Origin of the sequence: Brevundimonas sp. (assembly GCF_036405315.1) — a bacterium.
In the GTDB taxonomy this organism is placed as follows: domain Bacteria; phylum Pseudomonadota; class Alphaproteobacteria; order Caulobacterales; family Caulobacteraceae; genus Brevundimonas.
The window spans coordinates 1-56,300 of sequence record NZ_DASWXW010000225.1 but is presented as its reverse complement, the minus strand read 5'-3'; the positions used below and the strand labels follow the sequence as shown (position 1 = coordinate 56,300).

Below are 56,300 nucleotides of genomic sequence, written 5' to 3'. Positions count from 1 at the left end.
CCCGGCGGCGCTGAGCGGCGGGCGGAGCGTCGGTCAGGCGCACGCCCTTGCCGTCCTTGATCATGGTCTGCAGGCGCGCGTTCAGACGGGCCCGGCGATCATGGTCGCTTTCAATCGGCGCCTCGACGACGGCGGGCGCATAGGCGGGGATCGGCTTGACCGCGCCGGGTTCGGCCTGGGCGAAGCGGGCATGATTGGCCAGGCCCGCCCAGACGGCGCACCCCACTCCCCCCGCGATCAGCACCGAGACGACGCCGCGCATCGCTCCCCCCCAAAAACTACGCGATCTGCATACCAGCCGGGACGGTAAGCGCCAAGCTGAGGCGTAGCTTCGCCCGATTGGCAGGCGCGCCCTGAAGCCCTATCAAGGCCCTGTCATGCAGACCGCCCGCCGCGCCGGCTTTTCCCTGATCGAAGCCCTGGTCGTCCTGGCGATCGGCGGCATGGCGCTGGCCGTCATCTTCTCGATCGGGATCAAGGCCGGCGACACGGGTTTCTCGCTGGGGCGGCGCGCCATGTCGGTCGCCGACGCCGACGTGGCGATCAGCGACCTGCGCGCCATCATCCGCAGCCTCAGCCTGCGCCCGCCCGCCACCATCGTCGAAGGCGTGGATCAGCCCATCGTGGCCGGACCGGATCGACTGGAGGCCGACGCCGTCATGGAGCGGGCCACCGGCTGCGCGCCCCAGGGTTGGGCCGGGCGACTGATCCTGACCATCGAGACCGAAGGCGCGGAACGGGTCGTCATGTGCCAGGCAGGGCCGCGCAAGACCCCGATTCTGACCCTGCCGCGCGGTTCGGCCGCCGCCGCCTTCTCCTATTCCCCTGACGGCGCGACCTGGACCCCGTCGTTCGAGACGCCGCGCGGCGCGCCCGTCAACATGGAGAGCTTCCGCAGCCAGAGCCTGTGGGTGCGCCTGAACGGCGGACCGAAGATGGATGTCGTGGACCTGGCCTATTCCGGCCAGCCCGCCCTGTGGATGCGGCCCAGTGCGGAGTTCTAGAATCGTGCGTCGCGACGGCTTCGCCCTGCCCGCCGTCCTGGCTGTGACAGGGGTGGTGACGCTGATCTTCCTGGTGGCCATCACGGCCCTGGCCAGCCTGACGGCCGAGGCGGCGTCTGCGCGGGCGCGGGTGCGCTTCCTGCAGCGGGCGCTGAGCGCCGAGGCCAGCCTGTCCTACATGGCCGCCACCGAGCCGATGCGGGCCTATGGCTTCGCGGTCAACGACGTGCGCGGCTTCATGGACCTGGGCCAGACTGAGCCGCCGCCCAACCTGTCCGGCGCGACGGTCGAGCCGGTCCGCCTGGATGGCCGGGCCTATCTGATGGATGTGGACGGGCCTCTGGTGGTGCGGATGCGCGACCAGGCGGGCATGATCAACATGGCCATGCTCTACGGCCAGCCCTATGAGCGGTTGATGGAGCGGATCGGCGTGGACGCCGGCCTGCGCCAGGAGATGATCGCCCGCTATCAGGACTACGTCGACACCGACGACCTGAAGCAGCCGAACGGGGCCGAGCGTCGCGACTATCCCGACGGCGGGCCCGCGAATCGCCGCCTGATGCGGCCCGCCGAATGGCTGTCGATCCTCGGCGCGCGCGAGGCGGTCGAAAAGCGAAGCTGGCGGGAGCTGCGCGACGATCTGGCCGCCGACCCCATGTCCGCCGCGATCAACGTCAACACCGCCAGCCCGGCCGTGCTCGGCATCCTGTTCGGCCTGAGCGAGGACCAGGCCCAGGCCCTGATCCGGGCGCGCGAGCAGGCGCCCCTGATGTCCGCGACCGATATCGCCGATGTGACGGGAATGCCGTTCGGCGAGGATTTCGAGCGCATCTACACCTATCCGGCGGGCGTGACCGTGATCACTATCCGCGACACCCGGTCGGCCTGGACCTATCGGGCGCGTTTGTCGCTGACGCCTTCCGGCCTTGAGCAACCGCTCTGGATCGATCAGACTGAACTGACAGAGGCCCCTCGCCGGGCCGTGGCCGACACATCCGATGCAACTCGACTTCCTTACGCCCCGCGTTGAGCGGCTCAGCGCCGACGGCGCGATCGACGTCGTCCACCCCGGCGGCGCCCTGGGTCGCGTGCTGCGTCGGCCCGTCCTGCTGCTGGCGCGCGACCTGTGCGCTTTCGGCCTGTTCCAGACCGCCGCCCTGCCGCGCGGTCGTCGGCGTCAGGCCGCCGTCCTGCACGCCCGCGTGGCCGCGCCCTACGTCCGGTCCGGGTCGGCCATGAGCAAGGCCGGCGACGACTTCGGCGTCTGGTGGTGGGACGCGGACCGCGTCGACGCCCTGCTGGCGCCCCGCGCCGCGCCCGCTCGCCCCGTCGTCAGCCCCGAGACCCTGGCCCAGCCGCGCGGCGACGCCTGGCGCATCGTCCGGTTGAAGACGGGCTATGAGGCCCAGCTGTGGCGCGGCAAGGCCCTGGTCGCCTCGGCCTGGCGTCGCGAACGTTACGACGTCGCCGCCTGGTCCGCCTTCGTGCGGCTGCAGCGCGCCGCCGAGACCGCGCCGGAGAACCCGCCCGCGCCCGCCGCCCTGCCCATCGCCTTCGACAACCGCGACGCCTTCGCCCTGGCCCCGGTCGAACTGACGCGCGAACAGACGGCCCTGCTGGTCGGCGGCGGCGCGGCCTTCGCCTCGCTCTGCTTCGGGGCCTTCCTGTTCGGCCAGGGCCATCAGCTGTCCAAGGACACGGATCGCGTCGAGGCCGAGACGGCTGAAATCCGCGCCGCCACGCCGCGCGCCGCCGCCGTGCGCAACCTGGACGCCAGCCAGAAGAAGCTGATCGCCTATCGCCGCATCGAGGAACAGACCAGCCCGCTGAGCGCCGCCGGCGCCGCCATCGGCATTCTGGCCCTCCACGAACTGACGCCGACCTCGCTGAACGCGGAAGCCGAAACCCTGAGCTTCGTCCTGCCCTACGCCGCGATCGACAAGGTCGCGCCTCTGGTCGAGGAGTTGGAAAGCTCGGGCTATTTCCACGACGTCCAGCCGCGCACCGACGGCACGTCCCAGACCCTGACGTTGGAGATGAAGGTGCGCGAGGCGGCGCCGCCGCTGACGCCCGAACCCTGAGCCTTAGGAGGCCCCGCGCCCCTTGGCCGGTGCGTCCTGCAAACGAATGAAGCGGCAGGTTCCGTCATCGGTGCGCAGGGTCATGACCACCCGGTCCTGATTGATCAGGTTGGCGCTGACGCTTGAGCAGCCGCCGCCCTCGGCTATGTCCAGGGCCGGCGCCAGCGTGTAGCGCCACGGCGCGCGCAGCTCCAGCAGACGGTCGCCCTCGGTTTTCGGCATGGACGGATCGACGATCCGCAGCGGTTCGCCCGTGCGGTTCGCCTCGTGGCGCAGGTCGGACACCTGGCGCTGAAACTCGAAGAAGACGGCGTGCGACGTGGTCTGATCCAGCATCCGCGCCGTGGACGGCATGATGATGGCGGTGCTCAGGGCGAAAATCGCCAGCACCACCAGCACCTCGATCAGGGTGTAGCCGCCCCGGGTCCGGAGCGGCGCGGGATCAGCGGGCCTGATCGGAGCTGACATCGGCGTTGGCGCCCTGGCCGCCTTCGGCGCCGTCGGCGCCGTAGCTGATGACGCGGGCGCGGTTGTCCGGCGCCACGTCGCCCGCGGCGGGCGCGGCCGGCGCGACGTAGATGTAGGGGCGCGCCCAGGGATCGGACGGCAGGGCCTTGTCCAGATAGGGGCCGGACCAGCCGGGCACGGTTTCGGCGTTGGCCTGCATCAGCAGCCCCAGGCCTTCCTGCTCGGTCGGCAGGCGGCCGATATCCAGACGCATGGTCTCCAGCGCGGCTTCCAGCGACCGGATCTGCAGGCGGGCGGTCTGGGTCTTGGACTTGTCCAGTTGCGCGAACAGGCGCGGTCCGACGACCGCCGCGATCAGGGCGATGATCGACAGGACGACAAGGATCTCGAGCAGGCTGTAGCCTTCGCGCGCCTTGCGGCTACGCTGATGCGACGAAGCAACGATCAGCGAAAAACGGTGACGGAGACGGGAACGGTCGCGGTGCATCAAACGATCGCCTTGGATTTCTAAGCTGTTATGGGCTTTTAACGGTTGCTATAGCTCACCGCTCTTGGGGGGTCGATGCGAAATGCAGGCCCGAGCGCCGCAACACTGACACGGGACGCATCTTGCAGGGTTTCTTCGCTGACATGGTCGCTTCGACGCGCGCGTCGATCGAGACGTTGAAGGACCGGCTGCGTCGCACCACGACGCGCGAGCGCATCCTGCTGGGCGGACTGGTGCTGGGCGCCGCCGTCTATGCGCCCGTGGCCGCGCTGGACTGGCGCACGGCCCAGGCCGACCGCTACATCGACGCCCTGACCGAACAATCGACCGCCCGCCTGACCGCCAACGCCGCCCGCCGCGTCGCCGCCGGCGCCGCCGACCGTCTGGCCCTGGAAGACATGAACGGCTGGGGCTTCGAGGCGGCCAACCCCGCCGTGGCCCAGGTGCTGATCGAGCAGCGCCTGCTGGAGACCGCGACCGCGACCGGCCTGCCCAATCCGCGCATCACCACCAACGCCAAGATCGAGGCCTTCGGCCCGACCCAGTGGCTGGAGGCCGAGGTCCAGTCGGACCTGCGCTGGGGCCCGGCCTTCGCCTTCCTGGACAAGCTTGGCGAGTGGCCCGAGGGCTTCCGCGTGACGGCCTTCCGTTATGAGGTCACGCCGCCCAATCCCCTGCTGGTCGGCGCCGAAGCCCCGCCGCCCAGCGGCAAGCTGCGCATCGGCCTGGCGTTCCCCGTGCGGATCGCCAACCCGGGAGCCGCGTCGTGAAGCGGCTGTTGTGGCTGATCCCGCCGCTGGCGCTGTCGCTGGCCTATTTGATCGGCGGCGCCTATCCCGGCCGCCCGGAAGAACCGCCCGCCGTGGTGCGGGGCCAGGCGGCGCGCTCGGGACCTATCGTCCGTCCAGGCGAAGGCGCCGTGGGGGCCGTGGCCTTCCTGAAGACGCTGCGCTCCGATCCGCCCCCGCCGCCGCCACCGCCGCCCCCTCCGCCGCCCCCGCCTCCTCCTCCGCCGCCTGACGTGGCTGTGACCTTCAGGGCGGCGCTGCGCGGGGTCGAGCGCGACCCGGCCACGGGCCGCCAGCGCGTTCTGGTCAGCGACGCCTCGGGCGGCGTCTCGACCCTCAGCGAAGGCGGCCGTTACGGCGACGGCTGGCGCATCAGAAACATTTCGGCGGAAGCCGTGACCCTGGCCAAGGGACGCGAGACGCGCGTCATCCGGGTGTTCGGTTGAGTATCGAGGAAAATGGCATGACGACCCTGACCCCCCGCCCTGCCGCGACCGTTCTGCGCCGTGCGGGTCTGCGCGCCGCCGTCTGTCTGGCGCCCATGTTCATCCTGGCGGGCTGCGCCGCCTTCCCGGAAATGAACACCATGGTGTCGCGCCCCGACACGCGGGTCGAGGGCGCGTCGCAGGACGGCCTGATCGGCGGCGGCGTCAATGTGGATCGCGGATCGCGCGGCCCGGCCGGCGCCACGACCCTGGCCGTTCCGGGCCCCGCCGCGCCCGCAGGTCCGACCCGCCTGCCCGCGACGCCCGAGCAGATCGCGGCCCTGGTCTCGGACGAGACGGTGGACGCCAATCTGTCGCCCCAGTCGATCCCGCAGTTCGCCGCCACGGTCTTCGGCGGCGTTCTGAAAGTGCCCTTCACCCTCGCCCCTGACGTCGCCACCCGCACCGAGGTCATCGCCGGCGGCAGCGGCGGTCCGATCACCAAGCGCGCCCTGTTCGCCCTGACGCAGCAGGCGCTGAAACAATACGGCGTCGAGGTCTATGTCGACGCCGGCTTCGTCACCGTGGGCGCGACGCCGCAGGGCGGCTCGGGCGTCGAGGTCAACCGTAGCCGCACCCCCTCGACCACGGCGGGCCGCGTAGTGCAATTCTATACGGTCCAGACCATCGAGGTGAACGCTCTGCAGAGCCTGCTGCAGGACCTCTACCCCAACCTCGCCGGCGCCCGGATCACGCCCGACCAGCTGAACAACAGCCTGATCATCTCCGGCTCGGGTCGCGAAGTGGCCCAGGTGGTCCGCGCCCTGCGCGAGATCGACCAGCCGCGCTTCGCCGGCGCCGAGGTCTTGCGCATTGAACCCTCGTTCTGGGCCACCGACGCCCTGGCCGGCGCCCTGGAGCAGGTGCTGACGACTGAGGGCTACATTGTTTCGCGTCAGGCCCCGGCAGGCCGCGCCCTGGTCATTCTGTCCTTCCCGACCGCAAACCAGATCCTGATCTTCGGTCGCGATCCCGAGGTCATGGCCCGCGCCCGCTACTGGGCCGAGACCATGGATCAGCCCGCCGCCCTCGGCGACAAGGCCTCGACCTTCGTCTACCAGGTCAAGAACACCGACGCGGCTTCGCTGGGCCAGTTGGCCATGGGCCAGGCCCCGACGACGGCCCAGGCGCGTCCGCCCGTCGGCGTGCCCGGCACGCCTCCGGCCCAGATCGCAGGGGCGAACGGCGCAACGGGCTCGATCGGCTCGCAAGCGGGCGCCGCGCTCCAGGGTGGCGCCGCGCCAGTCAGCCAGGGCGGCCAGTTCATGAACGGCAGAGTGCTGACCGATCCGATCGGCAACCGCATCATCTTCACCGGCACAGCCACCGAGTTCGCCCAGTTGCGCGCTCTGCTGACGACGCTGGACACGCCCGCCCCCCAGGTGGTGATCGAGGTGATGATCGCCGAGGTCACGCTGACCGACAACACCAACCTGGGCGTCCAGTTGTTCGGCAGGGAGGTCCACGGCGACGGCGTCCTCAGCGGCGGCACCGAAGGGATCAAGATCGGCGGCGGCGGCCTGTTGCTGGCGTTCAACGGCCCTGACCTCCGGGCCAGCCTGAACGCCCAGGCCTCCAACAACCGCGTCAACATCCTGCAGCGTCCGCAACTGGTCGCTCGCAGCGGCGGCACCGCCCGCTTCCAGGTCGGCACCGACGTGCCGATCATCACCTCGCAACGCGCGACCAATGTTCAGGTCGGCGGCGACAGCGACATCCTGCAGAGCGTCCAGTACCGCCAGACCGGCGTCATCCTGGACCTGCAACCCGTGGTCTATGGCGACCGGGTCGACATCACCATCAGCCAGGAAATCTCCGAAGTTGGCAAGTCGACCAACTCCGCCATCGCCAGCCCGCCGATCCTGAACCGCAGCCTGACCACCCAGATCGCCATAACCGACGGCTGGACCGGGGTTCTGGGCGGCCTGATCAGCAACAACTACGCCAAGGTCAACGACGGCATCCCCTTCTTGAAAGATGTCCCCGTGATCGGCTCGGCCTTCCAGAACAATTCGGTGACGGGCGCCCGCACTGAACTGCTGATCCTGATCACCCCGCACGTTCTGCGCGGCGACGAGGACATGGCCGACTACGCCGAGCGTTACGCCAGCGATATGAACGCCGCCTTCCGCACCGGCCGCGGCTGGTCCTATACGCTGACGCCTTTCAACGTCGGTTTCGGGGTGCGAGGCGTCGGCTTCGACCTGCCGTCGCCGAACCGGCCGTCGGATCGTCGCGCGGCCGAGGCGCCGAGCGCGGCCGTTCAGGCGCCCGTCCAGGCTCCGAGCGCAGCTCCTGCTGCGCCTGCGACCGACCCGGCCGTCGCGGTCACGCCGCCCGCCGAACCGGCCGCTGACTGAGGCTTCAACCTTCGAACGACTGCAGTCGCCGCCAGCCCATCCGGTCGAACACCAGGGGCGCCGAGGGCCGCCCCTGCGCCCGCTCGACGCCGACGGTGACGCGATACAACTGAACCTCGAAGACGCCGTCGCCCGCCGGGAAGCCGGCGTTGACGCGGCGCTCGCTCCTGGGTTCCGCCGACCACACGACGGTGTCGCCGCCGGGCAGTTCGATCCGCCCCTGCGGCTGCTGCATGGGATTCAGGTTGCGGGTCAGGGCCAGGGCGTTCTCCTGGGCCGCCACCTGCTCGATGGCCAGGGCCGCGCGTTGCTGGCTGCGGGCCATCTGGATCTGCAGCTCGAAGATGGCCATCAGCGTCATGGCGGCGATCGCCAGGGCCACCAGTGCCTCGATCAGGCTGAAACCGTCGCGCCCCCGCGAGGCCTTCATCAGACGACGCCCTCGTAGACGCTCGACAGGGCCAGAACCAGCGACAGGGCCACGAAGCCGACGACGATGGAGATGATGCCGATGGCCATCGGCTCCAGCAGGGCCGTCATCCGCTTCATCCGGTCGCGCAGCCGCGCCTCGTAGTTGTCGGCCATGAAACCGAACATGGCCCCGATGGCCCCCGACTTCTGGCCCGCGCGCAGCAGACTGAGGTCCATGGCCTCCAGCCTGGTGTGGGCGCCGAGCGAAGCGTCCAGCGTCATGCCGGCGCGCAGGTCGCTGTCCAGCAGGTCCAGCCCCTGACGGAAAGGGCCGATCGGCACCGCCGCCCGCGCCAGCGCCGCCGCCGACAACAGGGGCACGCCGTTGTTCAGCGCAAAGGCCGTCAGCCGCGCCCAGGAGGCGATCTCGCGCGCCTGGATCACCGCTCCCACGACCGGCAGGCCGTGAGCGACGGTATAGGCCCGCTCGCGGAAGGCCTTGTTCGTCACGATGAAGAAGATGGCTCCGACCAGCAGGAGCGCGCCTATGCCGACCACGCCCAGGTTGGCGTTGGCGAACTCGCCCGTCTCCAGCACCCAGCGCGACATGGCCGGGATGTTCTCGCGATCGTCGCCGATCATGGTGGCGAAGCGCGGCACCACCTGGGTGAAGATGAAGCCGATGGCGGCCACGCCCGCAAAGCCGAGGAAGCCCGGATAGGTCATGGCGTTGGCGAAGTCGCGCTGCAGCCGGTCCTCGTAGGCCATCTGCTCGGCGGCCTCCTTCAGCACGTCGGCGATGCGGCCCGAGGCCTCGCCCACGCGAGCCATGGCGTAGACATAGTCGGGGAAGCCGGGGACGTGCTCCTCCAGCGCGTCGCCCAGCGAATCGCCGCGCCGCAGGGCGCCGATGGCGGCCTGGAACTGGCGCTTGCCCTTGCGGGCCTGCATGCCCTGGGCGACCGTATCCAGGGCTTCCAGCAGGGAGACGCCGGCCTCCAGCATCAGAGCCATCTGACGCAGCACCAGCACCCGCTCGCCGGTGCGCAGGCCCCGTTCGCGGCCCTCGGCTTTGGCGGCGGCGGCGGGCTTGATGCGGACGACCGTCAAGCCGTCAGCGGCCAGGCGGCGCATGGCCACGGCCTCGTCGGCGGCGCCGATCAGGCCCTTGACCATCCGCCCGTCGCGACCGGCGGCCTCATACTGGAAGGTCAGTTGGTCGGTCATCTACAGGCGTCGGAAGCAGGCCATGCGCTGGCCGCGCGGGTGATCCCAGTCGCCGATCGGCTCGAAGGCCCACAGCGTGGGATCGACCGTCCAGACCAGGTCGCTCAGACGGTAATGATAGGGGTCCTGATAGTCGTAGGTGGTGATCCCGCCGCCCGGCTGGGCCAGGGGCGCGAACAGGTCCTGCCCGTCAAGGCACTCGAAATAGGTGGCGAAGAAGCGCCCGCCCCGGGCCATGTGCGGCGCCAGATTGTGCAGGCAGCGGCGCAGGTGGTTCAGCGGCAGGTGGGTGAAGACCGACTGGGCGATGGCGACATCCATCGGCTGGTTCAGGAAGTCGAAGCTGAAGTCGGCGTTGACGCCGAAATGGCTCCACGGCGTCTTGGCGCGACCGGCCTCGTCCAGTTCCTGCTCGTATCCGGCGCGGATCAGGGATTCGTTGAGATCCGAACCGAAGTAGCGATCGGCGTCGAGATAGGCGACCGCCCGCGCGCCGAGCCGCAGCGAACCGCAACCGACGTCCAGCAGGCGGTGGCCGGGGCGCATTCCCTGAGCAATCAGGAAGCGCATCTGCAGGTCGCCGATCTCGTCCCACAGACCGCCGATGATCTCGCGGTGACGGCCGTCGCGCACGCCGTCGCCGACGGCGTCCTGATCGTAATAGCCGCTATGGGACACTGGACGCTCCTTCGGCTCCGGCGATTCGATAGACTTCGGACAGGGCCGTCTCGCCGCGCAGCGCCTTCAGGAAGCCGTCGTCGGCGAAGCTGAGGAAGCCCTCTGCGCGCGCGGCGGCGGTCAGTTGATCCTCGTCGGCCGAGGCGCGCATGCCGGCGATGATGGCGGGCGACATGGGGGCCAGTTCATAGACGCCGACCCGGCCGCGGAAGCCGCTGCCGCCGCACCTGGCGCAGCCGACGGGTTCGCGCCAGGCGGCGGGTTCGCGCTTGGCGACAGCGCGCAGATGGGCGGGGATGGCCATGTCGTGGATCTTGGCCTCGGCGGCGGTCGACGGGCGTGCGCAGTCGTCGCACAGGCGACGGATCAGGCGCTGGCCCGCCACGCCGCGCATGACGTCGGCCAGCAGATAGTCCTCGATGCCCAGGTCCAGCAGACGCGGGATGGCGGCCAGGGCCGTATTGGTGTGGACGGTCGAGATGACCATGTGGCCGGTCAGGGCGGCCTGGACGGCGATTCGCGCCGTCTCGGGATCGCGGATTTCGCCGATCATGATGACGTCCGGGTCCTGACGCAGGATGGAGCGCAGGCCGGCGGCGAAGGTCAGGCCGATCTCGGCGCGCACCCGCACCTGGATGACGCCCGGCAGGTCCAGTTCGACCGGGTCCTCGACGGTGATGATCTTGCGCTCGCCGTCGTTCAGGTGGGTCAGCAGGCGATAGATGGTGGTGGTCTTGCCCGAGCCGGTCGGGCCGGTGATCAGGAAGACGCCGTTGGGGTGTTCGGCCAGACGCAGGAAGCCGGCTTCCTGTTCGGGGCTGACGCCCAGTTCGGACAGCTGCGGTAGGCGGCTGGTCTTGCCCAGCAGACGCAGGACGATGGATTCGCCCCAGGAGCACGGCAGGGTCGAGACGCGCAAATCCACCTCTTGCCCCGAGACGCGGATCGACTGACGGCCGTCCTGCGGCAGGCGGCGCTCGCCGATGTCCATGCCGCTGAGCAGCTTGATGCGCGAGCAGACGGCGTCGAAGTTGGACCGAGGGGCGCTGCGGGCCGTGGTCAGGACGCCGTCGATCCGCATACGGACCAGGAAGCGGTCCTCATAGGGTTCGACGTGAACGTCGGAGGCCCGGCGCGTCAGGGCCTCGGCGAAGACGGCGTTGACGAAGTCGATGGTCGGCGCTTCCTGCGCCAGTTCGCGCAGGCGGGCGGCGTCGGCGCCGGCTCCGCCGATCCCGGCGTCCAGCGCCGGAGCGTGGTCGCGGCTGAGGTCCTCGGTCAGGGCCTCGATCAGCGAGCGTTGGGCCAGCAGGAAGACGACGGGCTCGGCCGTCGCCTGGCCGATTCGTTCGGCCAGGGCCGGGTCCATCGGCTGGACGGCGGCGCAGAGAATGCGCGAATCGGCCCCCTCCCCGTCGCGCCAGGCCACGGCCTCGCGCTCGGCCCACCAGCCCAGGGGCGAGCGGATCTCGTCGAGGAAGGTCGAGACGCGCTCGGGCGCGGGGCCGTCCTCGGGCAGGAGCACCGGCAGGCCCAGCTGTTCGGACAGGACGTCGAGAAGCTGGGCTTCCGACAGGGCGCCGAGGCGCACCAGATTCAGCCCGATCAGACCGCCGTTCTGCGCCTGCAGCGACAGGGCGTTGGCGATGTCGGCGGGGCGCACCAGGCCGCGCTCGACCAGCACCTCGCCCAGGCGATGCCGAGCGGGGGCGAGATGGGCGGCGGCGGTCTGGCTCACGCGGGGATGCTCCGACGACGGAAGGGGGCGGCGAGCGCCTTAGCCCTGAAGCTCGGGGATCAGACCCAGGACGACCGAGCGCATGTTGGTCGCCGTCGGCGACATGGTGCGCAGGAAGTTGATCGTGTTCCCGGCCGCGCCGCCCAGGTTGAAGGTGGCCTTGTTGAAACGGCAGTTGTCAAAGCCGGGGGGCACGCCGCCGTCATAGTTCAGGATCGCGTCGTTGAAGTCGACGTTGATGAAGATGTTGTCGTCCAGCGTGACGGCGCCGGTCAGGGTTTGATCTTTGAATTCGGCCACGGGGCTCTCCGACGGAAACAGATCCGAGTGATAGCCGCTCATCCCCCTGTGGCGCAAAAGAAAAGGGGAGGGCGTGAGCCCTCCCCTTCCCTGTCTGAGACTAAGACGGTTGGTCTTAGTTTTGCGGCTCTGCGCCCGTGGCCGAACGGCCCAGCGAGACTTCCGACAGAGCGCCGTTGACGGTGCTCTGAACGAAGCGGCGGACGATCAGGTCCGACGGCTGGCCTTCGACGGTGACGCGGATGTCGCCGCGGCCGAAGTCGGCGCCCAGGGTGGTTTGCAGCGAGGCCGAGGTCAGGACCAGTTCACCGCCCTTGGCGATCGAGGCGGCGACCGGCACCAGAGCGGTGCTGGCGGGAACGCCCTTCGAGCTGGTCAGCAGTTCGATCGAGACCGGGCCGGTGTCGGCGGCGCCGATGTTCGACAGACGGACGACCGAGTTGCTGGTCGAGGTCGTGGCCAGAGCGCCCGAGGCGACCCACGGCAGCAGGTAGGAAGCGCCTTCGCGGGTGATCGACTGGATCGGGGTGGCGGCGACGGTCAGGGCCGAGGCCTTGTAGCCGGCAGCCGTCAGGTCAGCAGCGATCGTGTAGGTCGAAGCCTTGATGACCGGGGCAGCGCCCTTCTCAACAGCGCCGATCGTGTGGACGGCAGCGCCGCCAGCGACGGCAGCCGTAGCCGTGCCGCTGCCGGCAGTGGCTTCAGCGAAGGTCACCGGGCCGCTGGCCACGATGTCGATCGTCGAGAAGTCGCCCTTGGCGGTCAGCTTGGTGGCGGTGATGTCACCAGCGGCGGTGACCTGGGTCACGTCGTTGATGCCCTTGGCGTAGGCGGTCACGCCAACGGTCACGGTGCCCAGAGCTTTGTCAGCGGTCAGCGACTTGAACTTCGAGACCAGCGTGGCGTAGGTCGGAACGGTGTCGGCGGCGATGGCGACCGAGATGGCGTTCTTGAAGTCGATCAGGTTGGTCTTGGTGGCCGAGACGTAGGTCGAGGCCAGGCCGCCGTCGATCGGGGTGCCCAGCTCGGTCTTCAGGCCGGCTTCAAAGTTCACAGCCGTGTTGGTGCCGTCCAGCTTGGTCGGCAGCACGAAGTGCAGCGGCACAGCGTTGGTGCAGCCGCCCAGCGACGACACGAGGAAGGTCACGGTCTTGTCGCCGGCAGCGCCGCCCGACGAAACAGTGGTGGTCGGGGCGCAAGCGCCGTTGGTGACAACAGCGCCGGCGGTCACAGCGGTGCCGAAGGTGGCGCCGCCGACCAGGTTGACGGTCAGCAGGGCGTTGCCGGTGGGCAGGATGGCGCCAGCCGAAGGCGTCAGAACCAGGCCGGTCGAACCCGACAGGGCGGCGCCCTTGATGTCGAAGTCGTTAGCCAGGACGACCGGAGCCTTGACGGTGGCGGCGCCGACGGTGCCGGCCGACAGCGTGCCGGCGTTAGCGCCGCCAGCGACGGCGATGGTGGTCAGCGCGACGGCGCTGAGCAGGGTTTGTTTCTTCATGGGATCCCCCAAAAGGTCCAAAAACAGCCAGATTGCAGTCAAGAGGCGAATTCAGCTGACCGCATTACGCTGCCCGCCTGCTCCTCAGACCTTCGCTTCATGAACTGCGATTGCAGATCAGTCAACCACTGCCTGAGGGTTGATTTGCTGTGATTTTGAGACAGTTGCGAAAACGTCGCTCTTAACGAGCCGTTCATATTCGGCAACCTTCGCCGTATAGAACAACGTCGTCACTTGTGTCGAGACTGTGTTCGCAATTCGTTAACCCGAACACCGAGATTTCTAAGCAGAGGCCACTGCTTTTCCAGGAACACCTGAGCCGCTCGGGTCAGTTCCTCAAGGTTTTCCTCTAGCGTGTCCAAAGCTTTGCCGTCACGGGTCATGCGGCGCCCCTCGCCCGCCAGAACAGGCCAGACCTTTTCTGCAATGGCCTGAGGCGTCGTCGCGCCCGCCCGAATGGCCCCCATCATCAGCAGGGCGATACGGTCGGCCGTCATCCCGCCCCCGGTGATCGGCGACGCCAGGCATGTGACCGCCTCGCCATAGCGCGCCCGCTCCACCACCGCGGCGTTGATGCGAGTCGCGCCGGGCGCGGAGGCCGCTACCGCCGCCTCTGTTTGAGCCGGGGCCAGCTTGTTCAGACTGATCAGCACCATGATCGCTTGCAGCACCTGCAAGGGTTGAACGCCAAAGCTCGCCAGGGCGGCGTTGAGATCGGAGATCAGATGCGGCTTGTTGTCACCCAGGACTTCCAGCAACGGCTTATAGACCGCCTCCTGAAGCGTGACTTCCCGCCCGCCCAAGGTCGCCGTCAGGGTCACTTCCGACTTCGGGACGGTCAGAATCACCCGCTGCGCGCCCAGAACCTCCAGCCCCTTGGCCGCCGGCAGACGTTCGCCGCCCTTGATCCAGATGTCGCGGCGGAACTGCTGATTGACCAGATAGTCGCGCGTCTGCTGGGTCAGCACCTCGTTGGGGGCCGCCTCCATGAGCGCCGCCTGCTCGGGCGTCATCCAGATCTCGTCCAGCAGGTCGGCGTAGTTGGCCGAGCAGGCGAAGCTGAGTTTGGCCGTCGACATCGCTTCGGCGATCTCGGTGAAATACATCGGCCGCCAGTCCTGATTGAAGTATTCATGAGCCAGATAGCGGCGATCCATGCCCTTCAAGGCTTCAAATCGAGTCTCGATCTGCGGGTTCATCGCCAGATAGCCCGGCTTGCTGGCGAACAGCTTGGCCACGTGCTCCAGCGCAGCCTCCACCTTGGAGACGCTGTCGAGCGCAGGGGGCGACATATGCCGCGCGTGCTGGACGAAAAGTTCGCGCATCGGCATGGCCGCGGCCCAGCCCGGCAGGGTGTTGTAGCTGACGTAGACCACGCCGCCCACGCGCAGCTTGCGCCGCAGGAAGTCGACGATCAGGGCGCGGTTCTCGTCCGAGATCCAGCTCCAGATGCCGTGCAGGGCGATGAAGTCGAAGTCCGGCAGATCGTCGCGCGCGAAGAACTCCGCGAAGCTCTCATCCGTCAGGTGCGCGTCAGACCCGGCCTCGGCGACCAGGCCCTGGGCGAAGGCGGCTTGCGACGGCAGGAAGTCGTTGCCGTACCATTTGATCCCGCCCTCGGCGGCGGCGTGGATATTGACCGAGACCCCCTGGCCGAACCCCAGCTCGCAGGCGTTGCGAATGTTCGGAAGGGCGTAACCGGCGTTCAGAAGCGCCAACGACAGGCGAACCGGGTTCAGTTCGGCGTAGTATTGGCTGCTATAGCCGATGTCGGCCACATAGCCTGCGGTCCAGTCCATTCGATCGCTCCCCTGACGTCGTTTGCATCCCAGCCGTTACCCGCTAAGGCAGCCGTTGAAAACAGCAGCGGCCCCGCCGGGGATGGAAAACCGATGAACGTGCGCGACTTCAGCAATGAGCAAGCCCTGGACCTGCCGCCGGGCGCGGGCCACTACCGCAGCTTCGTCGGGCCGGCCTACCGCTACGACCTGATCGGCGGGTCGCAGTTCTCGCTGCTGTTCATGCTGGGGATGCGCGAGCACCACAGGCTGCTGGACTTCGGCTGCGGCTCGCTGCGGCTGGGGCGGATGGCCATCCCCTATCTCTCCGCCGGCAAGTATTTCGGCGTCGAGCCCGAAGCCTGGCTGATCGCCGACGGGCTGGCGCGCGAGATCGGTCGCGACGTTCTAGAGGTGAAGCGTCCGCGCTTTGACTACAACACCGACTATCGCACCGACGTCTTCGGCGAGACCTTCGACTTCATCATCGCCCAGTCCATCTTCTCGCACACCGGCGAAGAGGCGACGGCGATCGCGCTGAAGTCCTTCGCCGGCTCGCTGAGCGACACGGGCCTTGTGGTCGCCAACTGGCTGATCGGCGAGGAGACGGCGGAGCTGGCGCCCGAGAACTGCGGCTGGGTCTATCCCGAATGCGTGCCCTTCGCCCGCGAACGCGTCGAGCGGCTGGCCGCCGAGGCGGGGCTGGCGGCGCGCTTCTGCCCCTGGCCGCACGGCGGCGGCCTGAGCTGGTTCGTGCTGGCGCGCTCGGTCGAGGTCCTGCCGTCGGAAGACGAGCTGGCGCGTCTGGCCGTGCCGCCGCTGGAACGGCCCTGAAGCGTGTGAGGGCGGCGCCTAGAGCCCGCCCTCGACCAGGCCGCGCAGATAGCGGCCGTAGTCATTGCCGCCCATCGTCGCCGCCAGCCGCTCCAGCTGGCCGGCGTCGATGAAGCCCTGACGCCAGGCGATCTCTTCGGGACAGGCGATCTTGACGCCCTGGCGCTGCTCCAGCGTTCGCACGAACTGGGCCGCGTCGATCAGGCTGTCGGGGGTGCCGGTGTCCAGCCAGGCGTAGCCCCGGCCCATGCGCTCGACCGACAGCTGGCCGCGCTCCAGATAGGCGCGGTTGACGTCGGTGATCTCCAGCTCGCCGCGCGCCGAGGGGGTCAGATTCGCCGCGATGTCGACCACCTGTTCGTCATAGACATAGAGGCCGGTGACGGCCCAGTTGGAGCGCGGCTGCGCCGGCTTCTCTTCCAGCGAGCGCGCCCGGCCCTCGGCGTCGAACTCGACCACGCCGTACCGGCCCGGATCATTGACGTGATAGGCGAAGACCGTGGCCCCCGAGGGGCGGGCGAAGGCGGCGGCGAACAGGTCGGTCGCGCCGTGGCCGTAGAAGATGTTGTCGCCCAGGATCAGGGCCGACGGCCCGCCCGCCACGAAGTCGGCCCCGATGACATAGGCCTGGGCCAGGCCCTCGGGCCGGGGCTGCTCGGCGTAGGCGATCGAGACGCCCCACTGGCCGCCGTCGCCCAGCAGGGTCTCGAAGGCGGGCCGGTCGTGCGGCGTGGTGATCAGCAGGATGTCGCGCACCCCCGCCAGCATCAGGGTGGTCAGCGGGTAGTAGATCAGCGGCTTGTCGTAGACCGGCATCAGTTGCTTGGAGACCGCCGTCGTCATCGGGTGCAGCCGCGAACCCGTGCCGCCCGCCAGGATGATCCCCTTCATCGCTTCGCCCCCGCGCTCTCGGCCGCCCAGTCGGCGATCCGCTCCCGCCAACCGGGCAGGACCATTCCAAAGTCGCGCGCGAAGGCCGCGCTATCAAGCCGGGAATCCTGCGGCCGCCGCGCCGGGCTCGGCCAGTCGTTGCTGGCGATGGCGGTCACGGGCGGCGCCGTCACGCCGCTCAGGCGCGCCCAGGCCTCGACCGCCGCTCGGGCGATCTGATGCCAGGTCGCCGCGTCGGCTCCCGCCACATGATAGAGCCGCTGCGGCGTCGGCCCCTGCGCCAGCCGCTCCGCCGCGGCGACGACGGCCCGCGCCAGGTCGTTCACATCGGTCGGATTGCCGACCTGATCCGCCACCACCCGCAGGGCCTCGCCCCGCGCCGCGCGCTTCAGGATGGCCTCGATGAAGGAGCCGCCCCGCCCGCCCAGCAGCCAGGCCGTGCGCAGCACCAGGGCCCGCGGATGCGCCTCCAGCACCCGCTGTTCCCCCTCCAGCTTGCTCGCGCCATAGACGTTCAAGGGCGCCGTCGCGTCGGTCTCGACATAGGGACGCCCCAGTTGTCCGTCGAAGACGAAGTCGGTCGAGACATGGATCAGATCGGCGCCCGTCTCGACCGCGGCTTCGGCCAGATGGCCCGCCCCCGCCGCGTTGACCGCGAAAGCGGCCGCCCGTTCGCTCTCGGCCAGATCCACGCCGGTGAAGGCGGCGGCGTTGACGATCAGCGCGGGCTTATGGCGCCCGACCCAGGCCGTGACCGCCTCGGCGTTCGTGACGTCCAGTTCGGCGCGTCCGACCGCGACCGGCGCCCAGCCCCGGGGCCAGGCCGCCGCTGTCAGGGCGCGCGCCAGACGGCCCCGCCCCCCGGCGATCAGGACGCGCCGTTCGCCGGAGGTCACGGCAGGGGCCTGAGCCGGGTGAACGGCCGCGCCTCGCGATCAAAGCGATGATTGTAGAAGGGATCGGCGCCGAACTTCTGGCCCCAACGGCTCCACAACAGACGGCCGGAGGCCTCGGCCACCTTCAGCTTCTCGCCCTCGCGGCTGAAGCCCCGGGTCTTGGACTCCAGATGATAGAGGGCGACGTAGGGGTCATAGAGCACCTTCAAACCCTGGCTCTGGGCGCGCATGCACAGGTCCACGTCATTGCCTTCGACGGGGAAGTGCGCGGCGTCGAACCCGCCCAGCGCCTTGAACTTCTTCGTCTCCATCGCCAGACAGGCGCCGGTCACGGCCACCGTCCGGTGCAGCAGGGCGTGACGGCCCAGGTAGCCCGGATCATTGGATGCGGCCCCGACCCCGTCGTGGATCAGGAAGTTGGCCTCGCGCTCGCGCGCCACGAAGCCCGCGTGCTGGATCGTGCCGTCAGCGTAGAGCAGGCGCGCGCCGACGCAGGCCACGTCCGGCCGCTCGGCCTGGCTGGCCATCTCGTCCTGCCAGTCACGACTGATCACCACCGTGTCGTTGTTGAGGAAGACCAGGACCTCCCCGCGAGCCTGCTCCACCGCCAGATTGTTCATCAGGGCGAAGTTGAAACGGCCCTCGTAGCGAACGATGCGGGCCTGCCCTCCGGCGCTCAGTTCGGCCAGATAGGCCTGGGTCGCCCGGTCGTCGCTCTCGTGGTCGATAACGATCAGATCCAGTTCGGTCCGGTTGTCGGCGGCGGCGGCCAGGACGCTGTCCAGACAGGGCTTGAGCAGGTCCAGGGCGTTGCGGGTCGGGACGATGACGCTGACGGTCTTGCTAATCGGGCGACGCTTGACCCGTGCAGCCCCGGCGACGGTCGCGCCGAACAGATCGTCAGCCGGCGTCACTGACACGGCGGCGTCCGAAGCGAGCGCGGCGCCGACCCGCTCCACCCAGGCGCCGCCGTCGGTCGCCGCCGCCTGGCGCGCCGAAAACAGGATCGCAGGGGCGTGGGCGATGCGCCGGCCTTCAAGCGCCAGACCCAGGACGGCCGCGGCGGAAACCTCGGCGTTCAGGCTCAGCGGCGCGTCGTCGCCTCCCCGGAAGGCGATGCAGTCGCCGACGTAGGGCGTCTGGCACAGGAGATCGAGATCAAAGGCCGGCCGCAGCAGCGGCGTATGGCGTTGCGCAGTCGTCGCCTCCCCTCCCGGCTCCAGGTGATCGCCGTCGGCATAGGCCGCCGCCACCTCGGGATCGGCGAAGACGCCGGCGAAGACTGCGAGGGCTTCGGGCGCCAGGACGCCGCCGGCCGGCAGACTCAAGCAGAGGTCGAACTCGGCGACGGGGCCTTCGGGGTCAAAGGCGACGATCCGTTCGACGGGCCGCCCCGTCCAGGCCAGCCGCGTGCGCAGCGAGTGCAGATGCTGGCGGCCATGTTCGTCCAGCCCGCGCACCTCCAGCGTCCAGTCGTCGTAGGTTTGGGCCAGGATCGCCATGACGGCGTCCTCGACCTCGAAAGCCTCCGCGCCTTCGGCATGGAGCCGAACGAGGAAACGCGGTCGCCCATTGCCCGCCAGGAGGCCGGCGTCCGTCGTCCGACCATAGGTTTCCGCGTAGCGGGCGTAGTCCTGCAGCGGATAGCTCAGCCGGGTCACGACCTGAGGCAGGGCGGTCTGGATCCGCTCCAGCGCGTCGCGCAGATTGCGCAGTTCGAGCGCCAGGGCCTCATAGGACTCCGGATTGGACGGCGGCGCGGCGTGCTCGCCCGCGGTCAGGCGACGCCCGAACTCGGCGTCGCGGATTTCGACGAAGCGCCCGCCCGCCGCCAGCCGATCGCCTACAGGCAGTCGAAACCCCGCTCGCCCTTCGCCGCCGAACCGATCCTGCAATTCGCGACGGACCAGATCGGCTTGGCCGGCCGAGACGAAGCGTCCGTCGATCCAGACTTCGATTCTCAGGGGTTGATCGGGCGCGCCGCGATCCATGGCCCAGCCCTCGACCCAATCCCAGCCGATGTTCTCGATCTGAGCCTGGCGGCGGAACTGCGAGGCGTTTTCGACCAGATAGGTCAGGCCTTCCCAGGCCTCCGGCCAGAAGGGCCGGGTCGCGCTCAGGCCGACGACTTGCTGGAACACGGGATCGTTGAAGAGGGTCAGGTAGAAGGCCGGCCAGTAGTCCAGCGCCTCCAGAGCAACAGCGGCGTCCGCCGAGACCGGCATCCGCGACCGCGCCCAGCGCCGGACCGGCTCCGGCACGTCCCCAGCGTAAAAATCGGTGTCGGGGGGGCGGCGCTCGGAAAGCGGGGTCAGAACCCGATCGCGGAACTCGGGCCCCTCGAAGAAGACCGTCAGCAGGAAAGGCAGATCATGGGCCATGAAGCCGTCGATGGCAGCCTTGTCGGCCGGGCGGCCCAGAGCCAGCCCGTAGAGGCCTTCGACATCCTCACGCGACACCGCGCCGGATTGGGCCTGCTGAATCTCGTTCTCCATCGCCTGACGCCTTGTTCCCACGAAGCGCCCCGCTTAGCATCGGCGCGGCTTCAGCGGGAACCTCCTTCTGCCGCTTCCCGCATTGATCATGCCGGATCGCGCGGCGGGCCCGCCCGTCGTCCAATAGCACCGTTAGTCTAAACTGGACCTTATATGAGCCTGTCGCCCAAGGCCCTCTTCCGTAAGCCCAAGGCTCAACCCCTGATCAGGGCGGGCGATCAGGCCCGCGACGCGCGCAACTGGCTCGCCGCCGCCGAAGCCTATAGCCGCGCGCTGAAGATCAAGCCCGAGCGCGCCGACATATGGGTCCAGCTGGGCCACGCCAAAAAGGAGTCCGGCGACCTGACGGGCGCTGAAGCGGCCTATCTGCACTCGCTGACCTTGGCGCCCAGGGTGGCCGACACCCACCTTCAACTGGGCCACCTGCGCCGCCTGCAAAAGCGTCTCGAGGACGCCGCGGCGCATTTCCTGGACGCCGCGGAGCTGGATCCCGGCCTGCAGTATCCTGTCGACGCCCTGATGCAGTTGTCGGCCCAGGGCGTGGCGATGGACATGACGCGCGCCCGCGCCGTGGCGACGCGCGCGGGTCAGACGGCCTTCGCGCCCCCCCAGGACGTCACCATCGAGATGGTGGCCCAGCAGTTGGACGCCGCCCTGGCTCGTCTGGCGCCGGCGATCCGCGAGGAAAACGCCGCCCTGATCCAGGCCCTGATGGGCGGCGTCGCCGCCGCCGAGAAGCTGGCGCCGCAAATGGCCGCCGCGGCCGATCGCGACGCGGGGCTGCACCTGGTCTTCGACATCTCTGACCTGGCCGGCTACTTCAACGTCGCGCGCCTGCCCACCGGCATCCAGCGGGTGCAGATCGAGGTGATCTCCAGCCTGCTGCAAAGCCCGCGAGCGGGTCTCGACGTCGCGGTCTGCACCTTCTCAAAGGAACGCGACCTGTGGGTCGAGGTGCCGGGCGCGCTCTTCCTTCGCCTGTGCGCGCTCTCGCTGGAAAGCGGCGACGTGCAGGACCCCACATGGAAGACCGCGGTCAAGGGTCTGAAGGTGCTCACCGACCTGTCGCCGGAGTTCGCCTTCCGGCGCGGCGCCTGCCTGGTCAACCTGGGCACCTCCTGGTGGCTGCAGAACTACTTCCTGCACGTCCGCAAGGCCAAGGCGCTCTACGGCATCCACTATGTGCCGTTCGTCCACGACATGATTCCGATCATGACGCCGGAACATTGCGTCAAGGAGCTGACCCAGGACTTCATCAGCTGGGCCCTGGGCGTCTTCGCCCACGCCGACCACTTCCTGACCAATTCCGAGGCCTCCAAACGCGACCTGTTGACGGTCGCCGACCAACTGGGCCAGACGGTCGATCCGTCGAACGTGCACGTGGTCCGACTGGACGCCGACTTCCGCAAGCCGTCGATCAGCGTCCCCCTGTCGCAGACCCTGGCCCGCTACGGCCTGAGCGAAGGCGGCTATGTGCTGTTCGTCTCGACCATCGAGTCGCGCAAGAACCACCTGAACGCCTTCAAGGCCTGGCTGGAGCTGATCCAGCGCCACGGAGCCGACAAGGTCCCCCGGCTGGTCTGCGTCGGCAATCGCGGCTGGCTGAACGACGCCGTCTTCTCCAAGCTGGAGACAAACCGCGACCTGGCCGCCAAGGTGATGATCGTCTCGGGCGTGTCCGACCCCGACCTGGCCAACCTTTACCGGGCCAGCGCCTTCACCCTCTATCCCAGCACCTATGAAGGCTGGGGCCTGCCGGTGACGGAGTCCTTCTGCTACGGCAAGGCGGCCCTGCTGTCCGACGCCTCTTCCCTGCCCGAGGCGGGCGGCGACTTCGCCGACTATTTCCGCGTCGGCGATCAGGCCGAGTTCGTCGCCCGCCTGGAACGGCTGATGCTGGACCTGCCCTATCGGCGGTCGCGCGAGCAGAACATCGTCGAACACTTCCAGCCCCGCCCCTGGCGCGAACTGGGCGTCGAGATCGGCGACCAGATGCTGGCCTGGTTCCCCGCCGGTCAGGCCGACGCCCTGCCCGCCGCCCACGCCCCGACCCTGGGACGTTATTATTCGATGCGCCGCGTGGACGCCCTGGCCATCCATCGCTCGATGGAATCCGCCGAACGCTTCCGTAGCGGCCAGGGCTGGTGGTTCCCCGACGACTGGGGCAACTGGACCAAGCCGCAAGGCGGGCAACTCACCCTGCGGCTGCAGCCGGGCGACACGCCGCTGCGGCTTTATGTCGGTCTGCGGGGGCTCGCGGAGCTTGATCAACCCTACCAGATCGCCCTGGGCGGGATGGTGGTCCAGGCGGACACGCTGGAGCCTCAGGAGACCCGTTGGGCGGCGATCAGGATCCAGCCGGACGTCTTCGCAACGGGCGAATTGACCGTCAGCCTGAAAGGCGGAGCGTTCGACGACTTCGCCATCGGCACCAAGGGAGTCGATACCCGCAAGGGCGGCCTGGGCGTCGTCGGCTTCATGATCTGCGAGGAGAGCGACCTTCTGTCGCGCGCCGACTTCATGGAAGCCCTGACGCTGGATCAGCTCGACACGCTCTAGCGCGACCGGCGGCGACGCGGGTTGACCCCGCGTCGACTGCACGGTCTGCTGTCCATCACACTCCACGGAAATGTCTATGTCCGAAGCGATTCTGAGCCTGACCGACCTCGCCAACGCCTCCGGTTCGGACAAGGGAACCACCCACCGCGAACCGCACCACTACACCCGCATCTACGACATGCTGTTGCAGCCGCATCGCCACAGCCTGGAGCGGATGCTGGAGATCGGCCTGATGGCCGGCGGGCCCGAAGTCGGCGGCGACGCCGACCGGGTGGTCCGCACCGCCCCGTCCGTGGAGATGTGGCTGAAATTCTTCCCCAAGGCCCAGGTGTGCGGCTTCGACATCAGCGACTTCTCCTGGGTCGACGACGCGCGCTTCAGCTTCGTGCGCGGCGACAGCGGCGTGCAGGCCGACCTGGAGCGGGCGGCGGCGCTCGGCCCCTTCGACCTGATCATCGACGACGGGTCACACGCCTCCTTCCACCAGCAACTGGCGTTCAAGGTGCTGTTCCCGTATCTGCGCCCAGGCGGCCTCTACATCATCGAGGACCTGCAGTGGCAGTCGCCCTTCTACGAAAACGACCTGCCGGCCACGCACAAGACCTGCGACGTGATCGACAACTGGTTCAAGACCGGCGCCTTCCCCGAATTCTCCGCGCCGGAGCTCAGCGGCCTGCGTGAGCTGGACAAGGACATCGCCTTCGCCACCGTGTTCAACCAGCCCTTCTCGCACGGCGCCGTCATTCCCAAGATGGCGGTGATCCACAAACACTACTGACGGGATCGGCCGCCCCACCTTCTTCGCGCATCAGGTCCAGGAAAGGGCTGACGGCATGACGGAATCACAAGCGGCCGAATTCGTTCGTCAGGCCTACCTCTGGATACTGGGTCGCGCGCCCGACCCGGCCGGTCTGGCGCACTATGCTCAAGCCTTGGCCGACAACAAGATCGACGCGGAACGCCTGCGTCAGGCTCTGCTGGGCAGCACCGAGTTCCAGCGACGAAACGCGCTTCAGGCCGTAGACAGCGACGGCCTGAAGATCGTGGTCGATCCCTCCGACCCGGACTTTGGACGCGTCATCGCCGAAAGCGGAACCTGGGAGCCCGAGATCGGCCGCAAGATCGAGGAAGCCCTGACGGAAGGCGGCGTCTTCGTCGACATCGGCGCCAATGTCGGCGTGATGTCGTTTCGCGGCGCCAGGGCGGTCGGCCCAACGGGGCGCGTGATCGCCTTCGAGCCCAATCCCTCGAACGCCGACAAATACCTGCGCGGCGTGATCGCCAACGGCTTCACCAACATCACCCTCTTTCAGATCGCCGCCGCCGAGCATCCGGGCGTGGCTTTCGTCACGCCCCAGTCCAACGGCAAGATCGTCGCAGGCGACAGCCTGTTGAGCCGGGATCACGCCGTGACGGCCCTGCCCGCCGACCGCCTTCTGGCCGACCAGCCCAGGATCGATCTGATCAAGATCGACATCGAGGGCTTCGAGCTTCAGGCGATACGCGGCCTGCTCAAGACCATTGCGCGAACGCGCCCCAGGATGCTGGTCGAATTCAACCCGCTCTGCCTCGTCCCGCACGGCGGCAATCCCCCCGAGGCCCTGGCCGACCTGATCTTCACCCTCACGGACAAGGTTGAGGTTCTGCATAGCGCCGACAATCTCGGCACGGTCGCATCGAGATCCGAACTGATGGGGCTTTGGGCCCGCCGCGACGCCGAGATTTCGGGCCGCGGACTGCTGCCCCCGGGCTGGGTCCACTTCGACCTGTATTTCCAGACCTGATCAGTCAGGCCTCGACGGCGAGCCGCCTGGCCCTGAATTCCGGACTGTTGCTGATGCTGTCCGCAGCCGCCGCGACGCCGTCGCGCACGCCGCGGCTGATGATCAGCTCATAATAGGCGCGCGCGCCGTCCGGATCCGCGTCCCGGCCCAGAAGCCCCCGATACAGTCCCTGGGTGACGGCCCAGACGGTCTCATCGCGAGCGGCCGCCTCCGGCTTCGTCCGTGTCAGGACCTCGTGAACGGTCTCGCGGATGAAGGCCACCCTGTGTTCAAAAGAACGCTGATCGCCTCGCAGATGCTGCCTGATAAAGGCGGCGTGCTGGGAATTCACCTCGGCCCGCGTCGTCAATCCGATCGACGAGCGAGGCACGACCTCCGCGGCCAGAAGCTCATGCAGGATGGACTGATCGTCGGGGCCGCCGGCCGGGAAGTCGACCTTGTCGGCAATGAAGCCCCACTTCTCCAGGCAGGCCTTCTTCCAGGCCTGGCACAGGCGCACGCCGTCCGGATGGTCGAGGTTGACGAAGAAGACGCCGGCGTTGACGTCCCACCAGTGATCGCTGGCGCCGGAAGGGGTGAAGACGGCCGCCGCGTCGCCCAGACCTGCGAACAGGACCTCCAGATCATAGTCCAGATCATGAACCCAGGCGTCGGCGTCCATGTAGCAGACCCAGCCGCCGATCTCGCGGTCGATCAGTTCCGTCAACATGAAGACGCGATTGAACGTCGCCTGCCACGGATACTCGCCCCGCTTCAGTCCGAGAAACGATTCATAGCGATAGCCCTTGAGGCGCGCGTATTCAGTGACGGTCTGGGCCGAATAGGACAGCATCTGCGCATAACGATAGGCGTCAGCGGTCTGAATAAAGGTGAATTTCATCGGCTTGCCCGTGCGCGCGTCATTCATGTCGGCTCCTTCAATACAGACCAAGGTCATGCCTGATCAGCGCGACCATGCCAGCCCCAGGCGTCGCGCGCCATGTCGGCGATGTCGCGGCTGGGGGTCCAGCCCAGCGCGGCGCGGGCGGCGCGGTTGTCTGCGACCAATCGGGGGGCGTCGCCCGGGCGCCGGGGCCGCGAAACCGAGGGCACGGGGCGACCGCTGACGCGCGCCACTTCACCCAGAAGCTCGCGCACGGTGACGCCGCCGCCGGTGCCCAGGTTGAAGGCTTCGCCCCCGGCTGCGCCCTCCAGCAGGCGTCGCAAGGCCAGGACGTGAGCGTCAGCCAGGTCCAGAACGTGGACGTAGTCGCGCTCGGCCGTGCCGTCGCGGGTGTCATAGTCCTCGCCGAAGATCGAAAAGGCGTCGCGTCGCCCCATAGCCGCCTCGATGGCGATGGGCAGGGCGTGGGTTTCGGGATCGTGACGTTCGCCGATGCGTCCTTCGGGATCGGCCCCGGCGGCGTTGAAGTAGCGCAGGATGATCGGACGGATTCCGCCGTGCGCCGCCAAGTCCTTCAACGCCTGCTCGACCATCAGCTTGGTGCGGCCATAGGGATTGATCGGCGCCTGGGGGTGAGCCTCGTCCAGCGGCAGATACTGCGGCTCGCCATAGGTGGCGCAGGTCGAGGAGAAGACAAAGGGCTGGACGCCCCGCGCCTGCATGGCGCGCAGAACGGTCAGGGCGCCGCCGACATTGGTCTCGTAGAAGTCGCCGACCTGCTGGAACGACAGGCCGACTTCGATCAGGGCGGCGAAATGGATGACCCCGACCGGCGCCCAACGGTCCAGCGCCCGTTCGACGTCCGCGCGGCTGCGGACATCGCCGCGCTCCAGCGGTCCCCACTGAACGAAGGCCTCACGCCCGTTCGACAGATTGTCGAAGGCGACCGGCGTGAACCCCGCCTCCGCCAGACGCAGGCAGGCATGACTGCCGATATAGCCGGCGCCCCCCGTCACCAGGACATGATCGGCCACGCCCTGAGCCCCTATCGCAGCGACAGCTGGTGCATGCCCGCAAGCTCCTCGCTGCGGCCCGTCGCCTCCAGCTGCGCGAAGGCGGACATGATATGATAGAAGGAGCTGGCCGGCGCCGCCTCGTTGATGAAGTCGCCCTTGGCCAGCCGCTTGTCGCGCCAGGCGCCTTCCGGCGTCAGATAGGACCACAGCGCCCGCATGGCGTCGGCGGCGTCCGCCAGCAGACGACGACGCTGCCCGTCATGCGCCTCTTCAACCAGAAGCAGGGCGGCCTTCAGCCATTCGGTCTGCGGCCAGAGCCTGGCCCTGCCGCCCATGGGACGTCCCTGGTCGTCGATGGCGTCCAGCGCCACCGGCGTCCGCCCGGCGACGCCTCGCGCGCCCCAGTCATAGAGCTGACAGGCCAGGGCCCGGCTGGCGGGGTCGCCCCGGCGTCGAGCGTATCGGGCCAGCAGCCAGGCCCACTCGAACTGATGCCCCGGCTCGACCAGCCGGCCGCGCTCGCCGGTCGCCGGCGTCCATTGGGCCGTGAAGAACTCGCGCAGGAAACCGCCTTGCGGATCGATGAAGACGTCACGCGCCAGGGCGACCAATTCGTCGGCCAGATCGGCCCAGCCCTGATCGCCGCCGCCCTCTTCCCAGGCCAGGCAGGCCTCGAGCAGGTGCATATGGGCGTTGGCCTGGAACGGCGCCTCGCCGTCCTCGACGAAGGCGCCGTTGCCCATGCGGGCCGCGACAAGCCTTTCCCGAACGCCCACGGCGGCGGCCTCCATGTCTCCCGGCGTCGTCTCGACGCTGCGGGCGGCCTGCAAGGCGAACATGATGAAGGCCTGATCATAGACCCGAGCGGCGTCGTCCAGCGGCGCGCCGTCCGGCGTCAGCAGGGCGCGGTAAAGGCCGTCCGGCCGAAGATAGCTGACCTGCAGCGCCTCGACGCCCGTGGCGGCCGCGCGGCGCCAGGCCCCTTGCCACCCCAGCCGCCCCGCTTCGGCGTAGCTCCAGATCTGGCGCGCCTGGACCCGGGTCCGGCGATTGGCCGTCAGGGGGCGGCCATCCAGGGTCAGCGCCTCTGCGAAGCCGCCGTCCGACTGCTGGCCCATGGCGCTCCATAGCGGCAGAGCGCGCAGCCGCAGCCATTCGGCGAAGCGCGTCGCCCCCTCGCCCAGGGTCTCGGGGGCGGGTCGATGGAAGTCCAGATGCTGGGGGAAGGCCGCACCGACGCGGGCGACGACGCGCTTGACGTCCTGGGCGCGCGACAGGTCGCAAACCAGGATGGCGTCGGCCTCGGCGACGATGGCGACGTTCTTGACCCCCAGGGCGGCGACGATGGTCCCCTCGGGCGCGCGCACCAGGCAGCCGTCCGAGTCCTCAAGAATGTGCTGCCCGAAATCCCCCTCGCCCGTGGCGGCGATCGAATCCCAGGCCCCCAGGTCGGACCAGTCGAAATCGACCTCCAGCACCGACGCCAGCTCGGTGCGCTCCATCACCGCATAGTCGATGGAGATCTTGGGCGACTGGTTGAAGGCTTCTCCCAACACCAGGACAGGGGCGGCCTGGGCGACGCCGACCGCCTGGCGCGCGGCGACTTCGACCGCGGGCGCATACTGAGCCAGTTCACGAACCAGGGCGTCCGCCCGAACGATGAAATTGCCGCTGTTCCAGAGATAGCCCGACTGGATGTAGGCGGCCGCGATCTCGCCGTCGGGCTTCTCCCGGAAGGCCTCGACGTCCGACAGGCCCCGGCCTGACGGCTTGATGTAGCCATAGGCCGACGAAGGGGCTGTCGGCTTGACCCCCAGCGTGACGATCCGCCCGCTCTCGGCGCCCCGCGCGGCCTCGCGCGTCGCGCGACGGAAGGCGAGGTTGTCGGGGACATGGTGATCCGAGGCCAGGAAGACGTTTACGCCCTGAGGGTCCTGCTGCTGGGTCCAGATCGCCGCCGCCGCCATGGCCGCCGCGGAATCCCTCGCCTGGGGCTCCAGCAGCACCTGGGCGTCGACTCCGGCTTCCTCCAGTTGATCCAGAATCCAGTCGCGATGGCCGAGGCCGCCGACCACGATCAGCCGGCCGCCCTCGGCGGCCAGGGGCGCGACGCGCAGAACCGTTTCCTGAAACAGGGAGCGATTGCCCGCCAGGGGGATGAACTGCTTGGGCCGCGACGGTCTCGACGCCGGCCACAAACGGGTGCCGGCCCCGCCGCACATGATCACAGGATAGAGAACCATGCCCTCTCCTAAACTGCACCGCCAAGGATGCGAAGAGCGAGAAAAGGCAGGACGATCCGATTTGTGTGCGGCAACGCCAGACAATCGTCGCGGCCTCGCTTGCCTGTCCCTTTCCACAGGCTAGTGTTGACCATCGTAGTTTTGCAGTAGGCCCTGAATGTCCCCTTTCCAGAACGATCACCCCGATGCTTCGAATTCCTTCACCGGCGTCGAGTCTGATCCTCTGAGCTTTCTCAACGCGGACTCCCGCGGCGCAGGCGCCGCGCCGAACGGCAAGCCCTCCCTGACCACCGCCGACGCCGCCCTGCAATTGACGCGCACCGGCGCTTCGTGGCTCGCCGGCCAACCCCTGGGATCCGGCGTCACGGTCAGCTTCGCGTTCCGCAGCAACGCGCCGACCACCATGCCGACGGACACCGGCGGCTTCAGCCAGTTCTCGGCCGCGCAGATCGCCGCCACCTTGCTGGCGCTTCAGGCCTGGGCCGACGTGGCCAACATCCGCTTCGTCCGCGTGGACGACGGGAACGGCTACTCCGACAACGCCACCATGTTGTTCAGCAACTATTCCAGCGGCCATGACGGCGCCGCGGCCTTCGCCTATATGCCCGGCTCCAGCTCGACCGGATCGGCGTCCGGCGACGTCTGGGTCAACAACACCCTGAGCTACAACGCCACGCCGGTCCAGCTGGGCTTCGGCGTCCAGGCCCTGGTGCACGAAATCGGCCACGCGCTCGGTCTCAGCCACCCGGCCACCTACAACGCGAGCCAAGACGAGAACATCACCTATAGCCAGCACGCGACCTATTATGAGGACTCGCGCCAGTACACGGTGATGAGCTACTTCAGCGAGAGCAACACCGGCGGGTCGTTCGCCCGCAACTACGCCTCCGCGCCTCTGCTCGACGACATCGCGGCGATCCAGCGCCTCTACGGCGCCAATATGACGACCCGCATCGGCGACACAGTCTATGGCTTCAACTCCAATGCCGGCCAGCCCTGGTTCATCGCAACCAGCGCGACCGCCAGCCTCATCTTCAGCGTGTGGGACGCCGGCGGCGTCGATACCCTGGACTTCTCGAAGTACAGCCAGAACCAGGTCATCGACCTGCGTCAGGGGCATTTCTCGAACGTCGGCGGCCTGATCGGCAACGTCTCCATCGCCATGGGAGCGGTGATCGAAAACGCCATCGGCGGCGCCGGAGCCGACACGCTGATCGGCAACTCAGCCTCCAATCGGCTGGTCGGCGGCGCCGGCAATGACGACATCGACGGCGGCGCCGGCAGCGACACCGCCGTCTTCAGCGGCAATCGCTCCGCCTACACGATCGACACTTCGGGACCCAAGATCGTGGTCACGGGTCCCGATGGAACCGACACCCTGGTCAATGTGGAGTTCCTCCAGTTCGCCGATCAGACCATCGCCACGTCGACCGACAGCGGCCTGGTGCTGACGGGCGGCGCCGGCGCCGAAACCCTGACCGGAAGCGAGCGCAACGACCAGATCGACGGCGGCGGCGGCGCCGACACCCTGATCGGCCTGGGCGGCGCCGACTACCTGGCCGGCGGCGACGGCGACGACATCCTGATCGGCGGCAAGGGCGGCGACACCCTGGTCGGCGGAGCCGGCGTGGACACCGCCGTGTTCGGCGGCCTGTCGCGAGGCTACGCCTCCGTCAGTTCGACAAGCGTAGCGGGCGGTCGCGACGGCGGCACGGACTCGCTGTCGTCGATCGAGAAGATCAAATTCCTCGACGGGGTTCGGTCCTATGTCACCACCGATCTCTACGCCGTCGTCTATCGCCTCTACGACGCCGCCTTCGACCGCGAGCCGGATCCGGCCGGACTGGCCAACTACGCCCAGGCCCTGGCCTCGGGAACGACCGTCACGGACATCCTGAAGATCTTCGCCAGTTCGGCCGAATTCCAGAAGCGGTACGGCGGCACGGACAATGAGACCTATGTCCGCCTGATGTATCAGTATTCGCTGGATCGACAGCCCGACGCCGCAGGGCTGGCGCAGCACGTCGCCTCGCTCAACAACGGCGTATCGCGCGTGGACCTGCTGGCGACGTTCAGTGAATCCGCCGAGCACAAACAACTGATGGCGACCAAGATCGCCGGCAGCGGCATCTGGATCCAGGATGAAGCCACCCTGGCCGTGGCCCGCCTGTACGACAGCATCCTCGACCGCGTGCCCGACATCGGCGGCCTGGAACACTATCGCAGCGCCGTGGATCAGGGCGTGGGCCTGCAGCAGTTCGCGGACAACATGGTGCAGTCGCCCGAGTTCCGCGCCCGCTACGGCGACCTGTCGAACACCGACTTCGTCAAGCAGATCTACCGCTTCGTCCTGGACCGCGAGGCGGACGCCAAGGGCCTCGGCGAATACGTCGCGGCCCTGAACAACGGCATGACGCGCGCCGAACTGGTGATCATCTTCTCGGAATCGCCGGAACATCGCGCCTCCTACCAATCGACCTGGGAGACGTCGGTCCGCAACCTGGAGAACGGCCGTTTCGCCGCCCCGGAGGCCGTCGAATCCCTCGATGGAGACGCCGCGCCCCAGACCCAGCCGCTCGCCGATGCTCACTTCGGCGATCCGGCCGACGGGTGGGCGCACCACGACGCCTTCGTGCTGCCGGCCGTGCTGCCGCTGGACGGACCCCTGGTCCAGCCGGCGCTGTTCGCGGACGAGGCGCTGGACCTCCAGCCCCAGACCCTGCCGCTGATCGAGGCGGTCGCCGTGCCCCTGACCCTCGACGACCTGCAGCCGCACGATGGTTTGATCAGCCAGCCTCACCACGACGACTGGTTCCTTGCCGCCTGAGGCCGACAGCGACTAACAAGCGCCGGACCGGCCGCATCGCCGGGGTGCAGACAAGGTCAATCGGATGAGCGGCAAGACAGCCCTGGTGGTTCTGGGGATGCACCGCAGCGGCACCTCGTCGGTGGCCGGCGCGCTGGCCCTGCTGGGGGCCGGCGCGCCGCAGACCTTGATGCGGCCCGCCGAGGACAATCCCAAGGGCTTCTGGGAGAGCGAGGTCCTGGCCGAGTTGAACGACCGTCTACTGGCGGCGGGCGGCTCGACCTGGCACGACTGGCGGCGGTTCGACGGGGCGGCCGTCGCCGAGGCCCTGCCCGCCTTCCGCGCCGAGGCGGCGGACAAGCTGGCGTCGGAATTCGGCGAGGCCGAACTGATCGTGCTCAAGGACCCGCGCATCTGCCGCCTGTTCAACTTCTGGCGCGGCGTGCTGGAAGACGGCGGCTATCGCGTCGTCGTGGTCAGCCCGCTGCGCCCCCCCGCCGAGGTGGCGGCCTCGCTGATGGCCCGCAACGCCATGTCGCGCAGCCACGCGCTGCGGCTATGGCTGCGCCACGTGTCCGACGCGGAACGCGCCAGCCGCAGCCAGCCGCGCCGCTTCCTGGCCTGGTCGGACTTCATCGCCGACTGGCGCGGGCAGGTTGACCGAATGAGTCGCGACCTCGAAGTCGTCTTCGACCGCAGTTCGGAAGCGGAAGCTCGCGTCGACGACTTCCTGTCCGCCGGGCTTAAACGTCAGAACACGGACGAACACGTCCCCGACGCGATCCGCCGCACCCACCAGCTGCTGTTGCTGATGGCGCGCGACGGCGACCACCCAGACCTGCGGCGCGACCTGGACGGCGTCCGTCAGGCGTTCGATCAGGCCTGCGACCTGTTCGCCGACGCGCCGCGCTAGGCGGATCAACCGCCGCCGGTGCGACCCAGGGCCTTGCCCGTACCCTCGCATACAGGACAGACCTCGCCGGACGACAAGGTTCCGGTCCCCTGACACTCGGGACACAGGGTCGCGTCCGGGTGTTGCAACGCCGCCGGATCGGTGGGATCGACCGGACCCAGGTCGCGGTCGTCGATTTCAGCGGGGTCGATAGAGGGGCTCATCACCGGCAAACGCCCCATCGCCGCCCCGGTTTCGTCGTGACTCGCGCGGCCTTCGCCGCTATCGAGCGGCCATCATGAAAGAGACTGAACGGCAATCCGAGGAACGCAGCTGGGAAACGGCGAAAACGCTCGCCGAAGCGCTGCCCTATATCCAGGTTTATGACCGCGAGACCGTGGTCATAAAATACGGCGGCCACGCCATGGGCGAGAGCGCCGTGGCCAAGCAGTTCGCCGCCGATGTGGTGCTGCTGAAGCTGATGGGCGTGAATCCCGTGGTGGTCCACGGCGGCGGCCCGCAAATCAGCGCCATGCTGGACAAGGCCGGGGTCAAATCGGCCTTCGTCGACGGCCTGCGCGTGACCGACAAGGACACCATGCAGGTGGCCGAGATGGTCCTGTCCGGCGCCGTCAACAAGGAGATCGCCCACTGGATCACCGTCGCCGGCAAGGAAGCCGACGTGCGCGGCGTCGGCCTGTCGGGCAAGGACGCCGGCCTGCTGACGGTTGAAAAGACCAAGCGCACCAAGCGCGACCCCGACAGCATGATCGAGCACGAGGTCGACCTGGGCTTCGTCGGCGAGCCGACCAAGGTTGACCCCAAGCTGATCAAGGGCCTGATCGCCTCGGAGACCGAGGACTGGGTGCCGGTCATCGCCCCCATCGGGGTGGCCGAGGACGGCATGACCTACAACGTCAACGCCGACACGGTGGCGGGCGCCGTCGCCGGGTCGCTGGGCGCCAAGCGGATGCTGCTGCTGACCGACGTGGCGGGCGTCAAGGGCGCGGACGGCGAGATCATCCGCCAGATGACGCTGGAAGAGGCCCAACACCTCATCGACACCGGCGTCGCCAGCGGCGGCATGATCCCCAAGCTGGAGACCGCCACGGCCGCCGTCCGCGCGGGCGTCGAGGCCGTGGTCATCCTGGACGGGCGTCGCCCCCACGCCATGCTGGTCGAGCTGTTCACCGAGTTCGGCGCCGGCACCCTGGTGAAGGCTCAGTGAGCTCTCAGCCGCTCTCGGCGGCCACCGAGATCGGCGCGGACCTGCGCCATGTCCGGTCCTGGGTGTTCGACCTCGACAACACCCTCTACCCGCCCGAAAGCCAGTTCCTGAAGCAGGTCGAGCAGCGCATCAACCAGTATGTGGTGCGCACCTCGGGCCTTGAATCCGCCGAGGCCCTGGCGGTGCAGCGCGGCTATCTGCATGACTATGGCACCTCGCTGGCCGGGCTGATGCTGCACTATGAGATCGACCCGCACGACTTCGTGGCCGAGGTCCACGACGTGCCGCTGGACGTGCTGACGCCCGATCCGGGCCTGCACGCGGCGCTGGAGCGGCTGAGCGGCCCGCGCCTGATCTTCACCAACGGCTCGATCGGCCACGCCCGGCGGGTGATGGAGAAGCTGGAGCTGACGCCCTTCTTCGACGGGGTCTTCGCCCTGGAAGACGCCGACCTGATCCCCAAGCCGGATCCGCGCACGTTCCAGAAGATGCTGACCCGCTTCGGCGTTGATCCGACCACGGCCTGCTTCTTCGAGGACACGCCCAAGAACCTGGAGCCGGCGCACGTCCTCGGCATGACCACGGTTCTGGTCGGGCCCAAGGCCTTCACGGCCGAGGGCGAGCATATCCAACACCGGGCCGCTGTCGTCGGCCCCTTCCTGACCACCGCCATGCTGGACGGAGATCCGCAATGACCGACCTGACCCATCTGGCATCCGTGATCGAAGCCGCATGGGAGGCCCGCGCCGAGGTTTCCGCCGCCACGCGCGGCGAGGTCCGCGACGCCGTCGACACCGCCCTGGCCCTGCTGGACGCCGGTCAGGCCCGCGTCGCCACGCGCGGCGAGGACGGCGTCTGGACCACGCACCAGTGGCTGAAGAAGGCGGTGCTGCTGTCCTTCCGCCTGAACGACAACGTCATCATGCGCGCGGGCCACGCCCCGACCCTGCCGCTGTCGGCCGACCATCCGGTCGCCGTCGGTCCCTTCTGGGACAAGGTGCCCAACAAGTTCGGCGACTGGAGCGCCGCCGACTATCAGGCCGCCGGCTTCCGCTCGGTGCCCGGCGCCATCGTCCGTCGCGGCGCCCACATCGCGAAAAACGTCGTGCTCATGCCCTCCTTCGTGAACATCGGCGCCTTCGTCGATGAGGGCTCGATGGTCGACGCCTGGGCCACGGTCGGTTCCTGCGCCCAGATCGGCAAGAACGTCCACCTGTCGGGCGGCGCCGGCATCGGCGGCGTGCTGGAGCCCCTGCAGGCCAACCCGACCATCATCGAGGACGGCTGCTTCATCGGCGCCCGCGCCGAAGTGGCCGAAGGCGTCATCGTCCGTGAGGGCGCGGTCCTGGCCATGGGCGTCTACCTGTCCGGCTCGACCAAGATCGTCGACCGCGCCACGGGCCAGATCTTCCGCGGCGAGGTTCCGGCCTATTCCGTCGTGGTGCCGGGCGCCCTGCCCGACCCGAACGGCGGCCCTTCGCTGTACTGCGCCGTCATCGTCAAGCGCGTCGACGCCCAGACCCGCGCCAAGACCGGCGTGAACGAGCTGCTGCGCGACTGATCCGACGCCGGGCGTCGAGCACCAAAAAAGGCCGGCGGAGCGATCCGCCGGCCTTTCCTGTTTCTGGCCTGTGAACGAGGCCTCAGCGCTCGACGCAGAGGGCCACGCCCATGCCGCCGCCGATGCACAGGGTGGCCAGGCCCTTCCGGGCGTCCGAACGCTTCATCTCGTACAGCAGGGTGGTCAGGATGCGGGCGCCCGAGGCGCCGATGGGGTGGCCGATGGCGATGGCGCCGCCGTTGACGTTCACCTTGGCCGTGTCGAGGCCCAGTTCCTTGACCACGCACAGCGACTGGGCGGCGAAGGCTTCATTGGACTCGATCAGGTCCAGGTCGGCGACGGTCCAGCCGGCCTTCTCCAGCGCCTTCTTCGAGGCCGGGATCGGTCCGGTGCCCATGATCGACGGATCGACGCCCGCGGTGGCCCAGGACGCGATGCGGGCCAGCGGCTCCAGACCGCGCGCCTTGGCTTCATCCGCCGACATCAACACCAGCGCGGCGGCGCCGTCGTTCAGGCCCGAGGCGTTGGCCGCCGTGACCGAGCCTTCCTTGACGAAGGCCGGACGCAGCTTCTCCATCGCCTCGAGGGTGGCGCCGTGGCGGATGTACTCGTCCTGATCGACGACCACGTCGCCCTTGCGGGTCGAGATGGTCACGGGCGCGATCTCATCGACGAACTTGCCGGCCTTCTGGGCGGCCTCGGCCTTGTTCTGCGAGGCGACGGCGAAGGCGTCCTGGGCGGCGCGGTCGATCGACCACTTCTCAGCGATGTTCTCGGCCGTCTGGCCCATGTGATAGCCGTGGAAGGCGTCGGTCAGGCCGTCCTTGATCATGGTGTCGGCGAAGGCGAGGTCGCCCATCTTCTGACCGGCGCGCAACTGCTGGGCGTGCGGCGCCTGGCTCATGCTTTCCTGGCCGCCGGCGACGACGATCCTGGCGTCGCCCTCGCGGATCTGCTGATAGGCCAGGGCCACGGCGCGCAGGCCCGAGCCGCACAGCTGGTTCAGGCTCCAGGCCGGGGTTTCGACCGGCAGACCCGCGCCGATCGACGCCTGGCGCGCCGGACCCTGGCCCGCACCGGCCTGCAGCACCTGGCCCAGGATGACCTCGTCGACGTCGGCGGCGGCCACGCCCGCGCGTTCCAGCGCCGCCTTGATCGCCACCTCGCCCAGCTTGGAGGCGGGCAGGCCGGACAGGGCGCCGAGGAAGGAGCCGACCGGGGTCCGGGCGGCGGAAACGATCACTACGTCAGTCATGATATTCACTCCGGGGAGAAATTCTGCGCGAGGTTGTGCCGCATTCCGCGCGCCGCGTCACCTTTCGCAGTTGCGAAGTTCAGCACTTCGTCATCATCCGGGCGCAATCTGACGGGAACGATCCCGCAGCGAACGCTTTTTCAGGAGTGATGCTGGTGCGGCTGAAATCCCTGGCGAGCCGGGCATGGGCGCCCGATGACCTCGACATGATCGAGCATTATCAGTCGCGCGCCGAGCGGCTGGCCGACCTGTGGGTCCATGTGGTCGGCCTGGGGCTGGCGGCGGTCGGCGGCGTGGTCCTGGCCGTGCTGGCCGGGCTATACAGCGGCATCGGCGCCGTCGTGGCCACCGCCGTCTACGCCCTGTGCCTGGTGGCCATGCTGACGGCCTCGACCATCTACAACCTGACCCATCCGTGCGCGGCGCGCCCCGTGCTGAGGCGGCTGGACGAGGCGGCCATCTTCCTGATGATCGCCGGCAGCTACACCCCATTCACCACTCAGAGGTTCGAGGGCGCCTGGTCGATCGGCTTCACCCTGGCCGTCTGGCTGATGGCTCTGACCGGGGTCGGCGTGAAGATGTTCGCCCCACGGATCTCCGACGTCTTCTGGAGCGGGGTCTATGTCCTGTTCGGCTGGGTGGCGATCTTCGCGTTGAAACCGATGATCGAGACGGTCCACCCGCTGGCGCTCGGCCTGCTGGTGGCGGGCGGGCTGATCTACACCTCGGGCGTCTTCGTCTTCATCAGCCAGAAGGTTAAATTCCGCCGCGCCATCTGGCACGGCTTCGTCGTCGCCGGCGCCGGCGTGCACTGGGCCGCCGTCCTGGTCGGGGTGGTTCTGGCGCCCGGCGCCGCCTGAGACGATTCCAACCTCTGGCGTTCGCGCGCGCAACGCGTGATAGTGCGGCGTTGCAACAACGCGAGAACAAGCGTGGCCGACAAGAAATCCGAGGGCGGAAAAACCCATGACGGCGTCGTCGTCATCAAGAAGTATGCGAACCGGCGGCTCTACAACACCGCCACCAGCGCCTATGTGACGCTGGAAGACCTGGCGCAGATGGTGCGCGAGGGGGTTGAATTCGTCGTCTATGACGCCAAGACCAACGACGAGCTGACGCGCCAGATCCTGACCCAGATCATCTTCGAGGAGGAAAGCCGCGGCGAGGCCCTGCTGCCGGTGCAGTTCCTGCGCCAGCTGATCGGCTTCTACGGCAATTCGATGCAGGCGGTCCTGCCCTCCTATCTGGAGATGTCGCTGGACAGCTTCACCCGTCAGCAAGAGCAGCTGCGCAGCCAGTTCAGCCGCGCCTTCGCCGGCGCGCCCGGCGGCGGCCTGATGGAAGAGGCCGTGCGTCAGAACATGGCCATGTTCGAGCGCGCCATGAAGATGTTCCCCGGTCTGACCGCCTATGGCCGTCCCGAGGCCGAAGCTGAAAAGACGCCCGAGCCCGCGCCCGCATCAGCGCCCAAGGCCGACCCCGCCCTGGACGAGATGCGTCGTCAGATGGACGAGATGCGCGCCCAGATCGACCGTCTGGCCGGCGCCGGAAAATGACCGACGGCGTGCGCCCGGTCGGCCCTCTGGAGGGTCCCACGGTGCAGGAACGCCGCGAGGGCGATCGGCGCGAACGCGACCGTCGGGCCGCCGCCAGGGCGCAGGCCGAAGAGGCGTCCCGCGCCCTGGTCCCGGCCGGCGAGCGGGTCGATCATGCCGCCTCCCCGGCAAAGCCTGCCGTGTCGCCGCCCCATCCTGTCGTGGCGCCGCCCGCCCTGTTCGCCGCCCAGGTGATCGGTCAGACGGGCCAGAAGCGCGGCCTGAAGGGCGGCCCGCCGGTGCTGGACGCCGCCCGCTCCACCTATCTGGGCGCGGAATATTCAGGAAAACGCGACCGACGCCCCCGCGTGGGCAAGGCCAGCCAGACCGAGGTCTGAGCCGGCTCCGCCGATGGCACGGCGTTTGCGACGGCTCCGGCGTCTTCGACCGGAACTCCGCCCATGCCCGCCGTCCTCAACCTCGCCGCCCGCCTGTTCGACCTGACCGTGGTCGCCCTGGTCTTCGTCGCCTTCAGCTAGCCTTCGCGCCTCAGCGTTCGCTGCCCGAACGGAACAGACTGCGGGTCAGGGGCTCGAACAGATACTGCAAGGCCGTGCGCTTGCGCGTGACGACCACCACCTCGACCGGCATCCCGGGACGGATGTTGGCGGCGGACGGGCCCAGACGCGCCATTTCTTCGGCGGGCACGACAATCTCCACCCGATAGAAGGGCCGCGTCCCCGAGGCGGTCTCCGACGTCAGACGGTCGGCCGAAATGCGGGTGACGCGGCCGTGGATGATCGGCGGATTGCGGTCGCGCAGGCCCGGGAACTTGACCTCGGTGATCAGGCCGGGGCGCAGGTTGTCGATATCGTCCGGGCTGACCGAAGCGACGATGACCTGAGAGGCGTCGTCCGGCACGATCTCCATCAGGATCTGACCCGGCTGGATCACCCCGCCGACGGTGAAGACGCTAAGCCCCACCACCTGGCCCGTCGCGGGCGCGCGCACCTGATTGCGGGCGATCTGGGCGCGCGCCTCGGTCAGCCGCGGACGCAGTTCGTTCAACTGGACCTCGACCTGCTTCAACTGCTCGGCCACATCCTCGTTCAGCTTGGTCGTCACGCCCGACATCTCCAGACGCGTCTCCCCGATGGCTTCACGGGCGCGGGCGACCTGAGCGCGCAGCGATCCCTCGTCGCCTTCCAGAGAGGCGGCGGTGCGCTCCAGCGCCCGGACGCGGGTCAGCGGCGCATACCCCTGGGCCGCCAGCGAGCGCACGCCCTCCAGTTCCTCGTCGATCAGGCGGCGCTGCTCCAGGTTTGAGGCGATCTGGCGCTCCAGTCCGGCGATCTGCTGCTGCAACTGCTGCGACCTCTGCGACAGGACGCCTGTCTCGGTGCCCCGGCCGACCCGCCGGGCGGAGAACTGCAGCCGCTGCAGCCGCATGGCCTCGTCGGCCAGGGCCTGATCCTCGGGCGGCAGGCCGGTCAGTTCCGGCGGCGTCGGAACCGCGCCGAGGCGGTCCCGCTCGGCCGTCATGCGCGCGCGCTGCGCCAGCAGGGCGTAGACCTGCCCCGCCAGCCCCCGCTCGGCGGCGACCAGTTCCCCGGACGCCAGTTCGACGAGGATCTGACCGCGCGTCACATGATCGCCCTCGGCCACCTTCAGGGCCGAAACCACGCCCCCCTCGCGATGCTGCACCGCCTGCCGGTTGCCCGAAACAGACACCTCGCCCTGAGCATAGGCCCCCGCGTCCAGTCGCGCGAAGGCGGCCCATCCCAGGAAGACGACGAAGAAGGCGACGAAGATCGCCGCGCCCAGGCGGATGTCCCGGCCCGGCGCGTCGGTTTCAGGGACCTGAGACGAAGGAGGAGGCGCGGCGGTCATGCGGCGGAGGTCCGGTTGGGGCTGGCGTGGCGCAGGCGTTCCAGCACGGTCTCGCGCGGGCCTTCGATCTGCACCGCCCCGTCCGCCAGCATCAGCAGCCGATCGACCTGGGCCAGAACCCCGGCGCGATGCGCCACCACCACGACGGCCGCGCCCCGCGACGCCGCGCTTTTGACGGCGGACAACAGGGCGGTCTCGCCCTCCTGATCCAGGTTAGAATTGGGTTCGTCCAGCACCAGCAACACCGGGTCGCGGAACATGGCCCGCGCCAGGGCGACCCGCTGGGCCTGGCCCGCCGACAGGCCGGCGCCGAAGGGCCCCAGCAGGGTGTCGTAGCCGTGCGGCAGCCGCAGGATCATGTCGTGGGCGCCCGCCGCCTGGGCCGCCGCGACGGCGTCGCGATCGACCTGAACCGGGTCATGCTCCAGTGTCGAGGCGAAGCGGGCGATGTTGTCCTTGATCGTCCCCGCGAACAGGCTGGGCGTCTGGGGCAGATAGCCGATGTGCCGGGCCAGATCGTCGCCGGGCCGCGCCTCATAGGCCGCGCCGTCCAGACGGATCACGCCAGCGGTCGGCTTCATCCCTCCGGCCACGATGCGCGCCAGGGTGGTCTTGCCCGAGCCGCTGGCCCCGATGACGCCGAGCACCTCGCCCGGCGACACCGACAGCGACACCTGCCGCAGCTGCGGGGCCTCCGTGCCGGCGTAGCGCATGGAAACGCCCTCCAGCGTCACCCGGCCGCCCGGATCGGGCAGGGCGGTGCGTTGCGCCTCCTGAGACGCCGTCGAGGAGAACAGCTCGACCAGAGCACGCCAGCTGGCGCGAGCCTGAACCAGGCCGGGCCAGGCGCCGACCAGCAGCTCGACCGGCGCGACGGCGCGGCTGAGCAGGACCGAGGAAGCGATGATGGCGCCCGGCGACAACTGACCGCGCACGGCCAGAAGGGCCGCCACGCCCAGCGCCAGCGACTGCAGCGTCAGGCGCACGAACTTGATCGCGCCGCTGTATCGTCCGCCCGTCAGCTGGGCGTCGGCCTGTCGGGAGACTGCTTCACGGCGTTGGCCGACCTGCCGGGCGATGCTGGCTTCGCGCATGCCCAGGGCGCGCACGACCTCGGCCTGGCCGGCGATGGCCTCCTGAGCGGCATAGGCGGCGTTGGCGGCCTGGATCGCCCCGCTCAGACGCGCGCGGCTGTCGCGTTCATTGGCGACGGCCAGCGCCACCAGAATCGCGCCCCCGACCAGGGTCAATACGCCGATGGCCGGGTGCAGCAGGAAGCAGCACAGCAGATAGATCGGCGTCCACGGCGCGTCGAACAGCGCCAGGGCGCCCTGGCCCGCCACGGCGGAGCGGACATTGTCGAACTCGCGCAGGACCTGGGCGCCGGGCGCCGGCCCCTCGCGGTCCGTGACCCGCGCCAGAACACGGGCCGACAGCAAGCGGTCCAGACGCAGACCGGCGCGCAGCAGCAGGCGCCCCCTGATCCAGTCCAGCCCCGACAACGCCGCCAGGGCCAGGACGGCGATCACGGTCAAAAAGGCCAGGGTCGTCAGCCCGCCCGTCGGCACGACGCGGTCATAGACCTGCATCATGTAGAGGGTCGGCGTCAGGTAGAGCAGATTGACCAGGGCGCTGAACCCCGCCGCCCACAGGAAATGGGCCCGGCACGCCCGAAAGGCGTCCGCCAGTGGCCGGGTTCCCGGTCCGTCAGGAAGAAGGCTTTTGAACACGCAACATTCCAAACGCCCTTCGAAGAACCCCTGTGGGCGGAAACCGACAACCTATCGCGTCGGTTGCAGTCAGGATAGACTTCTGCCCGACAACCGCCTCAACACGAGGTCGGCGTCACGGACAAAACCATGCGCCGCTTCTCCTTCATCGCCGTTCCGATCTTCGTCTGGGCCGCCGCAGCCTCCGCCGCGGCCTGTCGCTCCGAGGCCCCACCCGTGACCCCTGCCGCCCCCGCTTCTTCTCCCGCCACTCCCCAGGACGCCGTGGGCCTGTGGCGGATTTCGGCGGAGGGCGAAGCGCGAACCTGTCTGCTGGCGCTCAACCTCAATGCGTCGGACGGCGGCTACGGCGTGGTGCTGGAGGATTGCCGCCTGCCCGATCTGGCCAGGGCGAGAAGCTGGCGCCTGACGCCGCACGGGCTGGACCTGCGCGCCGCGGGGGGCGCTATCGTCATAAGCCTGCATCGCCGAACGGTGGACGCCTATGAAGGCCGCAGCGGCGGGGTCGTCTACCGCATGGAGCGGGCCCCGCTGGCCTGACGCTCTAGCGCGGGTTCAGGTCGAAGTCGCGCCGCGAGGCGATGATGGTGACGATGAAGCCCGCCAGCACATCCAGCAGCACCATGGTCAGGATCAGGAAGAAGACCGATCCTGCGAACCCCGGCAGCAGCAGAAACTCGACCAGGCAGATCACGAACAGCGCCATCGACAGGGCGTGATTGACGATGGCGACCCTCTGGCTGGAGGTCGATTTCAGCAATTCCACGAACAGCAGGATCAGCGACAGGAACAGGATCAGGTCGCCGACGCTGATGCTCCACGTCGCGCCCGAGGTCATGGGCACGCGGAACAGGACCTCGCCCAGCACCGCCGTCGGCCCGAGCAAGGGATCGGCGCCGCCTGCGCCGAGCAGGATCACCATATTATAGATGACGACCGGCACGATCAGCAGCGGTATGGCGATCAGCATGGGCGGCCCCTCCAGATCGCCCTGTTTAACCCTGTTTCCGACGCGCGGCCATATGGCGGCGGTTCGGTCAGAACTCGCTGATGGCGCCCGGACGACGCGAGCGCGACTTCAGCCACATCACGCCCAGCAGGTCCGAGAAGGACGCCCGCAGCCGACCCCAGTTGGTGTATTTCGACCGGCCCGTCTCGCGGTGGCGGTGATCGACGTCGAGGTAGCGGTTTTCATACCCCTCGCGGATCGTCAGCGCCGGCAGGTAGCGGTGGATGTGATCGAAGTAGGGCAGGCGCAGGAAGACGTCGCGACGGAAGGCCTTGAGCCCGCAGCCGGTGTCGTCGGCGTCGTCGGACAGCAGCTTCTTGCGGATGCGGTTGGCCCAGATCGAGGCCTGACGCTTGGCGTTCGAGTCCTGACGCTTGGCGCGGACGCCGCCGACCAGGGCGACATTGGCGGGGGCGGCGATCAGGGCGTCGGCCAGACGCGGCGCGTCGGCGGGCGGGTTCTGGCCGTCGCCGTCCAGGGTGACGACGATCGGCGCGCGCGCGGCCAGGACGCCGGTGCGCACCGCGCGGCTCTGGCCGGCGTTGGTCGCGTGCGACAGCACCCGCAGGGTCGGCAGTTCCGCCATCGCCGCCTGCAGTTCGGCCAGGGTGGAATCCCGGCTGGCGTCGTTGACGAAGATCATTTCATAGGACCGACCGGCGAAAGCCTCGGCGATCTCGCGCGCCAGGGGCACGGCGGCGCCGGACTCGTCGTGCACCGGCACGACGACGGAAATATCGGGAACGGAAGCGAGGCTGTCGATCATCCGACGCTCTGTAGCGCATCGTCGGGTCCGAGTGAAACGGCGCCGCGCGGCGGATGCAAAGCTGAAGCTTCCGGGGGGCGGCGTCGGCGTGATACGACAGCGCCATGAACCGCCCGAACCTGGATCATCTCATCGCCGGCTGGCGCGGCCCCGTTCTGGCGGCCCTGCTGACCCTGCTCGCCGGCCTGCCCAGCCTGCTGCTGCTGCCGCCGCTGGACCGCGACGAGAGCCGCTTCGCCCAGGCCACGGCGCAGATGCTGGAAAGCGGCGACTATGTCGACATCCGCTTCCAGGACGAACCGCGCTGGAAGAAGCCGGTCGGCATCTACTGGATGCAGGCCGTGGCCGTCGGCCTGACCTCGGACGTTGAGGACCGCGACATCCAGCCCTATCGCCTGCCGTCGCTGTTTGGGGCCATGCTGGCCGCCTGGGCCGTGGCCTGGGCGGGGGCGGCCCTGTTCGGCAACCGCGCGGGCTTCCTGGCGGGCGCCATGCTGGGCGCCACCTTCCTGCTGTCGTCCGAGGCGGGCATCGCCAAGACCGACGCCATGCTGTGCGGCCTGACCACCCTGTCGATGGCCGCGCTGGCGAGGATCTACATGGCCACGCGCGCGGGCGAAAAGCCGGTGCGCTGGCACAAGCTGCTGTTCTGGCTGGGCGTCGGCCTGTCGATCCTGATCAAGGGCCCCATCGGCCTTCTGGTCGTGTCCCTGTCGATCATCGCCCTGTCGGTCTGGGACCGGAACATCAGGTGGTTGGGCCGTCTGGGCTGGGGCTGGGGGCTGCCGCTGGTGGCCCTGCTGGTCGGACCCTGGGCCATCGCCATCACCATCGCCACCGACGGCGGCTTCTGGCGTGAAGCCATCGGCGGCGACCTGGCGCCCAAGCTGGCCGGCGCTCACGAAAGCCACGGCGGCTTCATCGGCATGTACGCCCTGCTGTCCCCCCTGCTGCTCTTCCCCGTCACCTTGATGCTGCCCGCCGCCCTGTCGACCGGCTGGCGCCGTCGGGCCGAGCCGGCCGTCCGCTTCGCCGTCTGCTGGCTGTTGCCCGCCTGGCTGATGTTCGAGATCGCCCCGACCAAGCTGTGGCACTACACCCTGCCCACCTTCGGCGCGATCGCCCTGCTGGCCGCCGCCGCCCTGACCCAGCCGATCGGCAAGATCTCGCGCATTTCGGGCGCCTTGCTGGGCCTGTTCGCCGCCGTCGTCATCTGCGCCATAACCGTCTACGGCCTGACCGAGTTCGGCCGTTCGACGGCCCAGACCTGGGCTGCCGTGACCATCGTCTTCGCCGTCATGGCCGGCGCGGTCGGCGGCTTCCTGCTGCTCAACCGGGCGGCGATCACCGGGGTTCTGGCCGCCATCCTTTGCGGCGTCATCGCCCACGCCGGTCTGGCCGGGACCATCCGCCAGCTGCGCCCCCTGTCCATCGCGCCGCGTCTGGTGAAGACCCTGGAATCGGCCGAGCTGAGCCCCGCCCAGGGTCGCTATCCGGGGCCGGTGGCCATCACCGGATTTCATGAGCCCAGCTTCGTCTTCCTGACCGGGCGCGACACCCAGCTGACCAACGGCCCCGGCGCCGCCCGCGCCCTGGCCGAGGGCCGCCCCGCCATCGTGGAGGCCCATGACGACGAGGCCTTCCGCCGCGCCCTGGCCGACCTCGGCGCCGCCGGGCGCGCCGTCGGCGTGGTCAGCGGCCACAACTATTCCTCGGGCGACGACGTACGCCTGACCGTCTATGCTCCCGCCGGCGCCGGCGAACGGAGCGCACGCTGATGGGACGTTTCATCCAGATCGTCGAGGTCGGGCCGCGTGACGGCCTGCAGAACGAGAAGGCGGTGCTGGAGCCCGCCGTCCGCGCCGACTTCGTGCGCCGCCTCGAAGCGGCGGGTGCGAAACGGATCGAGGCCGTCAGCTTCGTCCATCCCAAATACGTGCCTCAGATGGCCGGGGCCGAAGAGGTCATGGCCGCCCTGCCCCCCGCCGAGGGCCATAGCCGCATCGGCCTGGTCCTGAACGGCAAGGGCTATGACCGCGCCCTGGGCACGGCGGTGGACGAGGTCAATGTCGCCATGTCCGCCACCGACGGCTTCGGCCTGAAGAACCAGGGGCTGAACGTCGACCAGCAGGTGCAGATGCTGTCCGACATCATGGCGGGCCGCCGCAACGCCGAAGGGGCGCCGGGCGCGACGCCCAAGCTTTCGGCCACCCTGTCCTGCGTCTGGGGCTGCCCCTTCGACGGCGAGGTCTCGGTGCAGCAGGTCAGCGACCTGGTCGCCCGCATCGCCGCCCTCGGTGTCGAAGAGATCGCCCTGGCCGACACCATCGGCGTCGGCGATCCGTGGAGCGTCACGAAAAAGGTCGAGGCCGCCCGCAAGGCCGCGCCCGACGCGACCCTGCGCCTGCATTTCCACGACACCCGCAACACCGGCCTGGCCAACGCCTATGCGGGCGTCGAGGCCGGGGTGAACATTCTGGACGCCTCGGCCGGCGGCATCGGCGGCTGCCCCTTCGCCCCCGGCGCGACCGGCAACATCGCCACCGAGGATCTGGTCTATATGCTGGAACGCGCCGGCTTCTCGACCGGCTACGACCTGGACCAGTTGATCGCCAGCGCGCGCTGGATCGGCGCCCAGATCGCCAAGCCCCGCCTCAGCGCCCTGAGCCGCGCAGGCGGATGGCCTTCATAGCAGTCGAAAAGCCCGTATACGGCCACAACTTGCATCTACTAGAAGCGTCGCGGCGACCGCGTTCGGGTCAGTCCACGACGCTATTTCATCGAAAGTTCTGATGTGACACCGAAATTTCCAGAGATGACGCTTCTGGGTCTGAACGAGCTGACTCGTCTGGATCGCTGGGAACTGGAGCGTCGCTGCCGGGCGCTCGCCAATGCGCTCTACCTCGGTGACAAGATCGCCGTCTGCCGGACCCTTGGCCGCTACAAGATGTTTGTCTCAACCGCTGATGTTGGCTTCGGCCCGCACCTGCTGCTGGACGGCCTCTGGGAGAGCTGGCTGACGGTTTTCATGGCCAGACAGGTCAAGCCCGGCATGAACGTCGTCGATGCCGGCGCCAACCACGGCTACTATACCTTGCTCTTCGCCGATCTGGTGGGCGCCCAGGGAAAGGTCGCGGCGTTCGAGCCGAATCCGCCGATCGCGCGGCTGCTTAGGCAGTCGGTCGCGGTCAATGGCTTCGGGGCCCGAACGACAGTGTTTGAAAAGGCTCTGGTGGCCGACGACGATGTCGAGCTGGTCTTCCATGCCGTGGCCGACGAACCGAAGAACGCCCGCATCGTCGATCCCGTCTACGCCAGCAATCAGTCCACCTTGGTGATCCAGGGCGCGCGTCTGGACACCCTTTTGGCCGACTGGTCCCGCGTGGACTTCATGAAGGTCGATGTCGAAGGGGCCGAGGAAGCCATGATCCGCGGCGCCACTTCGATCCTCGAAAGAGACCGCCCGGCTCTGGTTCTCGAGTTCAGCGCCCTGCGCTGCCAGGAGCCGGCCAAACTGCTTCAGTATCTGGCCGGGCTCTATGGCGCCCCGTCGGTGATCGGCTTTGACAGCAAGCTCGCCCCCGTGTCGAACGAGGCCCTTCTGGACCTCTCGAACCACGAGGACTGGCTGCTTTTCTATAAGCGGTAGATGATCAGAGGTTCAGCAGCGCCGGGTCGCCGCCCTGGGCCGCGATGTTGACGCTGATGGCCTTTTCGGCGGCGTAGCGGATCAGGCTGTTGGGGCCGCCGGCTTTCGGGCCGGTGCCGGACAGGCCTTCGCCGCCGAAGGGCTGCACGCCCACGACCGCGCCGATGATCGAGCGGTTCACATAGACGTTGCCGGCCGGGACCAGACGCACGACCTCGTCGGCGAAGGCCTCGATGCGGCTGTGGACGCCCAGGGTCAGGCCGTAGCCGCGCGCGGCCAGCTTGGCGGCGACCGTCTTCAGGTCCTTCGAGTCATAGCGATAGACGTGCAGGATCGGGCCGAAGACCTCGCGCTCGAGGAAGTCGGGCGTGGGGATTTCGGCGATGGTCGGGGCGAACAGGTCGCCCTTGTCCGAACCCGGGGCCAGTTCGGCGCGGGCGATGATCTTGGCGTCCTTGGACAGGCGCTCGACGTGGGCTTCCAGATTGGCGCGGCTCTCGGCGTCGATCACCGGACCGATGTCGGTCCTGGGGTCGGTCGGGTCGCCGATCACCTGGGTCGCCAGCGCGCCTTTCAGGCCTTCGATCAGGGCGTCGGCGGCCTCCTTGGGCGCATAGAGGATGCGCAGGGCCGAGCAACGCTGCCCCGCCGAACCGAAGGCCGACAGGATGACGTCGTCGATGACCTGCTCCTTCAGCGCCGTGGTGTCCACGAACATGGCGTTCAGGCCGCCCGTTTCAGCGATGAAGGGGATGATGGCGCCGGGGCGCGCGGCCAAGCCGCGGTTGATGGCCGACGCGGTGTCGGTGCCGCCGGTGAAGGCCACGCCGTCGATGCCCGGATGGGCTGTCAGCGCCGCGCCGACGATCTCGCCGCGACCGGGGACCAGAGCCAGCAGATCGGGGTTCAGACCAGCCTTGTAGAAGAGGCGGACGGCCTCGGCGGCGATCAGCGGGGTCTGCTCGGCGGGCTTGGCCACCACGGCGTTGCCGGCGGCGAGCGCCGCGGCGATCTGGCCGGTGAAGATGGCCAGGGGGAAGTTCCACGGGCTGATGGCGGCGAAAACGCCGCGGCCGTGCAGGACCAGCTCATTGGTCTCGCCGGTCGGGCCCTTCAGGGTCTGGCGACCGCCAAAGTCGCGCTCGGCCAGCAGGGCGTAGTAGCGGCAGAAGTCGGCGGCTTCGCGCACCTCGGCCACGCCGTCGTTCAGGGTCTTGCCCGCTTCACGCGACAGCAAGGCGACCAGACGGTCCATGTCGGCTTCCAGCCCGTCGGCCATGGCGCGCAGGATCGGGGCGCGGCCGGCGCCGCCGATGCGGTCCCAGGCGACCTGGGCCTCAGCGGCGGCCGTGACGGCGGCGTCCACGTCCTCGACCGAGGCTTCGGACACATGGCCGAGGACCTGCGAGCGGTCGAAGGGATTGGTCACGTCCTGCGGGTTCACGCCGGCCTTCAGCTTGCCGCCGATGATCGGGCCGGAGGTCAGCTTCTCGCTGTCGACGCGCTCCAGGGCCTTGGCGTGGCGTTCACGGTCGGCGGCCTGCGAATAGTCGCGGCCAAGGGAGTTCTGGCGATCGCCGTAGATGTTCATGGGAACCGGAATCCTGGGGTGACGGTCGGGCTGGGCCTCGACGGCGGTGATGGGGTCGGCGGCGACGGCGGTCGCCGGAACGCGCTCGTCCAGCAGGGCGTGGACGAAGGAGGAGTTGGCGCCGTTCTCCAGTAGGCGGCGCACCAGATAGGGCAGCAGTTCTTCATGGCCGCCGACGGGGGCGTAGGCGCGGACGATGACGTGCTCGTCGGCCCAGGCCTCGTGCGCGGCGTCATAGAGGGCCTCGCCCATGCCGTGCAGGCGCTGATGCTCGATGGTCACGTTGCGGTCGCGGGCCATGCGACGCACGGCGGCCAGGGTATGGGCGTTGTGGGTGGCGAACTGGGCGTAGATGTAGGGCGAGGCCTCGATCAGGGCCTTGGCGCAGATCAGATAGTTGAGATCGGTCGCGGGCTTGGTGGTGAAGACCGGATAGTCGGTGCGGCCCATGACCTGGGCGCGCTTGATCTCGGTGTCCCAGTAGGCGCCCTTGACCAGCCGCACCATCAGACGGCGGCCCGAGGACCTGGCCAGGTCCGCCAGCTTGGCCACGGTTTCGGTCGTGCGCTTTTGATAGGCCTGAACGGCCAGGCCCAGACCCTTCCAGTCGCCCAGTTCCGGCTCGCGGGCCAGCCGCTCCAGCAGCTTCAGCGACAGGGCCAGACGGTCGGCCTCTTCGGCGTCGATGGTGTAGTTGATGTCGTATTTGGCGGCGATCAGGGCCAGACGCAGGATGCGGGGATAGAGCTCCTCCCACACCCGGTCCTCCTGGGTCGCCTCATAGCGGGGCGACAGGGCCGACAGCTTGACCGAGACGCCGTGGCCGGCCTCCGGGCCCTGGCCCTTGGCGGTCTTGCCCACCGCCTCGATCGCGTCGGCGTAGATCTTCTCATAGCGTTCGGCGTCGGCGGTCGTGCGGGCGCCCTCGCCCAGCATGTCGAAGCTGCACAGCCAGCCTTCGCGGTCCGAACGCTTCAGCGCCGCCTCGATGGTGCGGCCGACCACGAACTGCTCGCCCATGATCTTGACGGCGGTGGCGACGGCCTGACGGATGACCGGCTCGCCCAGACGCCCGGCGATGCGCTTGAGGAAGCCCGACAGGTCGGTTTTCGCCTCTTCATCCACGTCGACCAGCTTGCCGGTCAGCATCAGGCCCCAGGTCGAGGCGTTGACGAACAGGCTGTCCGACTGACCCATGTGCGAGGCCCAGTCGGCCGAGCCGATCTTCTCGGCGATCAGGCGGTCGCGGGTGTCGGCGTCGGGGGTGCGCAGCAGGGCCTCGGCCAGGCACATCAGGGCCAGACCCTCGCGGGTGCCCAGGCTGAACTCCTGCAGGAAGCTCTCGACCACGCCCTGCTTCTTCTGGCTGGCGCGGGCCTGATCGACCAGGGCCACGGCGTCGCGGAAGACGTCGGCGCGCTCGGCCGTCGTCAGGCCGGGCTTGGCCAGCAGTTCGGCCACCACGGCCCGTTCGTCGCGGAACTTGTTCCGGTCCAGGTCGTCCCAGTGCTTGAGGTCGGTCGGCGTCATCATCTCACCCTGGGATCAAACCCTTCGATTTGCGGCATATATGGCGGACTTGGCCGAATGTGCATTGTATGATGACAAGCTGAACCAGCGATCCTTCGGCAAATGGACCGATCCGCCATGCAAACTCTGGACGACACCGACCGCCGCCTGCTGCGCGTGCTGCAGACCGACGGCCGCATCTCCAACGCGGAACTGGCCAGAAGGTGCAATCTGTCGCCCGCCGCCTGCTTCGAACGGGTCAAGCGGCTCAAGGACCGCAAGGTCATCACCGGCTACGCCGCCCTGATCGACCCGGCCTCGGCGGATCGGGCCCTGCTGATCTTCATCGAGGTTCTGCTGGACCGGACCACGGGCGACGTCTTCGACGCCTTCGCCGACACCGTGCGACGCCAGCCCGAGGTGCTGGAGTGTCACATGGTTGCCGGCGGCTTCGACTATCTGATCAAGGCGCGGGTGGCCGACATGGACGCCTACCGCGTCTTCCTCGGTGATATTCTGGTGCGGATGCCGGGCGTGCGCGAGACGCGGACCTATGCTGTTCTCGAAGAGGTGAAGTCGACGACGGTTCTGCCGCTGTAAGCCGTCTCGCCTTCGTCATGCGAAGCGGCTAGAACTTCCGGCTCAGCGAAACGGCCCGGGCCCACTCGACTTCATGCGCATTGTTCTGGTCACCGACGCCTGGGAGCCCCAGGTCAACGGCGTCGTCCGCACCCTGACCCGCACCGTGGCCGAATGCCGCGCCATGGGCCATGAGGTCGAGGTCATCGAACCCAGCCAGTTCAAGACCATCCCCTGCCCGACCTATCCCGAGATCCGGCTGGCCCTGGGCGCCGAAGAAGAGATTCGCGAACGCCTGCGCGCCTTCGAGCCCGAGGCCGTCCATATCGCCACCGAAGGCCCGCTGGGCATCGCCACGCGCCGCATCTGTGTGGAGTGGAAGCTGCCCTTCACCACCAGCTATCACACCAAGTTCCCCGAGTATGTCTCGGCCCGGTTCCCGATCCCGGTCCAGGTCGGCTACGCCTACATGAAGTGGTTCCACAAGCCGTCCGGCCGGTTGATGGTGGCGACGCCGACCCTGCGCGACGAACTGGTCGAGCATGGCTTCCGCAACGTCTCGCCCTGGACGCGCGGCGTGGACACCGACCTGTTCCGCCCCGACCTGGAACCGATCTACAAGGAGATGGGCGGCGACGAGTGGCCCCGCCCCTTCTTCCTCAACGTCGGCCGCGTGGCGGTGGAAAAGAACATTGAGGCCTTCCTCGAACTGGACCTGCCCGGCACCAAGATCGTGGTCGGCGACGGCCCGGCCCGCGCCGAGCTGGAAGAGAAGTACCCCGACGCCAAGTTCCTGGGCGCCCGCTTCGGCGCGGATCTGGCGCGCTGCTTCGCCGACGCCGACGTCTTCGTCTTTCCCAGCTGGACCGACACCTTCGGCCTGGTGATCCTCGAGGCCATGGGCGCCGGCACGCCGGTCGCCGCCTATCCGGCGCATGGCCCCATCGACATCATCCCCGGCTCCAACGCCGGAGTTATCGACGACGACCTGAAGACCGCCTGCCTGAAGGCTCTGGAACTGGATCGCCAGGACGTGCGCGCCTATGCTGAGAAGTTCAGCTGGCGCGCCTCGGCCGAGCAGTTCGTCGAGAACCTGCAGCCCTACCCCGAACCGGCGCGGGGTCGTTTCTGGCGCCGCCTGCGCCGCATCGCCCGGTTGAGGCGCAAGGTCGCGGCCTAAGCCTTTTCCACCCCCACACGCTCCGCCCCCGTCACCCTCGGGTCAAGCCAGAGGATGACGAGCAAAACGACAAGAGCGCCGCAGTCTTTCGACCACGACGCTCTCATTTTGTCAGACGACTGAACGCCCTTAGTTCGGGCGGCCCATCGCCGTCATGGCGGCGGCCTTGGCGCGTTCGGCGGTCAGTTGGTCGGCGGGCAGCGGCACCAGACCGCGGTCCTGCAGGTAGCCGCCGCGGCCGGCGGCGCCTTGCGACATGAACTCCTGGACGAACTGCTCCAGGCCCGGGGTCACGCCCACGTGGGCCTTCTTGACGTAGATGTAGAGGCTGCGAGCCAGAGGGTAGCTGCCGTCGGCGATGGTCTCGGCCGAGGGGGCCACGCCGTCGATGGTCTCGGCCTTCACCGTGTCCATGTTCTGCTCCAGGAAGGAGAAGCCGAACACGCCCAGCGACCCCGGGGTGCGGGTCAGGGTCTGGACGATGGCGTTGTCGTTCTCGCCCGAATCGACCCAGGCGCCGTCTTCACGCAGGGTGTGAGTCAGGGTCTCGAACTTGGTCTTGTCGTCCTTGAAGGCGGCGACGGCGGGGATCAGCTTGCCGCCCGGGGCCATGCCCAGCTCCAGGAAGGCGTCGCGCGTGCCCGAGGTGGGCGGCGGACCGTAGACCTGGATGCGCTGGTTCGGCAGCCCCTTGTTGACGTCGTTCCACGTCTTGGTCGGGTTGGCGATGAAGGTTCCGTTCGGGCCGGGAACCTCCTTGGCCAGACCTTCATAGAGGTCGTTCAGCTCGAAGTTGAAGCTGGCGCCGCTGCGGGCCGTGGCGATGACGATGCCGTCATAGCCGATCTTGATCTCGACGATGTCGGTGACGCCGTTGGCGACACAACGGTCGAACTCGCTCTGCTTCATCGGACGCGAGGCGTTGGCGATGTCGGGGGTCGAGGGGCCGACGCCGGCGCAGAAGGCCTGGATGCCGCCGCCGGTGCCCAGCGACTCGATGCGCGGCGCGGCCGCGCCGCCCGAGGTGCGGGCGAAGTTCTCGGCCACGCGGGTGGCGAAGGGGAAGACGGTCGAGGAACCGGCGGCCCAGATGCCCGCGCGGGCCTTCTGGCTGCCCGGGGCGGCGCCTTCGTTATTGCCGCAGGCGGCCAGCGCGACCAGGGCGGCGGCGCAGACGCCGAATTTGGCGGTGAGTTTCAGGGAACGGATCATGGCCGGACCTCTCCAAGTCGTCAGTATGCGACGCTTTAGAGCAGCAGAGTGTGACGGTCCGGCCAGACCTTTGTGACAGTCAGAGCAAACGTTTGCGCATGGCCTGGGACAGGACGTCGATCAGGGTCACGGCGACCACGACGATGATGACGATGGCCGAAACCTGATTGTAGTTGAACGCGCCCATGCTCTCGAACAGCACCTGGCCGATGCCGCCCGCGCCGATCAGGCCCAGGACGGTGGCCGAGCGGCTGTTCGACTCGAAGCGGTAGAGAGCGAACGAGGTCCACAGCGGCGCCACCTGGGGGAAGACCCCCCAGACGATCTCATGCAGCTTGGCCGCGCCGGTGGCGCGCACGCCCTCGACCGGGCCCTTGTCGATCGACTCGACGGCTTCGGAGAACAACTTGGCCAGAACGCCCGCGGTGTTCAGCGAGATGGCCAGAACGCCGGCCAACGGGCCCAGGCCCACGGCGACGATGAACAGCAGGCCGATCACCAGGTCGGGGATCGAGCGCAGCAGGTCCATGATGCGACGCACCGGCCAGACCATCCAGGTCGGGGCGATGTTGCGCGCGGCCATCAGGCTGAGCGGCACGGCCAGGAAGACGGCCAGGAAGGTGCCCCACAGCGCGATCTGGATGGTCTGCCACATCTGGGCGACCAGCATCTTCCAGTTCGAGAAGTCGGGATGCAGCAGTTCCTTGGCGAAGGTGCCGATGTCGCTGGAACGCGTCACCAGAAGCTTCAGGTTCGGCAGATCGACGGCCTTGAAGCTGAGCAGCAGGACGGCGCCGATGCCGCCCCACAGGGCGATGTCGAAGATCCAGGCGGACAGCGGCTTGGTCGGCGCGGCGGGAATGGCCGCCGTGGTCACGGGTGCGGTCAAGGCTGGACCTCGCGCTTGGCGCGCAGAGCGGCCAGTTCACGCTCGGCGGCGGCGACGCCGGCCGTGTCGTTCTTGGCGCGAGCCTCGGTCAGCTTCTGGTCGGCGACCATTTCGCGCACCGGGTCCAGATAGCTGTCGTCGGCGGCGCGGAACATGGAATAGTTGAGGCCCAGCAGGACCTTGCGCTGACGCTCGGCCTCGGCGCCCTCACCCCGGCCGTAGGTCAGGAAGAAGCTGCGGATCTTCTCCTTCAGCGCCGGATCCAGGTCCTCGCGGATGACGATGCCCGACTCGGGGATCGGCGGGGACTGCCAGATTTCCTCCAGCTGAGCGGCCGTCTGGGGGCTCTCGCGCGTCATGAAGATGGTGTTGACGCTGTTCGAGGTGGCCACGTCCACGACGCCGGCGGCGACGCCGAAGGCGTTGTTCTGGTGGCTGGCCGACTTCACGACCTTGAAGCACTGCGACGGCACGATGCCGCGCGGATTGAACAGGAAGGTCATGGGCGCCAGCGTGCCCGAGGTCGACTGGGCGTCGCCGATGCCGAAGGTCAGGCTCTTGTCGCAAGCCAGGACCTTGTCCAGCGTGATGCCCGAGCCCTTCTTGACGATCAGGGTCGACTGATAGGAGTCGCGGCCTTCCGGATCGACGATGCGGGCCACGACTTCGCCGTTGGCGCGGTCGATGGCTTCCAGCGCCGGCTTGGCCGAGAACCAGCCGACCTGCGACTGGTTGAAACGCATCGCTTCGATCAGGACGTTGTAGTTGGAGCCGAAGCGCGGGACGACCTTGACGCCCAGCGACTTGGACATGTCGTCCAGCAACGGCTGCCAGATCGGACCCGACGAGGCCTGCCCCTCGGCCGACAGGATGGAGAAGGTGATCTCGGTCGGGGCGGCGCCCGACTTGGCGTCCTCGCCCTTGCCGCAGGAGGTGAGGCCCAGGGTCAGGGTCGCGACGGCGGCGGCGCCCAGCAGGCGACGGGTGATGGCGATGCGGCTCATGCCTTGGCTTCCCAGAACGCGTCCTCGTATTCGGGACCGTAAATTTCAATCAGGCGCTTGGAATCGAGGCCGGTCGACGGGCCGTCATAGACCACCTTGCCCTTCTGCAGGGCGACGACGCGGTCGCAGTAGCGGATGGCGTAGTCGACCTGGTGCAGGGTGACGATCACGCCCATGCCGTCGCGCTTGTTCAGCTCGACCAGCAATTCCATGACCTTGCGGGCCGAAACCGGGTCCAACGAGGCGACCGGCTCATCGGCCAGGATGGCTTGCGCGCCCTGGACGATGGCGCGGGCGATGGCGCCGCGCTGCTGCTGACCGCCCGACAGGGTGTTGGCGCGCTGGGCGGCGTATTCGGACACGCCCACGCGGTGCAGGGCCGCCATGGCCCGGTCCTGGTCGGCCTTGGGCCAGACGCCGAAGACGCCACGCCAGCCCGGCAAACGCCCCAGGGCGCCCAGCATCACATTGGAAAAGAGCGACAGACGCCCCACCAGGTTGAACTGCTGGAAGATCATGCCCAGCTTGCCGCGCGCCTTGCGCACGGCGCCGGTGATGCGGCCGTTCTGCTGAACGGTTTCGCCGAACACCTGGATCGTCCCCTTGCCGGGATCGATCGGATGCAGTCCAGTGATGGAGCGCAGCAGGGTGGACTTGCCCGATCCGGACGGACCGATCAGGGCGACCATCTCGCCGGCGGCCACTTCGACGGACACGCCGTCGAGCGCCTTTCTGGCTCCGTAGGTCTTCGACACATCCCTTACGGACGCGACAGCGGCGGTTGAAGGACTCATGAACCCGTGGGTGGCGGTTGCAACAGGGGGCGCCGCATGACGCGCCACGCGCGTTTCGACAAGTCTTAATGGCACGGCTGCGTCGATTTCGTCCAGTCCGACGCCCCCGCGCGCCTCTTCCCCTGTGGACCACAGGCAGGCCGGGCCACGAAATTACCGCTTTACATGACGGGCGGGCATCCCTACATCGCGCGTTCCGGCGGACCCCGTGGTCTAACCGTTAAGCGCTGCTAACGCCGGTCTGGGTTAACAATTAGCAGGGGGTTACGTGAATTGCGCACGTACCAACTTCCCCTGGACCTGGTCCGTGAGCGGTC

The 56,300-nt window shown here is 68.6% G+C and carries 51 protein-coding genes (1 of these 51 running past the window's edge); 24 read left to right on the top strand and 27 right to left on the bottom strand.

Annotated features, from left to right (window positions below; translation table 11 throughout):
* Positions 1-262, bottom strand: the beginning of a protein-coding gene (locus tag VGE49_RS13930) for a cell wall hydrolase (RefSeq protein WP_331035139.1). It extends 713 nt beyond the left edge of the window; 262 of the gene's 975 nt are visible here — the first part of the coding sequence; its start codon is at positions 260-262; its stop codon lies beyond the left edge, outside the window.
* 115 nt (positions 263-377) lie between these two features.
* On the opposite strand from VGE49_RS13930, the gene VGE49_RS13925 reads away from it, so the two are divergent.
* Genes VGE49_RS13925 through VGE49_RS13915 form a run of 3 tightly spaced genes read left to right on the top strand, consistent with a single transcriptional unit; the run spans position 378 to position 3,085 of the window.
* Positions 378-1,004, top strand: a complete 627-nt coding sequence (locus tag VGE49_RS13925) for a prepilin-type N-terminal cleavage/methylation domain-containing protein (protein WP_331035138.1) — start codon at positions 378-380, stop codon at positions 1,002-1,004.
* Between the two features lie 4 nt (positions 1,005-1,008).
* Entirely contained in the window at positions 1,009-2,034 is a 1,026-nt protein-coding gene (locus tag VGE49_RS13920) for a type II secretion system minor pseudopilin (RefSeq protein ID WP_331035137.1), read from the top strand.
* A complete protein-coding gene (locus VGE49_RS13915; RefSeq protein WP_331035136.1) occupies positions 2,003-3,085 on the top strand; it encodes a hypothetical protein in 1,083 nt (360 codons plus the stop codon). The genes VGE49_RS13920 and VGE49_RS13915 overlap by 32 nt, the downstream gene beginning before the upstream one ends.
* Before the next feature lie 3 nt (positions 3,086-3,088).
* On the opposite strand, the gene VGE49_RS13910 is transcribed toward VGE49_RS13915, so the two are convergent.
* Together VGE49_RS13910 and gspG are read right to left on the bottom strand one after the other, a co-directional pair.
* Complete coding sequence (locus VGE49_RS13910) at positions 3,089-3,553, bottom strand: pilus assembly FimT family protein (RefSeq protein WP_331035135.1); 465 nt, start codon at positions 3,551-3,553, stop codon at positions 3,089-3,091.
* A complete protein-coding gene (gspG, locus tag VGE49_RS13905) occupies positions 3,528-4,040 on the bottom strand; it encodes a type II secretion system major pseudopilin GspG (RefSeq protein WP_331035134.1) in 513 nt (170 codons plus the stop codon). Before gspG ends, VGE49_RS13910 begins: the two co-directional genes overlap by 26 nt.
* Before the next feature lie 122 nt (positions 4,041-4,162).
* Here gspG and VGE49_RS13900 point away from each other — a divergent pair, with 122 nt between their 5' ends.
* From VGE49_RS13900 to VGE49_RS13890, 3 genes are read left to right on the top strand one after another with little or no spacing between them, the layout of a single operon-like run.
* Entirely contained in the window at positions 4,163-4,810 is a 648-nt protein-coding gene (locus VGE49_RS13900; RefSeq protein ID WP_331035133.1) for a hypothetical protein, read from the top strand.
* Entirely contained in the window at positions 4,807-5,274 is a 468-nt protein-coding gene (locus VGE49_RS13895; protein ID WP_331035132.1) for a hypothetical protein, read from the top strand. Before VGE49_RS13900 ends, VGE49_RS13895 begins: the two co-directional genes overlap by 4 nt.
* A 17-nt stretch (positions 5,275-5,291) precedes the next feature.
* On the top strand, positions 5,292-7,673 hold the full coding sequence (locus tag VGE49_RS13890; protein WP_331035131.1) for a secretin N-terminal domain-containing protein: 2,382 nt from the start codon (positions 5,292-5,294) through the stop codon (positions 7,671-7,673).
* 4 nt (positions 7,674-7,677) lie between these two features.
* Here the strand turns inward: VGE49_RS13890 and VGE49_RS13885 are convergent, their stop codons facing one another.
* The 7 genes from VGE49_RS13885 to VGE49_RS13855 form a co-directional block, all read right to left on the bottom strand.
* A complete protein-coding gene (locus VGE49_RS13885) occupies positions 7,678-8,103 on the bottom strand; it encodes a type IV pilus modification PilV family protein (RefSeq protein ID WP_331035130.1) in 426 nt (141 codons plus the stop codon).
* On the bottom strand, positions 8,103-9,311 hold the full coding sequence (locus tag VGE49_RS13880; RefSeq protein WP_331035129.1) for a type II secretion system F family protein: 1,209 nt from the start codon (positions 9,309-9,311) through the stop codon (positions 8,103-8,105). Before VGE49_RS13880 ends, VGE49_RS13885 begins: the two co-directional genes overlap by 1 nt.
* Positions 9,312-9,989, bottom strand: a complete 678-nt coding sequence (locus VGE49_RS13875) for a class I SAM-dependent methyltransferase (protein WP_331035128.1) — start codon at positions 9,987-9,989, stop codon at positions 9,312-9,314.
* The gene (locus tag VGE49_RS13870; RefSeq protein WP_331035127.1) at positions 9,979-11,727 is read right to left on the bottom strand and encodes a GspE/PulE family protein; all 1,749 of its coding nucleotides are present in this window, start codon (positions 11,725-11,727) and stop codon (positions 9,979-9,981) included. Before VGE49_RS13870 ends, VGE49_RS13875 begins: the two co-directional genes overlap by 11 nt.
* A 39-nt stretch (positions 11,728-11,766) precedes the next feature.
* Positions 11,767-12,027: a hypothetical protein gene (locus tag VGE49_RS13865; protein ID WP_331035126.1), complete on the bottom strand. Its 261-nt coding sequence runs from the start codon at positions 12,025-12,027 to the stop codon at positions 11,767-11,769.
* Positions 12,028-12,142: 115 nt separating this feature from the next.
* Positions 12,143-13,525 carry a hypothetical protein gene (locus tag VGE49_RS13860; protein WP_331035125.1) on the bottom strand — a complete coding sequence of 461 codons (1,383 nt, stop codon included), beginning with the start codon at positions 13,523-13,525 and terminating at the stop codon, positions 12,143-12,145.
* Positions 13,526-13,755: 230 nt separating this feature from the next.
* Positions 13,756-15,324 (bottom strand): methyltransferase regulatory domain-containing protein, encoded by a 1,569-nt coding sequence (locus VGE49_RS13855; protein ID WP_331035124.1) that lies wholly within the window; start codon positions 15,322-15,324, stop codon positions 13,756-13,758.
* 93 nt (positions 15,325-15,417) lie between these two features.
* Here VGE49_RS13855 and VGE49_RS13850 point away from each other — a divergent pair, with 93 nt between their 5' ends.
* Positions 15,418-16,137 carry a class I SAM-dependent methyltransferase gene (locus VGE49_RS13850; protein ID WP_331035123.1) on the top strand — a complete coding sequence of 240 codons (720 nt, stop codon included), beginning with the start codon at positions 15,418-15,420 and terminating at the stop codon, positions 16,135-16,137.
* An 18-nt stretch (positions 16,138-16,155) separates the two neighbouring features.
* On the opposite strand, the gene rfbA is transcribed toward VGE49_RS13850, so the two are convergent.
* From rfbA to VGE49_RS13835, 3 genes are read right to left on the bottom strand one after another with little or no spacing between them, the layout of a single operon-like run.
* Positions 16,156-17,028 carry a glucose-1-phosphate thymidylyltransferase RfbA gene (gene rfbA / locus VGE49_RS13845; protein ID WP_331035122.1) on the bottom strand — a complete coding sequence of 291 codons (873 nt, stop codon included), beginning with the start codon at positions 17,026-17,028 and terminating at the stop codon, positions 16,156-16,158.
* Positions 17,025-17,924: a dTDP-4-dehydrorhamnose reductase gene (rfbD, locus tag VGE49_RS13840; RefSeq protein ID WP_331035121.1), complete on the bottom strand. Its 900-nt coding sequence runs from the start codon at positions 17,922-17,924 to the stop codon at positions 17,025-17,027. The genes rfbA and rfbD overlap by 4 nt, the downstream gene beginning before the upstream one ends.
* Positions 17,921-20,419, bottom strand: coding sequence for a glycosyltransferase family 2 protein (locus VGE49_RS13835; RefSeq protein ID WP_331035120.1), 2,499 nt, complete (start codon positions 20,417-20,419; stop codon positions 17,921-17,923). The genes rfbD and VGE49_RS13835 overlap by 4 nt, the downstream gene beginning before the upstream one ends.
* Before the next feature lie 153 nt (positions 20,420-20,572).
* Here VGE49_RS13835 and VGE49_RS13830 point away from each other — a divergent pair, with 153 nt between their 5' ends.
* The 3 genes from VGE49_RS13830 to VGE49_RS13820 all read left to right on the top strand — a co-directional run bounded on the left by VGE49_RS13830 (position 20,573) and on the right by VGE49_RS13820 (position 24,762).
* Complete coding sequence (locus tag VGE49_RS13830; RefSeq protein WP_331035119.1) at positions 20,573-22,978, top strand: glycosyltransferase; 2,406 nt, start codon at positions 20,573-20,575, stop codon at positions 22,976-22,978.
* 76 nt (positions 22,979-23,054) lie between these two features.
* The gene (locus VGE49_RS13825; RefSeq protein WP_331035118.1) at positions 23,055-23,756 is read left to right on the top strand and encodes a class I SAM-dependent methyltransferase; all 702 of its coding nucleotides are present in this window, start codon (positions 23,055-23,057) and stop codon (positions 23,754-23,756) included.
* 55 nt (positions 23,757-23,811) lie between these two features.
* A complete protein-coding gene (locus VGE49_RS13820; RefSeq protein WP_331035117.1) occupies positions 23,812-24,762 on the top strand; it encodes an FkbM family methyltransferase in 951 nt (316 codons plus the stop codon).
* Between the two features lie 4 nt (positions 24,763-24,766).
* Here the strand turns inward: VGE49_RS13820 and VGE49_RS13815 are convergent, their stop codons facing one another.
* Genes VGE49_RS13815 through VGE49_RS13805 form a run of 3 tightly spaced genes read right to left on the bottom strand, consistent with a single transcriptional unit; the run spans position 24,767 to position 28,904 of the window.
* Entirely contained in the window at positions 24,767-25,669 is a 903-nt protein-coding gene (locus tag VGE49_RS13815) for a hypothetical protein (RefSeq protein ID WP_331035116.1), read from the bottom strand.
* Between the two features lie 26 nt (positions 25,670-25,695).
* Positions 25,696-26,679: a UDP-glucose 4-epimerase GalE gene (gene galE, locus VGE49_RS13810; RefSeq protein ID WP_331035115.1), complete on the bottom strand. Its 984-nt coding sequence runs from the start codon at positions 26,677-26,679 to the stop codon at positions 25,696-25,698.
* A gap of 11 nt (positions 26,680-26,690) precedes the next feature.
* Positions 26,691-28,904: an AGE family epimerase/isomerase gene (locus VGE49_RS13805; RefSeq protein ID WP_331035114.1), complete on the bottom strand. Its 2,214-nt coding sequence runs from the start codon at positions 28,902-28,904 to the stop codon at positions 26,691-26,693.
* A 157-nt stretch (positions 28,905-29,061) separates the two neighbouring features.
* Here VGE49_RS13805 and VGE49_RS13800 point away from each other — a divergent pair, with 157 nt between their 5' ends.
* Both VGE49_RS13800 and VGE49_RS13795 read left to right on the top strand, forming a co-directional pair.
* The gene (locus VGE49_RS13800) at positions 29,062-31,731 is read left to right on the top strand and encodes a DUF4214 domain-containing protein (RefSeq protein ID WP_331035113.1); all 2,670 of its coding nucleotides are present in this window, start codon (positions 29,062-29,064) and stop codon (positions 31,729-31,731) included.
* A gap of 64 nt (positions 31,732-31,795) precedes the next feature.
* Positions 31,796-32,623 carry a sulfotransferase family protein gene (locus tag VGE49_RS13795; RefSeq protein ID WP_331035112.1) on the top strand — a complete coding sequence of 276 codons (828 nt, stop codon included), beginning with the start codon at positions 31,796-31,798 and terminating at the stop codon, positions 32,621-32,623.
* Between the two features lie 5 nt (positions 32,624-32,628).
* Here VGE49_RS13795 and VGE49_RS13790 read toward each other — a convergent pair whose 3' ends face one another.
* On the bottom strand, positions 32,629-32,826 hold the full coding sequence (locus tag VGE49_RS13790; RefSeq protein ID WP_331035111.1) for a hypothetical protein: 198 nt from the start codon (positions 32,824-32,826) through the stop codon (positions 32,629-32,631).
* Positions 32,827-32,900: 74 nt separating this feature from the next.
* On the opposite strand from VGE49_RS13790, the gene argB reads away from it, so the two are divergent.
* The 3 genes from argB to dapD are packed head-to-tail and all read left to right on the top strand — an operon-like array spanning position 32,901 to position 35,391.
* Positions 32,901-33,830 (top strand): acetylglutamate kinase, encoded by a 930-nt coding sequence (gene argB, locus VGE49_RS13785; RefSeq protein ID WP_331035110.1) that lies wholly within the window; start codon positions 32,901-32,903, stop codon positions 33,828-33,830.
* Positions 33,827-34,525 (top strand): pyrimidine 5'-nucleotidase, encoded by a 699-nt coding sequence (locus tag VGE49_RS13780; RefSeq protein ID WP_331035109.1) that lies wholly within the window; start codon positions 33,827-33,829, stop codon positions 34,523-34,525. Before argB ends, VGE49_RS13780 begins: the two co-directional genes overlap by 4 nt.
* A complete protein-coding gene (gene dapD, locus VGE49_RS13775) occupies positions 34,522-35,391 on the top strand; it encodes a 2,3,4,5-tetrahydropyridine-2,6-dicarboxylate N-succinyltransferase (RefSeq protein WP_331035108.1) in 870 nt (289 codons plus the stop codon). The genes VGE49_RS13780 and dapD overlap by 4 nt, the downstream gene beginning before the upstream one ends.
* A gap of 82 nt (positions 35,392-35,473) precedes the next feature.
* Here dapD and VGE49_RS13770 read toward each other — a convergent pair whose 3' ends face one another.
* Entirely contained in the window at positions 35,474-36,646 is a 1,173-nt protein-coding gene (locus VGE49_RS13770; RefSeq protein ID WP_331035107.1) for an acetyl-CoA C-acetyltransferase, read from the bottom strand.
* A gap of 149 nt (positions 36,647-36,795) precedes the next feature.
* On the opposite strand from VGE49_RS13770, the gene trhA reads away from it, so the two are divergent.
* From trhA to VGE49_RS13755, 3 genes are all read left to right on the top strand, one after another.
* The gene (gene trhA, locus VGE49_RS13765; protein ID WP_331035106.1) at positions 36,796-37,506 is read left to right on the top strand and encodes a PAQR family membrane homeostasis protein TrhA; all 711 of its coding nucleotides are present in this window, start codon (positions 36,796-36,798) and stop codon (positions 37,504-37,506) included.
* A 72-nt stretch (positions 37,507-37,578) separates the two neighbouring features.
* On the top strand, positions 37,579-38,202 hold the full coding sequence (gene phaR / locus VGE49_RS13760; protein WP_331035105.1) for a polyhydroxyalkanoate synthesis repressor PhaR: 624 nt from the start codon (positions 37,579-37,581) through the stop codon (positions 38,200-38,202).
* Positions 38,199-38,579, top strand: a complete 381-nt coding sequence (locus VGE49_RS13755) for a hypothetical protein (RefSeq protein WP_331035104.1) — start codon at positions 38,199-38,201, stop codon at positions 38,577-38,579. Before phaR ends, VGE49_RS13755 begins: the two co-directional genes overlap by 4 nt.
* A 151-nt stretch (positions 38,580-38,730) precedes the next feature.
* Here the strand turns inward: VGE49_RS13755 and VGE49_RS13750 are convergent, their stop codons facing one another.
* Together VGE49_RS13750 and VGE49_RS13745 are read right to left on the bottom strand one after the other, a co-directional pair.
* Entirely contained in the window at positions 38,731-40,071 is a 1,341-nt protein-coding gene (locus VGE49_RS13750; protein ID WP_331035103.1) for an HlyD family type I secretion periplasmic adaptor subunit, read from the bottom strand.
* Positions 40,068-41,801 carry a type I secretion system permease/ATPase gene (locus VGE49_RS13745; protein ID WP_331035102.1) on the bottom strand — a complete coding sequence of 578 codons (1,734 nt, stop codon included), beginning with the start codon at positions 41,799-41,801 and terminating at the stop codon, positions 40,068-40,070. Before VGE49_RS13745 ends, VGE49_RS13750 begins: the two co-directional genes overlap by 4 nt.
* A gap of 129 nt (positions 41,802-41,930) precedes the next feature.
* Between VGE49_RS13745 and VGE49_RS13740 the strand changes: the two genes are divergently transcribed.
* Positions 41,931-42,341: an AprI/Inh family metalloprotease inhibitor gene (locus tag VGE49_RS13740; RefSeq protein WP_331035101.1), complete on the top strand. Its 411-nt coding sequence runs from the start codon at positions 41,931-41,933 to the stop codon at positions 42,339-42,341.
* 4 nt (positions 42,342-42,345) lie between these two features.
* Here the strand turns inward: VGE49_RS13740 and VGE49_RS13735 are convergent, their stop codons facing one another.
* Both VGE49_RS13735 and VGE49_RS13730 read right to left on the bottom strand, forming a co-directional pair.
* Positions 42,346-42,771 (bottom strand): hypothetical protein, encoded by a 426-nt coding sequence (locus VGE49_RS13735; protein WP_331035100.1) that lies wholly within the window; start codon positions 42,769-42,771, stop codon positions 42,346-42,348.
* A 67-nt stretch (positions 42,772-42,838) separates the two neighbouring features.
* A complete protein-coding gene (locus tag VGE49_RS13730) occupies positions 42,839-43,576 on the bottom strand; it encodes a glycosyltransferase family 2 protein (protein ID WP_331035099.1) in 738 nt (245 codons plus the stop codon).
* Positions 43,577-43,680: 104 nt separating this feature from the next.
* Here VGE49_RS13730 and VGE49_RS13725 point away from each other — a divergent pair, with 104 nt between their 5' ends.
* The 3 genes from VGE49_RS13725 (at position 43,681) to VGE49_RS13715 (ending at position 47,225) form a co-directional block, all read left to right on the top strand.
* Positions 43,681-45,354 (top strand): ArnT family glycosyltransferase, encoded by a 1,674-nt coding sequence (locus VGE49_RS13725; protein WP_331035098.1) that lies wholly within the window; start codon positions 43,681-43,683, stop codon positions 45,352-45,354.
* Complete coding sequence (locus tag VGE49_RS13720) at positions 45,354-46,268, top strand: hydroxymethylglutaryl-CoA lyase (protein ID WP_331035097.1); 915 nt, start codon at positions 45,354-45,356, stop codon at positions 46,266-46,268. The genes VGE49_RS13725 and VGE49_RS13720 overlap by 1 nt, the downstream gene beginning before the upstream one ends.
* Positions 46,269-46,391: 123 nt before the next feature.
* A complete protein-coding gene (locus VGE49_RS13715) occupies positions 46,392-47,225 on the top strand; it encodes an FkbM family methyltransferase (RefSeq protein WP_331035096.1) in 834 nt (277 codons plus the stop codon).
* Between the two features lie 4 nt (positions 47,226-47,229).
* Here the strand turns inward: VGE49_RS13715 and putA are convergent, their stop codons facing one another.
* On the bottom strand, positions 47,230-50,346 hold the full coding sequence (gene putA / locus VGE49_RS13710; RefSeq protein ID WP_331035095.1) for a bifunctional proline dehydrogenase/L-glutamate gamma-semialdehyde dehydrogenase PutA: 3,117 nt from the start codon (positions 50,344-50,346) through the stop codon (positions 47,230-47,232).
* A gap of 102 nt (positions 50,347-50,448) precedes the next feature.
* Between putA and VGE49_RS13705 the strand changes: the two genes are divergently transcribed.
* Together VGE49_RS13705 and VGE49_RS13700 are read left to right on the top strand one after the other, a co-directional pair.
* Positions 50,449-50,925 (top strand): Lrp/AsnC ligand binding domain-containing protein, encoded by a 477-nt coding sequence (locus VGE49_RS13705; RefSeq protein WP_414643663.1) that lies wholly within the window; start codon positions 50,449-50,451, stop codon positions 50,923-50,925.
* Between the two features lie 73 nt (positions 50,926-50,998).
* Complete coding sequence (locus VGE49_RS13700; RefSeq protein ID WP_331035093.1) at positions 50,999-52,084, top strand: glycosyltransferase family 4 protein; 1,086 nt, start codon at positions 50,999-51,001, stop codon at positions 52,082-52,084.
* A 129-nt stretch (positions 52,085-52,213) separates the two neighbouring features.
* Here VGE49_RS13700 and VGE49_RS13695 read toward each other — a convergent pair whose 3' ends face one another.
* From VGE49_RS13695 to phnC, 4 genes are all read right to left on the bottom strand, one after another.
* Entirely contained in the window at positions 52,214-53,296 is a 1,083-nt protein-coding gene (locus VGE49_RS13695; protein ID WP_331035092.1) for a substrate-binding domain-containing protein, read from the bottom strand.
* Positions 53,297-53,375: 79 nt separating this feature from the next.
* Positions 53,376-54,185, bottom strand: coding sequence for a phosphonate ABC transporter, permease protein PhnE (gene phnE, locus VGE49_RS13690; protein WP_331035091.1), 810 nt, complete (start codon positions 54,183-54,185; stop codon positions 53,376-53,378).
* The gene (phnD, locus tag VGE49_RS13685; RefSeq protein ID WP_331035090.1) at positions 54,182-55,189 is read right to left on the bottom strand and encodes a phosphate/phosphite/phosphonate ABC transporter substrate-binding protein; all 1,008 of its coding nucleotides are present in this window, start codon (positions 55,187-55,189) and stop codon (positions 54,182-54,184) included. Before phnD ends, phnE begins: the two co-directional genes overlap by 4 nt.
* Entirely contained in the window at positions 55,186-55,983 is a 798-nt protein-coding gene (phnC, locus tag VGE49_RS13680; protein ID WP_331035089.1) for a phosphonate ABC transporter ATP-binding protein, read from the bottom strand. Before phnC ends, phnD begins: the two co-directional genes overlap by 4 nt.
* Positions 55,984-56,300 lie beyond the last annotated feature (317 nt).

Excerpts from the sequence above, each read along its gene's own strand:
- phnC (WP_331035089.1), bottom strand. The coding sequence starts at position 55,983 with ATGAGTCCTTCAACCGCCGCTGTCGCGTCCGTAAGGGATGTGTCGAAG.
- VGE49_RS13800 (WP_331035113.1), top strand. The coding sequence starts at position 29,062 with ATGTCCCCTTTCCAGAACGATCACCCCGATGCTTCGAATTCCTTCACC.
- VGE49_RS13910 (WP_331035135.1), bottom strand. The coding sequence starts at position 3,553 with ATGTCAGCTCCGATCAGGCCCGCTGATCCCGCGCCGCTCCGGACCCGG.
- putA (WP_331035095.1), bottom strand. The coding sequence starts at position 50,346 with ATGACGCCGACCGACCTCAAGCACTGGGACGACCTGGACCGGAACAAG.
- VGE49_RS13815 (WP_331035116.1), bottom strand. The coding sequence starts at position 25,669 with ATGAATGACGCGCGCACGGGCAAGCCGATGAAATTCACCTTTATTCAG.
- VGE49_RS13925 (WP_331035138.1), top strand. The coding sequence starts at position 378 with ATGCAGACCGCCCGCCGCGCCGGCTTTTCCCTGATCGAAGCCCTGGTC.
- VGE49_RS13850 (WP_331035123.1), top strand. The coding sequence starts at position 15,418 with ATGAACGTGCGCGACTTCAGCAATGAGCAAGCCCTGGACCTGCCGCCG.
- VGE49_RS13770 (WP_331035107.1), bottom strand. The coding sequence starts at position 36,646 with ATGACTGACGTAGTGATCGTTTCCGCCGCCCGGACCCCGGTCGGCTCC.
- VGE49_RS13795 (WP_331035112.1), top strand. The coding sequence starts at position 31,796 with ATGAGCGGCAAGACAGCCCTGGTGGTTCTGGGGATGCACCGCAGCGGC.
- VGE49_RS13855 (WP_331035124.1), bottom strand. The coding sequence starts at position 15,324 with ATGGACTGGACCGCAGGCTATGTGGCCGACATCGGCTATAGCAGCCAA.
- VGE49_RS13890 (WP_331035131.1), top strand. The coding sequence starts at position 5,292 with ATGACGACCCTGACCCCCCGCCCTGCCGCGACCGTTCTGCGCCGTGCG.
- VGE49_RS13705 (WP_414643663.1), top strand. The coding sequence starts at position 50,449 with ATGGACCGATCCGCCATGCAAACTCTGGACGACACCGACCGCCGCCTG.
- VGE49_RS13730 (WP_331035099.1), bottom strand. The coding sequence starts at position 43,576 with ATGATCGACAGCCTCGCTTCCGTTCCCGATATTTCCGTCGTCGTGCCG.
- phnD (WP_331035090.1), bottom strand. The coding sequence starts at position 55,189 with ATGAGCCGCATCGCCATCACCCGTCGCCTGCTGGGCGCCGCCGCCGTC.
- VGE49_RS13715 (WP_331035096.1), top strand. The coding sequence starts at position 46,392 with ATGACGCTTCTGGGTCTGAACGAGCTGACTCGTCTGGATCGCTGGGAA.
- VGE49_RS13735 (WP_331035100.1), bottom strand. The coding sequence starts at position 42,771 with ATGCTGATCGCCATACCGCTGCTGATCGTGCCGGTCGTCATCTATAAT.
- rfbA (WP_331035122.1), bottom strand. The coding sequence starts at position 17,028 with ATGAAGGGGATCATCCTGGCGGGCGGCACGGGTTCGCGGCTGCACCCG.
- VGE49_RS13860 (WP_331035125.1), bottom strand. The coding sequence starts at position 13,525 with ATGAAGAAACAAACCCTGCTCAGCGCCGTCGCGCTGACCACCATCGCC.
- argB (WP_331035110.1), top strand. The coding sequence starts at position 32,901 with ATGAAAGAGACTGAACGGCAATCCGAGGAACGCAGCTGGGAAACGGCG.
- VGE49_RS13805 (WP_331035114.1), bottom strand. The coding sequence starts at position 28,904 with ATGGTTCTCTATCCTGTGATCATGTGCGGCGGGGCCGGCACCCGTTTG.
- VGE49_RS13740 (WP_331035101.1), top strand. The coding sequence starts at position 41,931 with ATGCGCCGCTTCTCCTTCATCGCCGTTCCGATCTTCGTCTGGGCCGCC.
- VGE49_RS13790 (WP_331035111.1), bottom strand. The coding sequence starts at position 32,826 with ATGAGCCCCTCTATCGACCCCGCTGAAATCGACGACCGCGACCTGGGT.
- VGE49_RS13750 (WP_331035103.1), bottom strand. The coding sequence starts at position 40,071 with ATGACCGCCGCGCCTCCTCCTTCGTCTCAGGTCCCTGAAACCGACGCG.
- VGE49_RS13725 (WP_331035098.1), top strand. The coding sequence starts at position 43,681 with ATGAACCGCCCGAACCTGGATCATCTCATCGCCGGCTGGCGCGGCCCC.
- gspG (WP_331035134.1), bottom strand. The coding sequence starts at position 4,040 with ATGCACCGCGACCGTTCCCGTCTCCGTCACCGTTTTTCGCTGATCGTT.
- VGE49_RS13700 (WP_331035093.1), top strand. The coding sequence starts at position 50,999 with ATGCGCATTGTTCTGGTCACCGACGCCTGGGAGCCCCAGGTCAACGGC.
- VGE49_RS13885 (WP_331035130.1), bottom strand. The coding sequence starts at position 8,103 with ATGAAGGCCTCGCGGGGGCGCGACGGTTTCAGCCTGATCGAGGCACTG.
- dapD (WP_331035108.1), top strand. The coding sequence starts at position 34,522 with ATGACCGACCTGACCCATCTGGCATCCGTGATCGAAGCCGCATGGGAG.
- VGE49_RS13695 (WP_331035092.1), bottom strand. The coding sequence starts at position 53,296 with ATGATCCGTTCCCTGAAACTCACCGCCAAATTCGGCGTCTGCGCCGCC.
- VGE49_RS13915 (WP_331035136.1), top strand. The coding sequence starts at position 2,003 with ATGCAACTCGACTTCCTTACGCCCCGCGTTGAGCGGCTCAGCGCCGAC.
- VGE49_RS13880 (WP_331035129.1), bottom strand. The coding sequence starts at position 9,311 with ATGACCGACCAACTGACCTTCCAGTATGAGGCCGCCGGTCGCGACGGG.
- VGE49_RS13720 (WP_331035097.1), top strand. The coding sequence starts at position 45,354 with ATGGGACGTTTCATCCAGATCGTCGAGGTCGGGCCGCGTGACGGCCTG.
- VGE49_RS13825 (WP_331035118.1), top strand. The coding sequence starts at position 23,055 with ATGTCCGAAGCGATTCTGAGCCTGACCGACCTCGCCAACGCCTCCGGT.
- VGE49_RS13830 (WP_331035119.1), top strand. The coding sequence starts at position 20,573 with ATGAGCCTGTCGCCCAAGGCCCTCTTCCGTAAGCCCAAGGCTCAACCC.
- VGE49_RS13835 (WP_331035120.1), bottom strand. The coding sequence starts at position 20,419 with ATGGAGAACGAGATTCAGCAGGCCCAATCCGGCGCGGTGTCGCGTGAG.
- trhA (WP_331035106.1), top strand. The coding sequence starts at position 36,796 with ATGCTGGTGCGGCTGAAATCCCTGGCGAGCCGGGCATGGGCGCCCGAT.
- VGE49_RS13820 (WP_331035117.1), top strand. The coding sequence starts at position 23,812 with ATGACGGAATCACAAGCGGCCGAATTCGTTCGTCAGGCCTACCTCTGG.
- VGE49_RS13755 (WP_331035104.1), top strand. The coding sequence starts at position 38,199 with ATGACCGACGGCGTGCGCCCGGTCGGCCCTCTGGAGGGTCCCACGGTG.